General features: G+C 52.1%; 53 protein-coding genes, 4 tRNA genes and 1 pseudogene (1 of these 58 running past the window's edge). 16 read left to right on the top strand and 42 right to left on the bottom strand.

The features are described 5' to 3' along the window. Positions 1-138: 138 nt before the first annotated feature. Genes hemG through pepQ form a run of 4 tightly spaced genes read right to left on the bottom strand, consistent with a single transcriptional unit; the run spans position 139 to position 4,131 of the window. The gene (gene hemG, locus A7Z06_RS18955; protein WP_000853955.1) at positions 139-684 is read right to left on the bottom strand and encodes a menaquinone-dependent protoporphyrinogen IX dehydrogenase; all 546 of its coding nucleotides are present in this window, start codon (positions 682-684) and stop codon (positions 139-141) included. Positions 685-695: 11 nt separating this feature from the next. Continuing rightward, positions 696-2,147: a Trk system potassium transporter TrkH gene (gene trkH, locus A7Z06_RS18960; protein ID WP_000545680.1), complete on the bottom strand. Its 1,452-nt coding sequence runs from the start codon at positions 2,145-2,147 to the stop codon at positions 696-698. A gap of 38 nt (positions 2,148-2,185) precedes the next feature. After that, positions 2,186-2,800, bottom strand: coding sequence for an IMPACT family protein (locus A7Z06_RS18965; protein ID WP_001353706.1), 615 nt, complete (start codon positions 2,798-2,800; stop codon positions 2,186-2,188). Beyond that, a complete protein-coding gene (gene pepQ, locus A7Z06_RS18970; protein ID WP_000444561.1) occupies positions 2,800-4,131 on the bottom strand; it encodes a Xaa-Pro dipeptidase in 1,332 nt (443 codons plus the stop codon). Before pepQ ends, A7Z06_RS18965 begins: the two co-directional genes overlap by 1 nt. A 189-nt stretch (positions 4,132-4,320) precedes the next feature. On the opposite strand from pepQ, the gene fadB reads away from it, so the two are divergent. Both fadB and fadA read left to right on the top strand, forming a co-directional pair. Further along, positions 4,321-6,510 (top strand): fatty acid oxidation complex subunit alpha FadB, encoded by a 2,190-nt coding sequence (fadB, locus tag A7Z06_RS18975; protein ID WP_000965921.1) that lies wholly within the window; start codon positions 4,321-4,323, stop codon positions 6,508-6,510. A 9-nt stretch (positions 6,511-6,519) separates the two neighbouring features. Beyond that, positions 6,520-7,683: an acetyl-CoA C-acyltransferase FadA gene (gene fadA / locus A7Z06_RS18980; RefSeq protein ID WP_000438750.1), complete on the top strand. Its 1,164-nt coding sequence runs from the start codon at positions 6,520-6,522 to the stop codon at positions 7,681-7,683. Positions 7,684-7,866: 183 nt separating this feature from the next. Here fadA and fre read toward each other — a convergent pair whose 3' ends face one another. Further along, positions 7,867-8,568, bottom strand: coding sequence for an NAD(P)H-flavin reductase (gene fre / locus A7Z06_RS18985; RefSeq protein WP_001306785.1), 702 nt, complete (start codon positions 8,566-8,568; stop codon positions 7,867-7,869). Positions 8,569-8,613: 45 nt separating this feature from the next. Further along, entirely contained in the window at positions 8,614-10,107 is a 1,494-nt protein-coding gene (gene ubiD / locus A7Z06_RS18990) for a 4-hydroxy-3-polyprenylbenzoate decarboxylase (protein ID WP_000339815.1), read from the bottom strand. Positions 10,108-10,273: 166 nt separating this feature from the next. Between ubiD and rfaH the strand changes: the two genes are divergently transcribed. Continuing rightward, a complete protein-coding gene (gene rfaH, locus A7Z06_RS18995; RefSeq protein ID WP_001192393.1) occupies positions 10,274-10,762 on the top strand; it encodes a transcription/translation regulatory transformer protein RfaH in 489 nt (162 codons plus the stop codon). Here the strand turns inward: rfaH and tatD are convergent. The 9 genes from tatD to udp form a co-directional block, all read right to left on the bottom strand. Beyond that, positions 10,759-11,541, bottom strand: a complete 783-nt coding sequence (gene tatD, locus A7Z06_RS19000; protein ID WP_010345108.1) for a 3'-5' ssDNA/RNA exonuclease TatD — start codon at positions 11,539-11,541, stop codon at positions 10,759-10,761. The genes rfaH and tatD overlap by 4 nt on opposite strands. A 41-nt stretch (positions 11,542-11,582) precedes the next feature. After that, positions 11,583-12,353, bottom strand: a complete 771-nt coding sequence (gene tatC, locus A7Z06_RS19005) for a Sec-independent protein translocase subunit TatC (RefSeq protein WP_000109945.1) — start codon at positions 12,351-12,353, stop codon at positions 11,583-11,585. Positions 12,354-12,355: 2 nt separating this feature from the next. After that, on the bottom strand, positions 12,356-12,871 hold the full coding sequence (gene tatB, locus A7Z06_RS19010; protein WP_000459598.1) for a Sec-independent protein translocase protein TatB: 516 nt from the start codon (positions 12,869-12,871) through the stop codon (positions 12,356-12,358). A 3-nt stretch (positions 12,872-12,874) separates the two neighbouring features. Further along, positions 12,875-13,144, bottom strand: a complete 270-nt coding sequence (tatA, locus tag A7Z06_RS19015; protein WP_001295260.1) for a Sec-independent protein translocase subunit TatA — start codon at positions 13,142-13,144, stop codon at positions 12,875-12,877. A 78-nt stretch (positions 13,145-13,222) separates the two neighbouring features. Continuing rightward, positions 13,223-14,863 (bottom strand): ubiquinone biosynthesis regulatory protein kinase UbiB, encoded by a 1,641-nt coding sequence (gene ubiB / locus A7Z06_RS19020; protein ID WP_000187537.1) that lies wholly within the window; start codon positions 14,861-14,863, stop codon positions 13,223-13,225. Next, entirely contained in the window at positions 14,863-15,468 is a 606-nt protein-coding gene (gene ubiJ / locus A7Z06_RS19025) for a ubiquinone biosynthesis protein UbiJ (RefSeq protein WP_001116106.1), read from the bottom strand. Before ubiJ ends, ubiB begins: the two co-directional genes overlap by 1 nt. Positions 15,469-15,481: 13 nt before the next feature. Further along, complete coding sequence (gene ubiE / locus A7Z06_RS19030; protein WP_000227958.1) at positions 15,482-16,237, bottom strand: bifunctional demethylmenaquinone methyltransferase/2-methoxy-6-polyprenyl-1,4-benzoquinol methylase UbiE; 756 nt, start codon at positions 16,235-16,237, stop codon at positions 15,482-15,484. 94 nt (positions 16,238-16,331) lie between these two features. Next, the gene (gene rmuC, locus A7Z06_RS19035; RefSeq protein WP_000347689.1) at positions 16,332-17,759 is read right to left on the bottom strand and encodes a DNA recombination protein RmuC; all 1,428 of its coding nucleotides are present in this window, start codon (positions 17,757-17,759) and stop codon (positions 16,332-16,334) included. Positions 17,760-17,899: 140 nt separating this feature from the next. Then, a complete protein-coding gene (gene udp, locus A7Z06_RS19040; protein ID WP_000045177.1) occupies positions 17,900-18,661 on the bottom strand; it encodes a uridine phosphorylase in 762 nt (253 codons plus the stop codon). A 261-nt stretch (positions 18,662-18,922) separates the two neighbouring features. Here udp and A7Z06_RS19045 point away from each other — a divergent pair, with 261 nt between their 5' ends. After that, positions 18,923-19,738: a dienelactone hydrolase family protein gene (locus tag A7Z06_RS19045; RefSeq protein WP_105279541.1), complete on the top strand. Its 816-nt coding sequence runs from the start codon at positions 18,923-18,925 to the stop codon at positions 19,736-19,738. 39 nt (positions 19,739-19,777) lie between these two features. Here A7Z06_RS19045 and metE read toward each other — a convergent pair whose 3' ends face one another. Further along, positions 19,778-22,039 carry a 5-methyltetrahydropteroyltriglutamate--homocysteine S-methyltransferase gene (gene metE, locus A7Z06_RS19050; RefSeq protein ID WP_000153923.1) on the bottom strand — a complete coding sequence of 754 codons (2,262 nt, stop codon included), beginning with the start codon at positions 22,037-22,039 and terminating at the stop codon, positions 19,778-19,780. A gap of 117 nt (positions 22,040-22,156) precedes the next feature. Between metE and metR the strand changes: the two genes are divergently transcribed. Then, positions 22,157-23,110 (top strand): HTH-type transcriptional regulator MetR, encoded by a 954-nt coding sequence (gene metR, locus A7Z06_RS19055; RefSeq protein WP_000573620.1) that lies wholly within the window; start codon positions 22,157-22,159, stop codon positions 23,108-23,110. On the opposite strand, the gene bioP is transcribed toward metR, so the two are convergent. The 3 genes from bioP to pldB form a co-directional block, all read right to left on the bottom strand. Next, positions 22,998-23,897, bottom strand: coding sequence for a biotin transporter (gene bioP, locus A7Z06_RS19060; protein ID WP_001196252.1), 900 nt, complete (start codon positions 23,895-23,897; stop codon positions 22,998-23,000). The two genes, metR and bioP, sit on opposite strands and share 113 nt — an antisense overlap. 75 nt (positions 23,898-23,972) lie before the next feature. Next, on the bottom strand, positions 23,973-24,773 hold the full coding sequence (gene yigL, locus A7Z06_RS19065) for a sugar/pyridoxal phosphate phosphatase YigL (protein ID WP_000285344.1): 801 nt from the start codon (positions 24,771-24,773) through the stop codon (positions 23,973-23,975). Positions 24,774-24,780: 7 nt separating this feature from the next. After that, positions 24,781-25,803, bottom strand: coding sequence for a lysophospholipase L2 (gene pldB / locus A7Z06_RS19070; protein WP_000487636.1), 1,023 nt, complete (start codon positions 25,801-25,803; stop codon positions 24,781-24,783). Between the two features lie 110 nt (positions 25,804-25,913). On the opposite strand from pldB, the gene rhtB reads away from it, so the two are divergent. Next, positions 25,914-26,534 (top strand): homoserine/homoserine lactone efflux protein, encoded by a 621-nt coding sequence (gene rhtB, locus A7Z06_RS19075; RefSeq protein ID WP_000142514.1) that lies wholly within the window; start codon positions 25,914-25,916, stop codon positions 26,532-26,534. A gap of 60 nt (positions 26,535-26,594) precedes the next feature. Here the strand turns inward: rhtB and rhtC are convergent, their stop codons facing one another. From rhtC to pldA, 3 genes are all read right to left on the bottom strand, one after another. Next, entirely contained in the window at positions 26,595-27,215 is a 621-nt protein-coding gene (rhtC, locus tag A7Z06_RS19080) for a threonine export protein RhtC (RefSeq protein WP_000928824.1), read from the bottom strand. 63 nt (positions 27,216-27,278) lie between these two features. After that, complete coding sequence (gene recQ, locus A7Z06_RS19085; protein ID WP_024165090.1) at positions 27,279-29,108, bottom strand: ATP-dependent DNA helicase RecQ; 1,830 nt, start codon at positions 29,106-29,108, stop codon at positions 27,279-27,281. Between the two features lie 132 nt (positions 29,109-29,240). Further along, positions 29,241-30,110, bottom strand: a complete 870-nt coding sequence (pldA, locus tag A7Z06_RS19090) for a phospholipase A (protein ID WP_001259600.1) — start codon at positions 30,108-30,110, stop codon at positions 29,241-29,243. Positions 30,111-30,272: 162 nt separating this feature from the next. Here pldA and yigI point away from each other — a divergent pair, with 162 nt between their 5' ends. Both yigI and rarD read left to right on the top strand, forming a co-directional pair. After that, positions 30,273-30,740: an acyl-CoA thioesterase YigI gene (gene yigI, locus A7Z06_RS19095; protein ID WP_010345089.1), complete on the top strand. Its 468-nt coding sequence runs from the start codon at positions 30,273-30,275 to the stop codon at positions 30,738-30,740. Positions 30,741-30,938: 198 nt separating this feature from the next. Next, the gene (rarD, locus tag A7Z06_RS19100; protein ID WP_000379999.1) at positions 30,939-31,826 is read left to right on the top strand and encodes an EamA family transporter RarD; all 888 of its coding nucleotides are present in this window, start codon (positions 30,939-30,941) and stop codon (positions 31,824-31,826) included. A 46-nt stretch (positions 31,827-31,872) separates the two neighbouring features. Here rarD and A7Z06_RS19105 read toward each other — a convergent pair whose 3' ends face one another. From A7Z06_RS19105 to ysgD, 3 genes are all read right to left on the bottom strand, one after another. Further along, positions 31,873-32,172: a hypothetical protein gene (locus A7Z06_RS19105; protein WP_000427365.1), complete on the bottom strand. Its 300-nt coding sequence runs from the start codon at positions 32,170-32,172 to the stop codon at positions 31,873-31,875. A 624-nt stretch (positions 32,173-32,796) separates the two neighbouring features. Further along, complete coding sequence (corA, locus tag A7Z06_RS19115) at positions 32,797-33,747, bottom strand: magnesium/cobalt transporter CorA (RefSeq protein ID WP_000947145.1); 951 nt, start codon at positions 33,745-33,747, stop codon at positions 32,797-32,799. Between the two features lie 151 nt (positions 33,748-33,898). After that, positions 33,899-33,955, bottom strand: coding sequence for a YsgD/CorL family protein (gene ysgD, locus A7Z06_RS22150; RefSeq protein WP_212723238.1), 57 nt, complete (start codon positions 33,953-33,955; stop codon positions 33,899-33,901). Between the two features lie 161 nt (positions 33,956-34,116). Here ysgD and A7Z06_RS19120 point away from each other — a divergent pair, with 161 nt between their 5' ends. After that, positions 34,117-34,881, top strand: a complete 765-nt coding sequence (locus A7Z06_RS19120) for a phosphodiester glycosidase family protein (RefSeq protein WP_000951199.1) — start codon at positions 34,117-34,119, stop codon at positions 34,879-34,881. Positions 34,882-35,017: 136 nt separating this feature from the next. Here A7Z06_RS19120 and uvrD read toward each other — a convergent pair whose 3' ends face one another. From uvrD to lptM, 6 genes are all read right to left on the bottom strand, one after another. Further along, a complete protein-coding gene (gene uvrD, locus A7Z06_RS19125) occupies positions 35,018-37,180 on the bottom strand; it encodes a DNA helicase II (protein WP_000383446.1) in 2,163 nt (720 codons plus the stop codon). Between the two features lie 83 nt (positions 37,181-37,263). Continuing rightward, on the bottom strand, positions 37,264-37,980 hold the full coding sequence (yigB, locus tag A7Z06_RS19130) for a 5-amino-6-(5-phospho-D-ribitylamino)uracil phosphatase YigB (protein WP_001213580.1): 717 nt from the start codon (positions 37,978-37,980) through the stop codon (positions 37,264-37,266). Continuing rightward, positions 37,980-38,876, bottom strand: coding sequence for a tyrosine recombinase XerC (gene xerC / locus A7Z06_RS19135; protein ID WP_000130673.1), 897 nt, complete (start codon positions 38,874-38,876; stop codon positions 37,980-37,982). The genes yigB and xerC overlap by 1 nt, the downstream gene beginning before the upstream one ends. After that, positions 38,873-39,580, bottom strand: coding sequence for a DUF484 domain-containing protein (locus A7Z06_RS19140; RefSeq protein WP_000812782.1), 708 nt, complete (start codon positions 39,578-39,580; stop codon positions 38,873-38,875). Before A7Z06_RS19140 ends, xerC begins: the two co-directional genes overlap by 4 nt. Continuing rightward, entirely contained in the window at positions 39,577-40,401 is an 825-nt protein-coding gene (dapF, locus tag A7Z06_RS19145) for a diaminopimelate epimerase (RefSeq protein ID WP_001160645.1), read from the bottom strand. Before dapF ends, A7Z06_RS19140 begins: the two co-directional genes overlap by 4 nt. Positions 40,402-40,437: 36 nt before the next feature. After that, on the bottom strand, positions 40,438-40,641 hold the full coding sequence (gene lptM, locus A7Z06_RS19150; protein WP_000799886.1) for an LPS translocon maturation chaperone LptM: 204 nt from the start codon (positions 40,639-40,641) through the stop codon (positions 40,438-40,440). A 197-nt stretch (positions 40,642-40,838) separates the two neighbouring features. On the opposite strand from lptM, the pseudogene A7Z06_RS21895 reads away from it, so the two are divergent. Both A7Z06_RS21895 and cyaY read left to right on the top strand, forming a co-directional pair. After that, positions 40,839-41,015, top strand: a pseudogene (locus tag A7Z06_RS21895) (DKNYY family protein); the annotation flags it as partial. Between the two features lie 47 nt (positions 41,016-41,062). Next, positions 41,063-41,383, top strand: coding sequence for an iron donor protein CyaY (gene cyaY / locus A7Z06_RS19155; RefSeq protein WP_000999935.1), 321 nt, complete (start codon positions 41,063-41,065; stop codon positions 41,381-41,383). Between the two features lie 39 nt (positions 41,384-41,422). Here cyaY and cyaA read toward each other — a convergent pair whose 3' ends face one another. Further along, complete coding sequence (cyaA, locus tag A7Z06_RS19160) at positions 41,423-43,969, bottom strand: class I adenylate cyclase (RefSeq protein WP_000281706.1); 2,547 nt, start codon at positions 43,967-43,969, stop codon at positions 41,423-41,425. A 385-nt stretch (positions 43,970-44,354) separates the two neighbouring features. Between cyaA and hemC the strand changes: the two genes are divergently transcribed. The 5 genes from hemC (at position 44,355) to aslA (ending at position 50,762) form a co-directional block, all read left to right on the top strand. Then, entirely contained in the window at positions 44,355-45,296 is a 942-nt protein-coding gene (gene hemC / locus A7Z06_RS19170; RefSeq protein ID WP_094185021.1) for a hydroxymethylbilane synthase, read from the top strand. Continuing rightward, positions 45,293-46,033, top strand: a complete 741-nt coding sequence (gene hemD / locus A7Z06_RS19175; RefSeq protein WP_000026036.1) for a uroporphyrinogen-III synthase — start codon at positions 45,293-45,295, stop codon at positions 46,031-46,033. Before hemC ends, hemD begins: the two co-directional genes overlap by 4 nt. 21 nt (positions 46,034-46,054) lie before the next feature. After that, positions 46,055-47,230, top strand: coding sequence for a uroporphyrinogen-III C-methyltransferase (hemX, locus tag A7Z06_RS19180; RefSeq protein WP_000139133.1), 1,176 nt, complete (start codon positions 46,055-46,057; stop codon positions 47,228-47,230). Positions 47,231-47,232: 2 nt separating this feature from the next. Continuing rightward, entirely contained in the window at positions 47,233-48,429 is a 1,197-nt protein-coding gene (gene hemY / locus A7Z06_RS19185) for a protoheme IX biogenesis protein HemY (protein WP_000921807.1), read from the top strand. 677 nt (positions 48,430-49,106) lie between these two features. After that, the gene (gene aslA, locus A7Z06_RS19190) at positions 49,107-50,762 is read left to right on the top strand and encodes an arylsulfatase AslA (protein WP_000406040.1); all 1,656 of its coding nucleotides are present in this window, start codon (positions 49,107-49,109) and stop codon (positions 50,760-50,762) included. Between the two features lie 101 nt (positions 50,763-50,863). Here aslA and A7Z06_RS19195 read toward each other — a convergent pair whose 3' ends face one another. From A7Z06_RS19195 to wzxE, 10 genes are all read right to left on the bottom strand, one after another. Beyond that, positions 50,864-52,099: an anaerobic sulfatase maturase gene (locus A7Z06_RS19195; protein WP_000941566.1), complete on the bottom strand. Its 1,236-nt coding sequence runs from the start codon at positions 52,097-52,099 to the stop codon at positions 50,864-50,866. Positions 52,100-52,246: 147 nt separating this feature from the next. After that, positions 52,247-52,323: transfer RNA gene (locus A7Z06_RS19200), tRNA-Pro, on the bottom strand. A gap of 42 nt (positions 52,324-52,365) precedes the next feature. Beyond that, positions 52,366-52,452: transfer RNA gene (locus tag A7Z06_RS19205), tRNA-Leu, on the bottom strand. Positions 52,453-52,472: 20 nt separating this feature from the next. Further along, positions 52,473-52,548 (bottom strand) — tRNA-His (locus A7Z06_RS19210). Between the two features lie 58 nt (positions 52,549-52,606). Beyond that, positions 52,607-52,683: transfer RNA gene (locus tag A7Z06_RS19215), tRNA-Arg, on the bottom strand. Between the two features lie 102 nt (positions 52,684-52,785). Continuing rightward, positions 52,786-54,171: a bifunctional threonine/serine APC transporter ThrP gene (gene thrP, locus A7Z06_RS19220; protein WP_000774731.1), complete on the bottom strand. Its 1,386-nt coding sequence runs from the start codon at positions 54,169-54,171 to the stop codon at positions 52,786-52,788. A 191-nt stretch (positions 54,172-54,362) separates the two neighbouring features. Next, on the bottom strand, positions 54,363-55,103 hold the full coding sequence (wecG, locus tag A7Z06_RS19230) for a lipopolysaccharide N-acetylmannosaminouronosyltransferase (protein WP_001064054.1): 741 nt from the start codon (positions 55,101-55,103) through the stop codon (positions 54,363-54,365). Positions 55,104-55,105: 2 nt separating this feature from the next. Continuing rightward, positions 55,106-56,458, bottom strand: coding sequence for an ECA oligosaccharide polymerase (wzyE, locus tag A7Z06_RS19235; protein ID WP_085461500.1), 1,353 nt, complete (start codon positions 56,456-56,458; stop codon positions 55,106-55,108). Then, a complete protein-coding gene (gene rffT / locus A7Z06_RS19240; RefSeq protein ID WP_105279542.1) occupies positions 56,455-57,534 on the bottom strand; it encodes a TDP-N-acetylfucosamine:lipid II N-acetylfucosaminyltransferase in 1,080 nt (359 codons plus the stop codon). Before rffT ends, wzyE begins: the two co-directional genes overlap by 4 nt. Further along, positions 57,531-57,671 carry the 3' end of a lipid III flippase WzxE gene (gene wzxE / locus A7Z06_RS19245; RefSeq protein WP_000050238.1) on the bottom strand. 1,110 nt of this gene lie beyond the right edge of the window, so the window shows 141 of its 1,251 coding nt (coding positions 1,111-1,251); its start codon lies beyond the right edge, outside the window — the gene reads right to left on this strand; the stop codon is at positions 57,531-57,533. The genes rffT and wzxE overlap by 4 nt, the downstream gene beginning before the upstream one ends.

Below are 57,671 nucleotides of genomic sequence, written 5' to 3' on the forward strand. Positions count from 1 at the left end.
CTCAGGAGAACCCCGCTGACCCGGCGGCGTGTTTGCCGTTGTTCCGTGTCAGTGGTGGCGCATTATAGGGAGTTATTCTGAGCTGACAAGAGGAAATTTAAAATAATTTTCCGAATGCGCGTTTTTTATTCTTTATGCTTATTTCAGCGTCGGTTTGTCGGTTAAATGGGCGATTTCTCGGGCGAAATTCGCCACTTGCTCCCAATCGGTGTAGACAACTTCTTTGCGCGTATCCGTTTCTCCGCCTGACATCTTCATAATCAGCTTGATCATAAAGCGGTCGTACCAACGATAACGAGGATAACGCAGCGCCCCGGCAATGACTGCACAGCGATCGGGACGCCATTGTGAGTTCATCAGAAACTTCCGCGCGTAGCTATTGGTCTGCACAGTACGCTTCTCCGGTTTGCGCGCCACCAGATTCACGGAGTAAAAGGCGCTCGGCATCGAGTTCAGCTGCGTCGCATGTTTTTTGACAAATTCCTGGAACGCAGAATGGTAGTGACCGTAGCGAATAGAAGCGCCAATAACCACGCGATCGTAGTTTTCCCACTGTGGCTCTTCAATGCGGTGCACATTAGCGACATCCGCCTGTATCCCCAGTTCTTTCAATTCCGAAGCCAGGTAGGAGGCAATCTCGCGCGTTTGTCCGTCCCTTGTTGAAAAAAGAATTAATGTTTTCACGTATTACTCCATCATTCACGCCAGAAAGTCGGGGTAAAGAGCACCAGCAATGTAAAGACCTCCAGACGACCAAACAGCATGTTGGCAATCAGGATCCATTTAGCCACCGGGTTCATACTGGTAAAGTTATCAGCAACCACGCCAAGCCCTGGCCCCAGGTTATTCAATGTCGCAACAACCGAGGCAAAGGCAGAAAAGTCATCCACGCCCGTGGCGATAATCGCCAGCATACTGACAATAAACACCAATGCATAGGCGGAGAAAAATCCCCAAACGGCTTCGAGGATACGTTCCGGCAGTGCGCGATTCCCCAGCTTAATGCTGTAGACGGCGTTCGGATGCACCAGTCGTTTCAGCTCACGGTTCCCCTGCTTGAACAGCAGCAGGATGCGGATCACTTTCAGGCCACCGCCCGTTGACCCGGCGCAACCACCGATAAAAGCAGAGCATAACAGCAGTACTGGCAAGAAGAGCGGCCAACGGGCAATGCTGTCTGTCGTAAATCCGGCAGTCGTCGCCATAGACACCACCTGGAAAAATGCCTGGTTAATCGTCATCAGCGCCGAACTGTAGACATTATGAAACCACAGAACGAGTGTACAAATAACCACCAGCGTAAACTGTACGCCGATAAACATGCGAAATTCCGGATCGCGCCAATAAACCTTCAGACTGCGCCCACTTAACAGCGAAAAGTGCAGACCGTAGTTACAGCCGGAGATTAGCAGGAAGATAGCAATGATGGTGTTAATCGTCGGGCTGTCGAAATAACCGACGCTGGCATCATGTGTCGAGAAGCCGCCGATGGCGATAGTCGCAAAGCTATGGCCGATGGCATCAAAAGCATCCATTCCGGCAAACCATAACGCCAGCGCACAGGCGACGGTCAGCAAGACATAAATCAGCCACAAGGTTTTCGCCGTTTCCGCAATACGCGGGCGCATTTTGTTATCTTTCAGCGGGCCGGGCATTTCCGCGCGATAGAGCTGCATCCCACCAACGCCGAGGATAGGCAGTATCGCTACCGCCAGCACGATGATCCCCATCCCGCCAAACCATTGCAGCATCTGGCGATAAAAAAGAATCGCATGAGGAAGTGAATCCAGCCCCACCAGCGTAGTGGCCCCGGTGGTGGTCAGGCCGGAGAAAGATTCAAAAAACGCATCGGTAATCGTGAGGTTCGGGCTTTCCGAGAAGATAAAAGGGAGCGCACCGACGCTACCCAGCACCGTCCAGAACAGCACCACAATCAGAAACCCTTCGCGGGATTTCAGTTCGCCCTTCTCTTTACGGTTCGGCCACCACAGCATAGAGCCAATGGCGAGGGCGACAAAAAAGGTCTGGGTAAAAGCGCGGCCTGCCCCATCCCGGTAGATGAGTGCTACCAGCCCAGGGATAATCATGGTCCCTGAAAATAAGATGACCAGTAGTCCAACGATTCGGGTAATGGCGCGAAAATGCATCTCTGCCGCTTCCTTAGTTCTGCAAAACGAAGTGGGGATTATTCTTCAATCGCTAACAATTGCAATGAACCACGGCTAAAATCCGCCAGCTTTGCGGAAAATTCAGCCACTTTCGCCGCCGGAAGCGCCACCCGCAGCAGAACGAATGCCTGATAATCACTGTTGATAATTTTGCCGCCACACTGCCCCAGCAACGCTTCAATGCCGGTTAACTGACTATATTCACATTGCAAAGTATATTCGGTTAATGGCGTCTTGCGTTGGGTCGTTAGCTGGCGCAGCGCCTGATTCACGCCACCGCCATACGCTTTCACTAACCCACCAGTGCCCAGCAAGATGCCGCCGTAGTAGCGCACCACCACAGCGGTAATTTCCCCGACGCCGCTGCCCATTAGTTGGGCGAGCATCGGTTTACCTGCCGTTCCTGCCGGTTCTCCATCATCAGAGAAACCCAGTTGTTGAGAATCATCCGGTGCGCCAGCTACCCACGCCACGCAATGGTGGCGGGCATCGGGGTGCTCTGCCCTTACCGATTCAACAAACGCTTTCGCCGCCTCGACGCCATCGGTATGTGCCAACAGCGTAATGAAGCGGCTCTTTTTGATCTCTTCAACAACCGTGACCGGTGCCGCAGGGATTAACCAGCTTTCCATCACGCCAGTTTCAGATCCCGGGTCATGTTTTCCACGTTGTTTTCGTGGATCACCACGTTGTCTTCGATACGAATGCCGCCGAACGGTTTCAGTGCTTCAATTTTCTGCCAGTTGAAATGTTTGCTGAACTGCCCTTCACGCCACGGCGCCAGCAACGATTCGATGAAGTAGATACCCGGTTCGATGGTTAAAACCATGCCTGGCTGGAGAATACGGGTGCAGCGCAGGTACGGATATTTTGCCGGTGCCGCGAGGTGCGTACCGCTATCATCCTGCATAAAACCGGCTACGTCATGCACCTGCAGACCAAGCGGATGGCCAATACCGTGCGGCATAAACGGTCCGGTGAGATCGTTTTCGACCATCGCTTCTTCACTCATATCGGTGATGATTTGATGTTTACGCAGCAGTTTGGCGATGCGTTGATGGAACTGGATGTGGTAATCCACATAGCTGACGCCCGCTTTCATGGTGGCGATCAGTGCCAGTTGTTCATCATTTACGTCTTTCACCAGCTGTGCATAGTCGTTGTCGCTTTTTGCCGACCAGGTACGGGTCAGGTCAGCCGCATAGCCGTTATATTCTGCCCCGGCATCCAGCAGGAAGCTGCGCATCTCTTCCGGCGCCTGATGATCCAGTTTGGTGTAATGCAGCACCGCAGCATGTTCGTTAAGCGCCACAATGTTGCTGTAAGGCACGTCGGTATCACGATGACCGGTCGCGGTCAGATAGGCAATATTGATATCGAACTCGCTCATGCCAGAACGGAAGGCTTCTTCCGCCGCGCGATGACCGTTGACCGCCATTTTCTGCGCTTCACGCATACAGGCCAGTTCGTACTCGGTTTTGAAGGAGCGGTAGTAATGCAGGTAGTCGATAACCCCTTTCGGGTTGATATTACTGGCCTCAATACCCAGTTGCAGCGCACGTTCCGGCACCGGACCGATATAACCGATATTGCCGCGCGCAGCAGGCAGCAGGCTACCAATGCCATCGGCTTTCGGCAGCGCGATCACTTCCACATCTTCAGTCCAGAAGGAGGTCGGCAGCGGTTCGACGTTGTGCCAGTAATCAACCGGCAGATAAAACCACAGTTTCGGCTTGTTCACGCCATCCACCAGCAGCCAGCAGTTTGGCACCTGAGTTACCGGCACCCACGCTTTGAATTGCGGGTTCACTTTAAACGGATAGGGATGATCGTCGAGAAAAACGTTGAATAGCTCGCCGGAGTGAATAAGTAATGCATCCAGCTTGAAACGCGCCAGCGCATCGCGAGTCCGTTCCTGTAAGGTAGCTATATGATTTTTATAGAGCGAGGCCAGTGATTCCATTTTTTACCCTTCTGTTTTTTTGACCTTAAGTCTCCGCATCTTAGCACAACGTTAATACAGAGCGTGATTTCTGCCGAGCGTGATCGAATCGGCATTTCTTTAATCTTTTGTTTGCATATTTTTAACACAAAATACACACTTCGCTTCATCTGGTACGACCAGATCACCTTGCGGATTCAGGAGACTGACATGCTTTACAAAGGCGACACCCTGTACCTTGACTGGCTGGAAGATGGCATTGCCGAACTGGTATTTGATGCCCCAGGCTCAGTTAATAAACTCGACACTGCGACCGTCGCCAGCCTTGGCGAGGCCATCGGTGTGCTGGAACAGCAATCAGATTTAAAAGGGCTGCTGCTGCGTTCGAACAAAGCAGCCTTTATCGTCGGTGCTGATATCACCGAATTTTTGTCCCTGTTCCTCGTTCCCGAAGAACAGTTAAGCCAGTGGCTGCACTTTGCCAATAGCGTGTTTAATCGCCTGGAAGATCTGCCGGTGCCGACCATTGCTGCCGTCAACGGCTATGCGCTGGGCGGTGGCTGCGAATGCGTGCTGGCGACCGATTATCGTCTGGCGACGCCGGATCTGCGTATCGGTCTGCCGGAAACCAAACTGGGCATCATGCCGGGCTTTGGCGGCTCCGTGCGTATGCCACGTATGCTGGGCGCTGACAGTGCGCTGGAAATCATTGCCGCCGGTAAAGATGTCGGCGCGGATCAGGCGCTGAAAATCGGTCTGGTGGATGGCGTAGTCAAAGCAGAAAAACTACTTGAAGGCGCAATGGCGATTTTACGCCAGGCCATTAACGGCGACCTCGACTGGAAAGCGAAACGTCAACCGAAGCTGGAACCGCTAAAACTGAGCAAGATTGAAGCCACCATGAGCTTCACCATCGCTAAAGGGATGGTCGCGCAAACGGCGGGGAAACATTATCCAGCCCCCATCACCGCAGTAAAAACTATTGAAGCGGCTGCCCGTTTTGGCCGTGAAGAAGCCTTAAACCTGGAAAACAAAAGTTTTGTCCCGCTGGCGCACACCAACGAAGCTCGCGCACTGGTCGGCATTTTCCTTAACGATCAATATGTAAAAGGCAAAGCGAAGAAACTCACCAAAGACGTTGAAACCCCGAAACAGGCCGCCGTGCTGGGCGCAGGCATTATGGGCGGCGGTATCGCTTACCAGTCCGCGTGGAAGGGCGTGCCGGTTGTCATGAAAGATATCAACGACAAGTCGTTAACCCTCGGCATGACCGAAGCCGCGAAACTGCTGAACAAGCAGCTTGAGCGCGGCAAGATCGATGGTCTGAAACTGGCTGGCGTGATCTCCACAATTCACCCAACGCTCGACTACGCCGGGTTTGACCGTGTGGATGTTGTGGTAGAAGCGGTTGTTGAAAACCCAAAAGTGAAAAAAGCCGTGCTGGCAGAAACCGAGCAGAAAGTTCGCCCGGATACCGTGCTGGCTTCTAATACTTCAACCATTCCTATCAGCGAACTGGCCAATGCGCTGGAACGCCCGGAAAACTTCTGCGGGATGCACTTCTTTAACCCGGTGCACCGGATGCCGTTGGTGGAAATTATTCGTGGTGAGAAAAGCTCCGACGAAACCATCGCGAAAGTCGTCGCCTGGGCGAGCAAGATGGGCAAGACGCCGATTGTGGTGAACGACTGCCCCGGCTTCTTCGTTAACCGCGTACTGTTCCCCTACTTCGCCGGATTCAGCCAGTTGCTACGCGACGGCGCGGACTTCCGCAAAATCGACAAAGTGATGGAAAAACAGTTCGGCTGGCCAATGGGTCCGGCATACCTGCTGGATGTCGTGGGGGTTGATACCGCGCACCACGCTCAGGCCGTGATGGCAGCAGGCTTCCCGCAGCGGATGCAGAAAGATTATCGCGATGCCATCGACGCGCTGTTTGATGCCAACCGCTTTGGTCAGAAGAACGGCCTCGGTTTCTGGCGTTATAAAGAAGACAGCAAAGGTAAGCCGAAGAAAGAAGAAGACGCCGCCGTTGACGACCTGCTGGCAGAAGTCAGCCAGCCGAAGCGCGATTTCAGTGAGGAAGAGATTATCGCCCGCATGATGATCCCGATGGTCAACGAAGTGGTGCGCTGTCTGGAAGAGGGCATTATCGCCACTCCGGCAGAAGCGGATATGGCGCTGGTCTACGGCCTGGGCTTCCCTCCGTTCCACGGCGGCGCGTTCCGCTGGCTGGACACCCTCGGCAGCGCGAAATACCTCGATATGGCACAGCAATATCAGCACCTCGGCCCGCTGTATGAAGTGCCGGAAGGTCTGCGTAATAAAGCACGTCATAACGAACCGTACTATCCCCCGGTTGAGCCAGCCCGTCCGGTTGGCGACCTGAAAACGGCTTAAGGAGTCACAATGGAACAGGTTGTCATTGTCGATGCAATTCGCACCCCGATGGGCCGTTCGAAGGGCGGTGCTTTTCGTAACGTGCGTGCGGAAGATCTCTCCGCTCATTTAATGCGTAGCCTGCTGGCGCGTAATCCGGCGCTGGAAGCGGCTGCTCTCGATGATATTTACTGGGGCTGTGTGCAGCAAACGCTGGAGCAGGGTTTTAATATCGCCCGTAACGCGGCGCTGTTGGCAGAAGTGCCGCACTCTGTCCCGGCAGTTACCGTCAATCGCTTGTGTGGTTCATCCATGCAGGCACTGCATGACGCAGCACGAATGATCATGACCGGCGATGCGCAGGCATGTCTGGTTGGCGGCGTGGAGCATATGGGCCATGTGCCGATGAGTCACGGCGTTGATTTTCACCCCGGCCTGAGCCGCAATGTCGCCAAAGCGGCGGGCATGATGGGCTTAACGGCAGAAATGCTGGCGCGTATGCACGGTATCAGCCGTGAAATGCAGGATGCCTTTGCCGCGCGATCACACGCTCGCGCCTGGGCCGCCACGCAGTCGGGGGCATTTAAAAATGAAATCATCCCGACCGGTGGTCACGATGCCGACGGCGTCCTGAAGCAGTTTAATTATGACGAAGTGATTCGACCGGAAACTACCGTGGAAGCCCTCGCCACGCTGCGTCCGGCGTTTGATCCAGTCAGCGGTACGGTAACGGCGGGTACATCTTCTGCGCTCTCCGATGGCGCAGCTGCCATGCTGGTAATGAGTGAAAGCCGCGCCCGTGAATTAGGTCTTAAGCCGCGCGCCCGTGTGCGTTCGATGGCGGTTGTTGGTTGTGATCCGTCGATTATGGGTTACGGCCCGGTTCCGGCCTCTAAGCTGGCGTTGAAAAAAGCGGGGCTTTCTGCCAGCGACATCGGCGTGTTTGAAATGAACGAAGCCTTTGCCGCGCAGATCCTGCCGTGTATTAAAGATCTGGGACTGGTGGAGCAAATTGACGAGAAGATCAACCTCAACGGTGGCGCGATCGCGCTGGGTCATCCGCTGGGTTGTTCCGGTGCGCGTATCAGTACCACGCTGCTGAATCTGATGGAACACAAAGACGTTCAGTTTGGTCTGGCGACGATGTGTATCGGTTTGGGTCAGGGTATTGCGACGGTGTTTGAGCGGGTTTAACCACTTGCCGGATGCGGCGTGAACGCCTTATCCGGTCTACCGATCCGGCACCAATTGTAGGCCTGATAAGACGCGACAGCGTCGCATCAGGCACTGTTTGCCGGATGCGACATAGATCTAAATGCCACTGATAAAGTTTTAGTTGCCGTTCTTCCCGCCTGTCAGGGGCGGGTTTTTTATGGCTTAGATAAACGCAAACGCATCTCCAAACAGGCGATCTTCCCGCGCATTACGCTCACTGCAAAACAGGTCACGGGCTATTTTCGCCATCTCAAAACGTCCGGCAATGTAGATATCATGCTCTGCCAGCGTACCGTGATCCTGCAATACCGCCGTTAACACTGTGCCAGTACGCCCACGCCAGCCCGCTTCCGGTTGTTCAACCACCGGCACCACTTGCAAACCTGGATGCTTAAGCGAAAGCGCCTCAAGCTCGGAGAGATCATAAAGATGCTGCTCTTCACGCCCGCCCCAGTAAATGGTGATATCACGATTGGGATTACGCGCCAGCGCCGTCAGCAAAATCGAGCGCGCATAAGAGAAACCGGTGCCGCCCGCAATCAGAATCATTGGACGTTCTTCATCATCGCGCAGCCATGCCTCACCGTGCGGAATATCGACCACGATTTGATGATCTTTAAGAATGCGGTCCATGACTGCTTTCGCGTAAAGGTTGATTTCAGAAGCGCCAATATGCAGCTCAATGAAACCTTTTTCATCCGGCGTCGAGGCCATTGAGAACGGGCGTTTATCGCGTTCGTCCATCACTACCATCAAATACTGACCAGCACGAAAAGAAAAGGCCGCGTCTGGCACGATTCGGACACGATATACAGTATCCGTGATAGCTTCTACCGAGGTCACTTTACAGCTTAAGGTTGTCATGCGCTTTCTCTGTCGGATCGATAAATAGGGCAATACAAACGCGCCTCAGGCGCTTTTACCGTTGTTAAAAATAGCCAGCTCATCCCAGATTGCGTCAATACGCGCGACAACGTCCGGATCTTTTTTGATAGGACGCCCCCACTCGCGCTGGGTTTCCCCTGGCCATTTATTCGTGGCATCCAGCCCCATTTTTGAACCCAGCCCGGAAACAGGCGAGGCAAAATCCAGATAATCAATGGGCGTGTTTTCAACCAGCACCGTATCCCGCGCTGGGTCCATACGGGTAGTAATCGCCCAAATCACATCGTTCCAGTCGCGTGCGTTGACATCATCATCGCAAACGATCACAAATTTTGTGTACATAAACTGGCGTAAAAACGACCAGACGCCCATCATGACGCGCTTCGCGTGCCCGGCGTATTGCTTTTTGATCGTCACGACCGCCAGACGATAAGAGCAACCTTCCGGCGGAAGGTAGAAATCGACAATTTCCGGGAATTGTTTTTGCAGAATCGGCACGAACACTTCGTTCAACGCCACGCCCAGTACCGCAGGTTCATCCGGCGGGCGACCAGTATAGGTGGAGTGGTAAATCGCATCTTCACGCTGAGTAATATGCGTCACGGTAAATACCGGGAAACTATCGACTTCGTTATAGTAACCGGTGTGGTCGCCATACGGCCCTTCTGGCGCCGTTTCGCCTTGTTCGATATACCCTTCCAGCACAATTTCCGCACTGGCGGGCACTTCAAGGTCATTGGAGATACACTTCACCACTTCGGTCTTGGTGCCGCGCAGCAATCCGGCAAACGCATACTCTGAAAGTGTATCCGGAACGGGGGTGACTGCACCGAGAATAGTAGCGGGATCAGCACCCAGCGCCACAGAAACCGGGAAACGTTCACCCGGATGCGCCGCACACCACTCCTGGAAATCCAGCGCACCGCCGCGATGCGACAACCAGCGCATAATCAGTTTATTTTTACCAATCAACTGTTGACGATAAATACCCAGATTCTGCCGCTCTTTGTGCGGGCCACGCGTTACGGTCAACCCCCAGGTAATCAGCGGCGCGGCATCTTCCGGCCAGCAGGTCATAATGGGAATGCGGTTAAGATCGACGTCCTCGCCGGAGACGATTTTTTGCTGACAAGGCGCACCACGTAACCGTTTCGTTGGCATGTTCAACACCTGTTTAAACTGCGGCAGTTTATCAAACAGGTCGCGGAAACCTTTTGGCGGCTCCGGCTCTTTCAGAAACGCCAATAATTTACCGACTTCACGCAGCGCCGAAACATCTTCCTGCCCCATGCCCATCGCTACACGCTTAGGCGTACCGAACAGGTTACACAGCACCGGCATTGAGTACCCTTTAGGGTTTTCGAACAACAGCGCAGGCCCACCGGCGCGCAAAGTGCGGTCAGCAATTTCAGTGATTTCCAGATGCGGATCCACCGGGAGCGTGATACGTTTTAGCTCACCCTGCTGTTCAAGCAGCGTCAAGAAGTCGCGTAAATCGTTATATTTCATGGCGTCCATTGTAGCCTCTTAATCTGCGCCCATTATACGGCGTTCATCTTCGCGATGCTGTAAATTTGTTAAATTAGCGTGAACTCAGGCGCTATAACGCAAACCGGGGAATATAATTAACTTAACGCATCGCTTTTGCTATTCTTGCGCCCCGATTAAACGGATAAGAGTCATTATGCAATCCTGGTATTTACTGTACTGCAAGCGCGGGCAACTTCAACGTGCCCAGGAACACCTCGAAAGACAGGCCGTTAATTGCCTGGCGCCGATGATCACCCTGGAAAAAATCGTGCGTGGCAAACGTACCGCAGTCAGTGAGCCGTTGTTCCCCAACTACCTGTTTGTGGAATTTGATCCAGAAGTGATTCATACCACTACCATCAACGCTACACGTGGCGTCAGCCACTTCGTGCGCTTTGGTGCATCGCCAGCGATAGTCCCATCGGCAGTGATTCATCAGCTGTCTGTGTATAAACCGGAAAACATTGTCGATCCGGCAACACCATACCCAGGTGATAAGGTGATTATTACCGAAGGCGCATTCGAAGGTTTTCAGGCCATTTTCACCGAGCCTGACGGCGAGGCACGCTCCATGCTATTGCTTAATCTTATCAATAAAGAAATTAAGCACAGCGTGAAGAACACCGAGTTCCGCAAACTCTAGAACGCAATCCCAAACAGTGTTTTGACATTCGCATCTGTGGTAGCCGCCAGCCACGCAGCATCCTCCCCTCGCCAGTATGCAATACGTTGCAGAATATGGGGCAGATACGCAGGCTCGTTACGCCGTGATGATGGCTTTGGCGTGAGATCGCGCGGGAGCAAATACGGCGCATCGGTTTCGATCAGCAATTTCTCCGCAGGAATAAGTGGCAACAGATCACGCAATTCCTGCCCTCGTCGTTCATCGCAAACCCAACCTGTAATGCCGATATAAATTCCACGCGCCACGCACGCCTGCATCTCTTCGCGTGTGCCGGTAAAGCAATGAAGAACCGCACCAGGAAGTTTATCCAGCCACGGCTCCAGCAATGTCATAAACCGCTCGTGGGCATCGCGACAGTGCATAAATACCGGCATGTTTAATTCTGCGGCAATACGTAGCTGGGCAACAAAAGCACGTTCCTGCTCTTCCGGCGTAGAAAAGTTGCGGTTAAAGTCGAGCCCACACTCACCAATCGCCACCACTTCTGGCAGCGCGGCCAGCTCAATAATCGCTTCTTCGGTTGCAGCTTGCCACTGGCTGCTGTCATGAGGATGCACGCCCGCCGTTGACCAACAGTGCGGATACTGACGCGCCAGTTTTTGCGCCTGCTGGCTTTCTCGCAGGTTAGTGCCGGTGATAAGTAGCCCATCAACTCCCGCGCCAAAAGCGCGCTCTACAACATCATCACGGTCTTTCGCAAATTGCGAACCGGTCAAATTAACGCCGATATCAAACATCCTGCACTCCATATGACAACCGCCCTGACGGGCGGTTGAATTTATTCTTCAGTTTTTTCGCTTTCAGCGTCGTTTTCTTCTTCCCGGTTTCGGCCTTTACCAACGTAAAAGCGTGAGAAGAAGACACCGATTTCAAACAGGCAGTACATCGGAATCGCCAACAGCGTTTGCGAGAAGACATCCGGCGGCGTCAGCAGCATCCCGACGACGAATGCGCCAACCAGCACATACGGGCGTTTTTTGCGTAAGTCTTCTGGCGAGGTGATCCCCATCCAGCACAGCAGCACAATGGCAACCGGCACTTCAAACGAAACACCAAATGCCATAAACAACGCCATAACGAAGCTTAAGTAGCTGGCGATGTCGGTGGATACCTGTACCCCTTCCGGCGCAGTATTGGCGAGGAAGCCAAATGCCAGCGGAAAGACCACAAAGTAGGCGAACGCCATACCGATATAAAACAGCAGAGAGCTGGAAACCAGCAGCGGCACCACCAGGCGACGCTCATGCTTATACAACGCCGGGGCGATAAACGCCCACACCTGATAGAGAATCACCGGCGCTGACAGAATCAGCGACACCATAAAAGTCAGCTTGATCGGCGTAAAGAACGGTGAGGCCACATCGGTGGCGATCATCGTTGAACCTTGCGGCAATTGCTTGATCAACGGCGCGGATACCAGGTGATAGATATCATTGGCGAAATAGACCAGGCACAGAAATATCACGATCACCGCGATAATGCAGTTCAGCAGACGCTTACGCAGCTCAATCAGATGCGTGATAAGCGGTTGAGTATCTTCTACAGACATGTTTACGGTTTATCACTCGACGAAGGGGAAGGTGCAGCGGTTTTTGGTTCAGCGTCCGCAGCAGGTTTTACCACCGGCTCTGGCGTGGTTTCTGGCTTCTGTTCCGGCGAACTGGCCTGCGTTTGTGCAGAGGCAGGGGTTACTCCCTCATGCGCAGCTTCATTATCTTTCACCACCGGGTTATGGATGGTGTGCGCTTCATCGCTCGCCTTTTCAGGATCGTTTGCAACATAGGAACGCTTCATCGATTCCGCAGCCTGGCGCAGTTCATCCATTGACGCTTTCAGTTCAGGCGTCAGGTTGGTCAGGCTTGCCTTTTCAACCTTTTTCAGGCTGTCCTGAAACTCCTGGAGTTTTAACTCCTGAGTCAGTTCGTTCTGCACCGTTGTCGCCAGTGAACGCAACGCGCGAATCCAGCCCGCTACCGTTTTTACCGCCACAGGCAGTCGTTGCGGCCCCAGAACGACGAGGCCGATGATGAACACCAATAGCAGTTCGCTAAAACCGATATCAAACACGGATTACACCTGCTCTTTATCGTGGCGCTTTGCGTCTTCTGTTTTAGCCTGTTCCTGATTCGTATCCGCCTGCTTATCGGCGATAGTTTTCGCAGTAAAATCAGCATCCTGACTGGTTTTATCCTGCTTTGGTTCATCATCGCTCATTGCTTTTTTAAAGCCTTTGATCGACGCACCAAGATCGGAACCGATGGAGCCGAGCTTTTTGGTGCCAAAAAGCAGTACAACGATGACGGCAATAATCAATAACTGCCAAATACTGATACCACCCATACATGTTCCTCTGTGGTAGATGATGATTAAACAAGGCCGCATTATACGTTACACGGCCCGCCTTGAGCGATGAAAAAATCAGCGTGTTTTGCGCCAACCGACAAACCAGGCGATCAGACCACCTGCCATTAACCAGCCGGGCATCAGCCCCCATTCAGGTCGGTTGACCAACAAGAATGTGCCGCTTAATACTAACGTCGCGCCAATTCCGAGAAAATAACGCGATTGTCCCTGACGTACATGATTTGACTGAAGCTCGCGGGCAATCTTATCAACACTGTGCTGTAAATACTTGCCCTGGCGCAAACTGTCGTAAACCAGTTCAGGCAGTTCTGGCATTTTTTCGACCCAGAACGGCGCTTTTTCTTTAAATGCTCTCACCAGCGCAGGAATACCGACCTGATCTTTAATCCACGACTCCAGGAAAGGCTTCGCCGTTTTCCATAAATCGAGCTGCGGATAAAGCTGGCGTCCTACCCCTTCGATGTAGAGCAAGGTTTTCTGGAGTAACACCAGTTGCGGCTGTACTTCCATATTGAAGCGACGCGCCGTATTAAACAGATTTAACAGCACATGTCCAAACGAAATTTCGGCCAGTGGTTTCTCAAAGATTGGTTCACAGACAGTACGAATAGCAAATTCGAACTCTTCAACGTTGGTATCTGGCGGCACCCAGCCAGAATCAACGTGCAGCTCTGCCACTTTGCGATAATCGCGGTTAAAGAAGGCGATAAAGTTTTCTGCCAGATAGCGTTTATCTTCTTTGTTTAGCGAGCCAACAATCCCGCAATCAATGCCGATATATTTCGGGTTTTCCGGGTGTTCATAGCTTACGAAGATATTGCCAGGGTGCATATCGGCATGGAAAAAGCTGTCGCGAAAGACCTGAGTGAAGAACACCTGCACGCCGCGTTCAGCCAGCAATTTCATGTTGGTGCCGTTTTTCTCCAGCGCCGCAACATCAGACACCGGAATGCCGTAAATGCGCTCCATCACCATCATCCCTTCACTGCAATAGTCAGGGTAAACCTCCGGGATGTAGAGCATCGGGCTATTTTCGAAATTACGCCGAAGCTGAATGGCGTTGGCAGATTCCCGCAGCAAATTCAGTTCATCAATCAACGTCTTTTCGTACTCGCGCACCACTTCGGTTGGACGCAGACGGCGACCATCCGGCAGTAAACGCGGCACCCAACGCGCCAGACGATAGATGAGTTTCAGATCCGCTTTTATGACCGGCAAAATATCCGGGCGAATGACTTTAATCACCACCTCTTTGCCATTCGATTTCAGCCGCGCAGTATGTACCTGTGCAACGGAAGCCGATGCCAGCGGCTTAATGTCAAAATCATCAAACCACGCTTCCACCGGCAGACCGCCCATCGCCGCTTCAATTTGTGCTTTCGCCAGTTCGCCGTCAAAAGGCGCGACTTTATCCTGCAAGAGCGCCAGTTGGTCAGCAATATGCGGCGGAAAAAGGTCACGGCGGGTCGATAGCATCTGTCCAAACTTGATCCATACCGGACCCAGTTCTTGCAGCGCCAGTCGCAGTCGTTCACCTAATGGTTTGTCTTTATGCCGATTCGGCATCCAGAATAACGAGTATCGCCATAACCGCAACGGCAAAGTGATACGCATTTTAGGGATCAGTTCATCAAGTCCGTAACTTAAAAAAGTGCGAATGATGAAATACAGGCGCCGTACTTCACCTGGCGTCATTAAACTGCCTCCAGTTTTTCCAGCCGTTTGGTTAGCGCATCGACAGCACGTTCAACGGCGGATGTCTCTTCCGCAAACCAGGCCACTTCAAGCGGACCAGGTGCCATACGCCACTCTTCAGTAATGGCTTCAGCCACGTAGCGTTGCTGGCGTTTAATACCGTGATGCAGGAACTTCGCGCCACCACGCAGGGCTTTGCTGATGCCTTCGGCGGCGATATCACCCGTATAAGGTGCCAGCAGTTCAGCAGGGTCGAACTCCGCCAGATCTGCCAGCGCAACAAAGTTTTGCACCACCTGAATATCGCCCTGCACTTCCAGCTCACCACTGCGAATCAGTGCAGCAAGCTGCTGGCGATCGCGAAGTTTCGGCAACACGCTGGCATAAGCGATAACAGTGCAGTCAGCATCGCCTGCCCATTCTCCCAGTACATCGACCTGACGTTCGCTGAACACCAGAATCAACGATGTCGAAAAGCCTTTTACCTCCACGCGCAATACTTTACCCAGCAGACGCGAGCGGGCGGTTTTCAGCGCGGGTGAGCGATACAGGAAGGTGTTGAGCAGACTTTCGATTCCTGCCGTCACTAAAGGTTTAAAAGGCATTTCCGGTCTCCTGTCAGAACTTATAACCACGATGCAGCGCCACAACGCCAGCCGTCAGGTTGTAATAATCGACACTTTCGAATCCGGCATCTTGCATCATGGCTTTCAGAGTATCCTGATCGGGATGCATACGGATGGATTCAGCCAGATAACGGTAGCTGTCGGCGTCATTCGCGACTAGCGAGCCAATACGCGGCAGAACATGGAAGGAGTAAGCGTCATAAGCTTTGCTTAATGGTTCGATAATCGGTTTCGAGAACTCAAGCACCAGCAGGCGGCCGCCGGGTTTCAGCACGCGATACATTGAACGCAGTGCTTTATCTTTATCGGTGACGTTACGCAGACCAAACGAAATGGTGATGCAATCAAAGGTGTTATCCGGGAACGGCAGCGCCTCGGCGTTCGCCTGAACATACTCAACGTTGCCAATCACGCCGATATTACGCAGTTTCTCGCGCCCCATTTTGAGCATGGATTCATTGATATCGGCGAGGACTACCTTGCCAGTTTCACCGACCAGGCGGGAGAATTTCGCTGTCAGGTCGCCGGTGCCGCCAGCCAGATCCAGCACAGTTTGCCCACGGCGTACGCCGCTGCAATCGATCGTGAATCGCTTCCACAAACGATGAATACCAAATGACATCAAATCATTCATGACATCGTATTTCGATGCCACGGAATGGAAAACGTGGGCGACCATATCCGCTTTTTGCTCTTTCGCGACGGTCTGAAAACCAAAGTGCGTCGTTTCTTGTGACTTATCCACCATCTCAATGCCTGCTCATCAAAAAATTGTTCCAGAAGTGTAACAGATTGGGCGTCGATGCCCTAGATTTCTACCCGGCGTAACTACCCCCAATGGGCTAGCGCGACTGCTGATTATATTCATCATCGCGTTGATAAGCTTCATCATTCGGCTGCCCCGGAACCGACCGCAGTCGATACTCTTCATCCTGACTCACCGCCTGTTCAGCCAAATCCGGATTAATCTCGCGTTTAATTTCTACCCCTAAACCGCGAAACGCTTCTGCCTGCGCCAGCACATTTCCGCGACCTGAAGAGAGTTTTTTCATTGCCTGACGATAGTTATCCTGCGCTTTGTCCAGACTTTGACCGATCGCTGACATATCATCGACAAACAAACGCATCTTGTCGTACAGCTTGCTGGCGCGATCGGCGATTTGCTGGGCGTTGCGACTTTGATGCTCATAACGCCACAGGTTGGCGATAGTACGCAACGCCACCAGCAGCGTGGTCGGGCTAACCAGCATGATATTGTTTTTCAACGCTTCTGTTATCAGCTCCGGCTGGCGATCAAGCGCCAGTAAAAACGCAGGTTCGACGGGGATAAACATCAGCACGTAATCCAGCGTTCTTAGCCCTGGTAGCTGTTGATAATCTTTACGCCCCAGCAAGCGGATATGGTTACGCACCGACGCGATATGCTCCTGCAATGCGCTTTCGCGAGTGTAGTCGTCTTCTGCATTGAAGTAGCGTTCATAGGCGACCAGCGTCATTTTGGCGTCGATCACCACGTCTTTCCCCTGCGGTAGCCGCACGATGACATCCGGCTGCATCCGCGAGCGGGCGTCATTTTCGATGCTGACCTGGGTTTCATATTCATACCCTTCGCGCAGACCGGAAGCCTCCAGCACGCGCGTCAATACCACTTCGCCCCAGTTGCCCTGGGTTTTATTGTCACCTTTCAGCGCACGCGTCAGGTTGATTGCCTCCTGGGCCATTTGCGCGTTGAGCTGCTGGAGATTGCGAATTTCGTGGGTCAGGGTATGGCGTTCTTGTGCTTCTTTACCGAAGCTGTCCTGAACCTGACGGCGAAAACCGTCCAGTTGTTCACGCAGCGGCGACAACAGGCTGTTCAGGCTCTGACGGTTTTGCTCATCAACCCGGCGATTGCTGTGCTCAAAAATACGGTTGGCGAGGTTTTCAAATTGCTCGCTCAAACGCTGCTCGCTGTTAATCATCTGGCGAATTTTATCGTCAGCGTGTTGCTGTGCGGCCTCCATCCGCGTGGTCACTTCACGCAGATCAGCCTCCAGAGAGGTGTTAATACTTTGCAGGCTGCGCACTTCGTTATTGAGCAATTCACACTCTGCGCGCCAGTGCTCGCTTTGGGTAATTTGTTGTTTTGCCGCGCTTAACTCCGCGACCATCTCTTCACGTTCAGCTAATTGCTCGGCTTTTTGCTGCGCGTGCTGATAACTGGCAAACAGCCAGCCGATGGCCACACTGACCAGCGCAATAATGGCATAAACAATGATTGAGAAATCCACAAAGCCTCCTGACGCAACAACTTACCCGCACAAAATAGAATTGTGCTGTACAAACGTCCAGTTGGAAAGGCATTTCCTGCGAGGCGCTACGCAAAAATACAAAAGGCCGAACGCGTCGGCCTTCAGACAGGAGAAGAGAATTACAACAGACGGCGCGCCGCTTCCACCACGATTTTCACCGCATGGCTTTCAGTTTGTTTCATCGTCTCAGCATTCGGGATCTCTTGCTGGGTACGGTTAACGATAACGCCCGCCACCATACCAGCACGCAGGCCCTGGCTTGCACACATGGTCAGCAGAGTCGCAGATTCCATTTCATAGTTCATCACGCCCATCGCCTGCCACTCTTCCATAGAACCTTTAAAGTGACGGACTACGCGACCAGAGTAAGTATCGTAACGTTCCTGACCTGGATAGAAGGTATCAGAAGAAGCAGTCACGCCAACGTGAGTCGTCGCGCCAATGGATTTCGCTGCTTCAACCAGCGCAGTCGTACATTCGAAATCAGCGACAGCCGGGAACTCCAGCGGTGCGAAGTGCAGGCTCGCGCCATCCAGACGAACAGACGCCGTGGTAACCAGTACATCACCAACATTAATATGCGGCTGAATAGCGCCAGTTGTACCGATACGCAGGAAGGTGCGAATGCCCAGCTGTGCCAGTTCTTCAACGGCAATAGAAGTAGACGGGCCGCCGATACCGGTAGAGCAGACAATAACAGGTTTACCATCCAGCTCTGCACGCCAGGTGGTGAATTCGCGGTGAGATGCCAGCTTAACCGGCTTATCCATCAGCGCGGCGATCTTTTCCACACGATCCGGGTCGCCAGGGACGATGGCAAGCGTAGCCCCTTGTAAATCGTTTTTAGTGAGGCCGAGATGAAAAACATCAGACTTGGACATATACAACTCCTCTGTGAATCGGTTTAGTCAGAAGAAGCAAAAAGGTACTTTACCGAAGGGATTAAGATTTTTTCGTGATAATCATCACTATGATGCAAATGTGTTGCATACATTTACTCATCAAAAGTGACTTAAATCACATAATTTACTCTTAAGTCAGTAAGGCCGCTTAAAAGATGAGCCATTTGAGGCAATGTGAATTGTTGCACGCTGACTATAGTTAACATTGCGCAAAATTTTTATAAGGGTACGGAGAATACCATGACAACAACACAACACTCTGGATTTGCACCTGCTGCATCCCCCCTCGCCTCGACCATCGTTCAGACTCCGGACGATGCGATTGTGGCAGGGTTCACCTCTATCCCTTCACAAGGGGATAACATGCCTGCTTATCATGCCCGTCCAAAACAGAACGATGGCCCACTACCAGTGGTCATTGTAGTGCAGGAAATTTTTGGCGTGCATGAACATATCCGTGACATTTGTCGCCGTCTGGCGCTGGAGGGGTATCTGGCTATCGCACCAGAACTCTACTTCCGCGAAGGTGATCCGAATGATTTCGCCGATATTCCCACGTTGCTAAGCGGTCTGGTAGCAAAAGTGCCTGACTCACAGGTGCTGGCCGATCTCGATCATGTCGCCAGTTGGGCGTCCCGCAACGGCGGCGATGTCCATCGTTTAATGATTACCGGATTTTGCTGGGGCGGACGTATCACCTGGCTATATGCCGCGCATAACCCGCAACTAAAAGCGGCAGTGGCGTGGTACGGCAAACTGACAGGCGGTAAGTCGCTGAACTCACCGAAACAACCCGTTGATATCGCGACCGATCTCAACGCGCCGGTTCTCGGCTTATATGGCGGTCAGGATAACAGCATTCCGCAGGAGAGCGTCGAAACCATGCGTCAGGCGCTGCGGGCAGCAAACGCGAAAGCGGAGATTATCGTGTACCCGGATGCCGGTCATGCGTTTAACGCCGATTATCGCCCGAGCTATCATGCCGAGTCTGCGAAAGACGGTTGGCAGCGTATGCTGGAATGGTTTAAGCAGTATGGTGGGAAGAAGTCGCTGTAATGAGAAAAGACCGGGTGGTATTACCACCCGGTTTGGAGTTTATCCCCGACGCAAATTCTGCGCCGCCTGCACCATGTTCGCCAGTGCCGCGCGGGTTTCTGGCCAGCCGCGCGTTTTCAGGCCGCAGTCCGGGTTGACCCACAGGCGCTCTGCCGGAATGCGTTTTGCCGCTTTCTTCAGCAGGGCTTCAATCCATTCCACGCTCGGTACGTTTGGCGAGTGAATGTCATAGACGCCTGGACCGATTTCATTCGGATAATCAAACTCTTCGAATGACTCCAGCAACTCCATGTCGGAACGCGAGGTTTCGATAGTGATGACGTCAGCATCCAGCGCCGCAATCGAATCCATGATGTCGTTGAACTCGCAATAACACATGTGAGTGTGGATCTGCGTTTCATCCTTCGCCACGGCGGCGTTGATACGGAAAGCTTCCACGCCCCACTGGAGATAGGCGTCCCAGTCGCTGCGACGCAGCGGTAAACCTTCGCGCAGCGCCGGTTCATCAATCTGGATGATGCCAATTCCAGCGGCTTCCAGATCGGCCACTTCATCACGCAGCGCCAGCGCAATTTGTTTGGCAATGGTTTCACGGCTGACGTCTTCGCGCGGGAATGACCAGCAAAGAATGGTCACCGGGCCGGTCAGCATCCCTTTTACCGGTTTGTCGGTCAGCGATTGCGCATACTTCGCCCACTCCACGGTGATCGGTGCCGGGCGGCTAACGTCACCAATAACAATCGGTGGCTTCACGCAGCGGGAACCGTAGCTCTGTACCCAACCGTTTTGCGTAAAGACAAAACCGTCGAGGTGCTCACCAAAGTATTCCACCATGTCATTACGCTCAGCCTCGCCATGTACCAGCACATCCAGTCCTAAACGTTCCTGCTCAACAATGGCCTGCTTGATATGTTCCGCAATGCCCGTGCGGTAGTTGTTGGCGTCGAGATTACCCTTTTTGAAATCCAGACGCAGGGTACGAATTTCCGTGGTTTGCGGGAAGGAACCAATCGTGGTGGTCGGCCAGGCTGGCAGTTTAAAACGCGCACGCTGGGCTTCAGCACGCACTTCATAAACGTTCGCACGCTGGCTGTCCTGGGCGGTAATCGCCGCCAGACGCTTTTCTACCGCCGGATTATGTACGCGGGTAGAGTGACGACGCGCCTGAATCGGGGCGCTCCACTCTGCCAGAGCTGCCGTATCACCACTGTTCAGCGCATCGCGCAGTAGAGCCAGTTCATGACATTTTTGCAGGGCGAAGGCAAACCAGCTTTTCACTTCTGCATCAAGACGCGTTTCCACGCTCAGGTCGATAGGGCTATGCAGCAGCGAGCAGGAAGATGCCACCCACAAATCACGTTTGCCGACAATGTCTTTAATTTGTGCATATTTCTCGGTGAGATCGGCGCGCCAGACGTTACGACCATTGACCAGTCCGGCAGACAGCAGCCAGTCAGAAGGCAGGCGCTTGTGCAGTTCTGCTACATCATCTTTGCCATGAATGAGGTCGACATGCAGACCCTGAACAGGCAGCGCCGTAATCGTGTCGAGGTTTGGCGTTACACCTTCAAAATAGGTGGTCAGCAGCAGTTTCACCTGGCCCTGGAGCGCGTCGTAGGCGGGTTTGTATGCGTCCAGCCACGCCTGCGGCAGTTCCAGCACCAGCGCCGGTTCATCAATCTGTACCCACTCGATGCCGCGTTTTGCCAGCTCTGCCAGCACTTGCTGATAAACCGGCAGAATGTCGTTCAGCAGGCTAAGGCGGTCAAACTGTTCACCTTTCACTTTCCCCAGCCACAGCCAGGTAACCGGCCCCAGCAGCACAGGCTTAACGTTGTGGCCCAGCGCCAGCGCCTCGTCCACTTCCTCCAGCAGCTGCGTCCAGGTCAGTTTGAACTGTTGGCCTTTAACGAATTCCGGCACCATGTAGTGATAGTTGGTGTTAAACCATTTGGTCATTTCTGCCGCCGCCGCAGGTTCACCAGTTGGCGCACGACCGCGACCAATACGGAACAGGGTGTCGATATCCACCGAACCGTCTTTATTCTGATGACGCGCCGGAACGTTACCCAGCAGCAGGCTGGTGGTCAGAACATGATCGTACCAGGCAAAATCGCCCACCGGCAGCAGGTCGATACCCGCCTGCTTTTGTTGATCCCAGTGACGAGCACGCAATTCACGCCCTACTGCCAGTAATTCTTCACGCGTGGAGTTCCCCGCCCAATAACTTTCTTGCGCTTTTTTCAGCTCGCGACGCAGGCCAACGCGAGGGAAACCGAGGGTGTGATTAAGAATTGTCATTATATGCCCCTTATGGAATTTTTAGCATTTAGCCGTCCAGATGTTTACACATCCATAATTGGCGGTTACTGTATATTCCTCAAGCGCAAATTATTCATGCCGAAGTGAAGGACTTTCATGATCGAAGTAAAACACCTGAAAACGCTACAAGCGTTGCGGAATTGCGGCTCGCTCGCAGCCGCTGCGGCGACGTTGCATCAGACGCAATCCGCCCTGTCTCACCAGTTTAGCGATCTGGAACAACGCCTTGGCTTCCGGCTATTTGTGCGTAAAAGCCAGCCGCTACGTTTTACGCCGCAGGGAGAAATCCTATTGCAACTGGCAAACCAGGTACTGCCGCAAATCAGTCAGGCACTGCAAGCCTGCAATGAACCGCAGCAAACGCGCCTGCGTATTGCCATTGAGTGCCATAGCTGTATTCAGTGGCTGACACCCGCGTTAGAAAATTTCCATAAGAACTGGCCGCAGGTCGAGATGGATTTTAAATCAGGCGTAACGTTTGACCCGCAGCCTGCGTTGCAGCAGGGCGAGCTGGATCTGGTGATGACCTCCGATATTCTGCCGCGCAGTGGCCTGCATTATTCGCCGATGTTCGATTATGAGGTGCGTCTGGTGTTAGCACCTGACCACCCACTGGCGGCGAAAACGCGAATCACACCGGAAGATCTCGCCAGCGAAACGCTGCTGATTTATCCGGTGCAGCGCAGCCGACTGGATGTCTGGCGCCATTTTCTTCAGCCGGCAGGCGTCAGCCCGTCACTGAAAAGCGTCGATAACACCTTATTGTTGATTCAGATGGTTGCCGCGCGGATGGGTATTGCCGCTCTGCCGCATTGGGTGGTGGAGAGTTTTGAGCGCCAGGGTCTGGTGGTGACCAAAACCCTGGGCGAAGGCCTGTGGAGCCGACTATACGCCGCCGTGCGCGATGGCGAGCAGCGTCAGCCAGTGACAGAAGCGTTTATTCGCTCGGCACGCAATCACGCCTGCGATCATCTGCCGTTTGTAAAGAGCGCGGAGCGACCCACTTCCGATGCACCCACAGTGAGGCCAGGATCACCAGCGCGCCTGTAATAAACGTTGGCCAGTTCGGCTGTTGATGCCAGATAGCCAGGTTAACCAGCAGCCCTGCCGGAACGTGCATATTATTCATAATACCCAGCGTTCCGGCGTCCACCTGCGTCGCGCCGTAGTTCCACATAAAGTAGCCAATCCCTGAAGCCACCACGCCAAGAAATACCAGAATGCTCCATTGCAGCGTTGTTTCCGGCATTTTCTGCGTATTGCCCAGCAAGAACCATGCAATCACCGCCACCAGGAACGCGCCGAGATAGAACCACGCAAAGGCGTTGTGCTGCGGCATCGGGCGGGTTTCCATCAGGCGTTTATAACCCACCATGCCAATCGCAAAGGTGATATTGGAGAGCTGCACCAGCAGCAGGCCAGTCCAGAAATGGTCGGTGACCTGATCATAGCGAATAATCCCGGCACCAATCACCGCCAGTAACGCGCTGAACGCATAACCCCAGCGCAGACGACGTCTGCTCATAATGTCATAAATCAGCGTGATGTAGAGCGGCGTCAGCACGGTAAACAGCAGCAGTTCAGAGACCGTCAGGTAGAGATAGGCGCGGAAACTCAGCATATACATAATGCCAAGTTGCATCGCGCCCACCAGCATATACAGGCCAATGGTTTTCAGGCTATTGCCACGGGTACGCAGAAACGGCAGAAAAACGAGTGCCGCCAGACCAACGCGTACCAGCACCGAAAAATAGCTGTCGACGTGCCCCGCAAGGTACTCGCCATAAAAGCTAAAGGAGAAGGCCCACAGAATCGTGGTGATGATAAGTAGCGCCACAATGGAAAACTCTTTGATTAACGAGTATCCATTGTAGCGAAGTATTAGGTTGACAACTGACCAAATAAAGAACGATTACGATAAATAGAGCTTACGCAGATAATGCGGCACCGCGTCTTCGGCGTTAGTGCCAATCACTTCCAGCTCCGGATGCAGATCTTTCAGGCGCTGGTGCGCACTGCCCATAATGCAGCCTTTCCCCGCCATCGACAGCATTTCGGCGTCGTTCATCCCGTCACCAAACGCAATGCAATCCTTCAGACTGTAGCCCAATTTCTTCGCCACCGCTTCCAGCGCATGACCTTTAGAAACGCCGCCAGCCATCACTTCCAGACAAGTCAAAGTAGAGAAACTGACGTTGACGCGATCGCCCCAGCGAGCATTGATTGCTTGCTCCAGCGGTAACAATTTTTCATGGGAGTCGCAGGTGAAGAACACTTTGCTGACGCCTTCCGGCTCCAGCAAACCCGGCTCATACAGCGCATATTTAAATACTGCTTCTTTAAAAAAGCGCATCTCCTCCGGACGGTGGCGATTCATAAACCATTCATCATCACGATAAACATTAGTAATGATGTCCGGGTTGTCGTTGACCACGCCAAACAGGTCGCTGGCAATGTCATGATCCAGGTTATGCGCGAAAATCAGATTACCATCCAGATCGTGCACGCGCGCGCCATTGGAGGTAATCATGTAAGACTTAATCTCCAGATTATCGCGAATCTGACCCACGTCGACGTGGTGGCGACCCGTCGCAAACACAAAGTTGATGCCACGCGCGGTGAGCAGTTTCAGGGTTTCTTTGGCGTAAGGGGATAACGTATGGTCGGGAGAAAGTAACGTACCATCTAAATCAGACGCAACAACCTGATACATAAGAAATTTAAACCTCTATAGAGCGATTTCCGCTGGGTGAGTTATGCCGGTTGAAAAATTCAACGATGGCGTGGAGCACGACTGAGCGCATTGCGTCCTTTTCAAAAAGGATCTCATGGTACGCACCTTTAATTACCAGCGGTCGCTCCCCTTCTACAGGATGACCCGCTGCGGCGCGGAGTTCACAAAAACGGTCGTGCATACGGTTATCCACCACGCGTTCCTCTTCAGCCTGCAAGAGAAGCGTTGGCGTGGCGTCATCACCCGCACCGGCTAACACCTGTTCGCCGGCCAGAATACTTTCGCGTACCCAATGGTAGGTCGGCCCACCGACGCGAATCGTTGGGTCATCAGCATAGAAACGTAAATTACGTCGATATCGTTGCCTGCTGTGGGTCAGTACATTGATGGTAAACGGCAGCGCGCGCCAGCGCCCGGTGCCAATCGCATAGCCATCACGAAAACGTGGATGCGCTTCTGCCCAGTTAAGGATCTGCCGCGCCATAAATGATGGCATACGAATCACAATCCCAAACATTGGCGCAGTTAGCGCAATGGCATCGCACACACCAGGGTGACGTTGCAGAAACAGCGTGGAGATTGCACCGCCCATCGAGTGCGCCAGTATATAGCGTTTACGCCACGGACCAGGCTGAACTTCTTGTTGCCAGAACGCCGCCAGATCATCAACATAATCATTAAAGCGATTAACATGACCAAGATGCGGATCGGCTAACAGCCGACCGGAACGCCCCTGACCGCGATGGTCGATGATTAACACATCAAACCCCAGATGGAACAGGTCGTAGGCCAGCTCCGCATACTTTACATAGCTCTCAATACGCCCCGGACAAATGACGACCACCCGATCATGTTGTTGAGCGCGAAAGCGGACAAAACGCACCGGAATGTCATCCACGCCGATAAACTCTGCTTCGTCCCGCTGACGCCAGAAGTCAGTCAGTGGCCCCATCGTAAAAGCAGCAAACGCTTTTTCTCTTGTTTCCCAGTCTTTTTGCTGCTGAAACATCGGGTAATCTGCCTCTTAAACCACGTAAAATCGTTTTTTTAAGCGTGCCTGACACAACGCTGCGACAGTAGCGTATTGTGGCACAAAAATAGACTATCCGGGAGATTCCCATGACCTTTGAATGGTGGTTCGCCTACTTACTGACATCGATCATTTTAAGCCTCTCGCCAGGCTCTGGCGCAATCAACACCATGACCACTTCGCTCAACCACGGTTATCGCGGCGCGGTGGCGTCTATTGCAGGGCTTCAGACCGGACTGGCGATTCATATTGTGCTGGTTGGCGTGGGTTTGGGGACACTATTTTCCCGCTCGGTTATTGCTTTTGAAGTGTTGAAGTGGGCAGGCGCGGCTTACCTGATTTGGCTGGGAATACAGCAGTGGCGCGCCGCTGGTGCAATTGATCTTAAATCGCTGACGCCTACCCAATCGCGCCGCCACCTGTTCCAGCGGTCAGTGTTTGTGAATCTTACTAATCCCAAAAGTATTGTGTTTCTGGCGGCGCTATTTCCGCAATTCATCATGCCGCAGCAACCGCAACTGATGCAGTATATTGTGCTCGGCGTCACCACTATTGTGGTCGATATTATTGTGATGATCGGTTACGCCACCCTCGCCCAACGAATCGCTCTCTGGATTAAAGGGCCGAAGCAGATGAAGGCGCTGAATAAGATATTCGGCTCGCTATTTATGCTGGTGGGGGCGCTGTTGGCATCGGCAAGACATGCCTGAAAATAATGTCGGATGCGGCGTAAACGCCTTATCCGACCAACTCTGATGATGCGTCTGGCATCAACGCGAAATAATCAAATGAATGCCAAATCCGGCAAATAACGCCCCGGCAAAACCGTCGATCCACTTCGCCAGACGTTGATAACCCCGGCGCATTTGCGGTAGCGCAAACAGGCTGGCAACAACGGTAAACCACGCCAGCGTTTCGACAATAATCAGCGCGAAAATGCCCCAGCGCGCGGTAGTACCGACGTTATCACCGACAAACAATGAGAACACCGAGCCAAAGTAGATAATCGCTTTCGGATTGGCGAGATTGGTCAGTAAGCCTTTCAGGAAACTGCGCCCGCTTTTCGCCAGCTCGACTTGTGGTGCCGGCGCAGAAACAGCCTCTTTTTTCAGCGCACCGCGCAGCATCTGGTAACCCATCCAGCAAAGATACAGGCCACCGCCAACCATAATTAGCGTATGCAGCCAGGCCATTTTTTCGATAATCAGATGCAGGCCAAGCAGCGCGATTCCTGCCCAGACCATTACGCCGCAGGTAATGCCCAGCACGCCCATCATCGCTTCTTTACGGGAACGACTAACGGCGGTCTGAGAGACAAAAAAGAAATCGGGGCCGGGGCTCATAAGCGCCACAATGTGCACCATGGCAACGGTGAGAAATAACATCAACATACATTTGACTCGCGGGGAAAACGTTTACGGAATGTTCATCTTGGCACTTTTTTATGCCGTTGACTACTCTTCGTCATCGCCGTCGACATGAGCGCGAATCAGCGTCATAAACGGTTTACCAAAGCGTTCCAGCTTGCGCATCCCGACACCGTTTACACTCAACATTTCGCTGGCGGTAATCGGCATTTGCTCTGCCATCTCAATCAGTGTCGCATCGTTAAACACCACATACGGCGGAACATTGCTTTCATCGGCAATCGATTTACGTAGTTTGCGTAATTTGGCGAACAGTTTGCGATCATAATTGCCGCCGAAGGATTTCTGCATCGCTTTCGGTTTGAGTGCCACAATACGCGGCACGGCGAGTTGCAAAGAGGATTCGCCACGCAGCACCGGACGCGCGGCCTCTGTCAGTTGTAGCGCAGAATGCTGGGCGATATTTTGCGTCACCAGACCGAGGTGAATCAGTTGGCGGATCACGCTCACCCAGTGTTCATGACTTTTATCACGCCCCATGCCGTAAACTTTCAGTTTGTCATGGCCATAGTCGCGGATACGCTGATTATTAGCGCCGCGAATCACTTCCACCACATAGCCCATACCAAACCGCTGATTCACACGACCAATGGTAGAAAGCGCAATCTGCGCATCGGTTGAACCATCGTATTGTTTCGGCGGATCGAGGCAGATATCGCAGTTCCCACACGGTTCCTGACGCCCTTCGCCAAAGTAGTTCAGCAGTACCAGACGACGACAGGTTTGCGCTTCGGCAAACGCGCCCATCGCATTCAGTTTATGGCGCTCGATATCCTGTAGTTGCCCCTGCGGCTTTTCTTCCAGACAGCGGCGCAACCACGCCATATCTGCTGGATCGTAAAACAGCATCGCTTCTGCGGGCAGGCCGTCACGCCCGGCGCGACCTGTTTCCTGATAATAGGATTCAATATTGCGCGGAATATCAAAGTGCACCACGAAGCGGACGTTAGGTTTGTTGATGCCCATACCGAAGGCCACGGTAGCCACCACGATTTGCAGGTCATCACGCTGGAATTTTTCCTGCACGTCGGCACGGACATCATTTTCCAGCCCTGCGTGATACGCCGCTGCGCTAATACCCCGACTTTGCAGGCGCGCAGCGGTGTCTTCTACTTTCGCACGGCTATTGCAGTAAATAATCCCCGACTTACCGCGTTGTTCCTGAACGTAACGCATCAGTTGATCGAGTGGTTTAAATTTCTCCATCAACATGTAGCGAATATTCGGGCGGTCAAAACTACTGATTTGGATCAGCGGATCATTAAGCCCCAGCAGGCGCACGATATCTTGCCGCGTGGTGTCATCGGCAGTAGCGGTTAGCGCCATAAACGGCAGCGTCGGGAAACGCTGGCGCAACTGGCCGAGCGCGGCATATTCCGGGCGGAAATCGTGACCCCATTGGGAAATACAATGCGCTTCATCAACGGCTAATAAGACAGGATTCCAGTGCGCCAGATGCTCAAGGAAGTTATCCAGCATCAGGCGTTCCGGCGCGATATATAGCAGGCGAATTTGCCCGGTACGGCAGCCTGTCATCACTTCAAGCTGCTGCTCGCGGTTCTGCGTCGAGTTAAGGCACGCCGCCGCCACACCGTTGGCTTGCAGTTGATCCACCTGATCTTTCATCAACGAAATTAGCGGTGAAACAACGACAGTAAGACCGTTCAATAACAACGCAGGGATTTGATAGCACAGGGATTTTCCGCCGCCAGTTGGCATGACGACGAGGCAATCGCGACCGGAAAGTACGGTGTCGATAATTTCTTCCTGACCGGGGCGAAACTGTTGGTAGCCAAAGGTTTCTTGTAAAACCTGTTTAGCTCCGAACTCCAGATTCAACACTTCCGCCTGCGCCACATTCACCCCAATTGCCTGAAATAAAAACAGGCGCTATTTTCAGCGCCTGCGCAAGAAACTGCAATGCTTTTAGTTTCTGAGAGGGTAATACTGGATGCTGGATTCCAGATTTGCCAACCACTCAACCGTTCATCAAAACAAGTCGTTTAGCATAACCCCCACACCGACGCGGGTCTGGTTAAAGTTATAGTCGATGAGCGATTCGCCGTAACCGCTGTAGACTTGGGTATAAAGTCGCACATGTTTGGTGATCGGGTAACTTAAGCCTAACTCCGCACCACCGTAACCGGTGTTCCAGTTGTACTGTCCTTTCGCGCTCAATACGGCATCACCCAGGTGGTAGCCGATTTTAAGCTGGTAGTACCCCATATATTTGGTGATATCCGGGTTATCGTCTGTATTACCCACTACATACCACGGTTTGACTTCCACCAGCCAGTTGCCGTTTTCTGCCATCAGGCGGGTATAGATACGGTTCCAGCTACGGGACGTCGGGTCAGATCGCCCGTTTGAATCGTGGTTGTAGCCCATTTCCACATCGCGCAGTGTCCAGCCAGCAAAGCGGTAATCGGTAGCAAAACCGAGGAATAATTGCGGTTCGTAATTAGTTTCACGAAACGGCGATGACTCTTCGCTATTAGAAAGCTGCCACCAGGATTTCTGGGTGTAAGACGCACCCAGTACAGAGTTTGCTCCCAAAATCCCACGCCAAAGCGGAAACGCCAGACTTAACTGGAACTTTACTTCATCCTTACGCGCGTTTTCTGCCCAGTCGTAACTGGCAATCGCTTCTTTATTCAGATCGCTGGTCTGGGTATAGATGATGTAGTTGGTGTCATAAGGATAAAGGGTGAAAGGATTATCATGTTCCTGCAACATATTGGCGATAATACTACCGCGCACAACAGGCGCATCATGCACCTCTTTCACCGTTGCCTCTTGTGCATGTACCGCCAGCGGCAGCATATATACAGGCAACAACCAGCCCAGAAGAGTCCGCATCGGTCATGTTCTCCGTGACGAATTATTGATTAGATGAATATTTCTGCAGGCTATTCTACATACTTAACTCAATTGCCGTTAGTTATCCCTTCCTAAAGTAGAAACCAACAACAAAGAAGCATAAAATCAACATTTCATTAACTATTGAAGTGTAAGGATGATATGTCTGCCGTACTGACCGCTGAACAAGCCCTGAAATTAGTGGGTGAAATGTTTGTCTATCACATGCCGTTTAACCGGGCATTGGGGATGGAACTGGAGCGTTACGAAAAAGAATTTGCGCAGCTGGCCTTTAATAATCAGCCAATGATGGTCGGTAACTGGGCGCAAAGTATTTTGCACGGCGGGGTGATTGCGTCGGCGCTGGATGTCGCCGCTGGCCTGGTATGTGTAGGCAGCACTTTAACGCGTCACGAAACCATTAATGAAGATGAACTGCGCCAGCGGCTATCGCGGATGGGAACCATAGATCTTCGCGTCGATTATCTGCGTCCAGGCAGGGGTGAGCGTTTTACAGCCACCAGTAGCCTGTTACGTGCGGGTAATAAAGTCGCCGTCGCCCGTGTCGAACTGCACAATGAAGAACAGATTTATATTGCCAGTGCTACCGCCACCTATATGGTAGGTTGAAAATCTAAAAGCAGGTAAACTGCTTAAACTGATGACAAACGCAAATTGCCTGATGCGCTACGCTTATCTGGTCTACCAGAGAAATGCAATGTATTGAATTTGCATTCTTTTGTAGGTTGGGTAAGGCATGAACAAAGCGCACTTTGTCAGCCATCTGAGCAGGTAAACTGCAATTAACAACAAAAAATGAGTTTTCCAATGGATACAAAACAAACGCGGCAGGGCGTATTACTCGCTCTTGCCGCTTATTTTATTTGGGGTATTGCACCTGCGTACTTCAAACTGATTTATTACGTACCTGCTGATGAGATCCTGACGCATCGTGTAATCTGGTCGTTTTTCTTTATGGTGGTGTTGATGAGCATCAGCCGCCAGTGGTCCTATTTAAAAACCCTGATTCAGACGCCGAAGAAAATATTTATGCTGGCAGTCTCTGCTGTGCTAATTGGTGGCAACTGGTTACTGTTTATCTGGGCAGTGAACAATCACCATATGCTGGAGGCCAGCCTTGGATACTTTATTAATCCACTGGTGAATATATTGCTGGGGATGATTTTCCTCGGCGAGCGATTCCGCCGGATGCAATGGCTGGCAGTGATTCTGGCGATTTGTGGTGTGCTGGTCCAGCTCTGGACTTTTGGTTCGCTGCCAATCATCGCGCTGGGACTGGCATTTAGTTTTGCCTTCTACGGCCTGGTACGCAAGAAGATTGCGGTAGAAGCACAAACCGGCATGTTAATTGAAACCATGTGGTTGCTGCCCGTGGCGGCGATTTACCTGTTTGCTATTGCTGATAGTTCTACCAGCCATATGGGGCAAAACCCGATGTCGCTAAATTTACTGCTGATCGCCGCTGGTGTTGTCACCACTGTACCGCTGTTGTGTTTCACCGCCGCTGCCACGCGCTTGCGTCTCTCAACGTTAGGCTTTTTCCAGTATATTGGCCCGACGCTGATGTTCCTGCTGGCAGTGACGTTTTATGGTGAAAAACCGGGTGCCGATAAGATGGTGACTTTCACCTTTATTTGGGTGGCGCTGGCAATTTTTGTGATGGATGCGATTTATACGCAGCGTCGAAAAAGTTAAGCATTAAAGTGGGTAGGCCATTTAAAAAGCCTACCCGCTGACTTATCTATCTTTTTTTGAAAAAAATTAAGATAAGAAAAAGAACAATGTTTGTTACAGGAAATATACCCAAAACTCCCCAGTACTTACTCCATCCTAGAGACATTGTATATCTACCAAGGATTTGACAAAACCCAAAACTTAACCCTACGCCTATACTTCTTAAATTTAATGTCGTAGTTAGGCTTAAAATAAATAGAACGAAGATGGCAATAACCCACCACAATAACCACGCCTTAACAAAATCAGATTTTTTGCTGTAAGGTTCTTTACCCAAGAACAACTGCCAAAAGTTACCATTTTCCATATGGAATCCATTCACCAAAAATATTATTAACAGAAAAAAATAGCATTTAATGATATTTAATTAAATCTATATCATGCTCTGAATGAAACTCACGCATCCTAAACCAGTACTGTAGCGTTATCAACATAAGAACTGATGAACATTATATAAAGTTACTTTTCAAAAAAATGAATATATACTAAAACAATTACCTATATAAACGAAAATATAACAATGATTAAATCATTTATTGAAACTATATTATACCCATCACGGGATGAACGTTTATCACGCCTGAAATTTATTATTTATACCTTAATATCCTGGATAACATTAATAACGCTGAATGATATCAACCTGATGTTGAGTTTTGTGTTGGTCATCGCCAACACATATATAAACATTAATATTGGGGCTAAAAGAATAAGAGATACTGGGTGTAAGGCAATCTATTTCGTATTGATTTCATTGAGTTTGACACTGTTTTCTATTGTTCATGCTGTAATAGAAGGGGTGAGTTGTGATTCATTAAGCGTCCAACTCAACGTGGCATGGATATTATTCACAACAATTATGTTATCTGCGATTCCCTCGGCTAAAATGTCGCTGTCAGCACACTAACTTACTCACAGCGACATCGTATAGTTACAACCAGTTCTTCCGCTTAAAGTACAGATATGGTGCCAGGCCCGCGAGGATCATAAAGATAATCGCGCCTGGGTAGCCGAAGCTCCACTTCAGTTCCGGCATAAACTCAAAGTTCATCCCGTAGCTGGAAGCAACCAGCGTTGGCGGCAGGAACACGACGGATACCACCGAGAAGATTTTGATGATGCGGTTCTGCTCGATGTTGATAAAGCCCATCGCCGCCTGCATCAGGAAGTTTACCTTCTGGAACAGGGATTCGTTATGCGGCAGCAGGGATTCGATATCTCGCAGAATTTCACGCGCCTGCTCCAGTTGCCCGCCAGGTAAACGCGCCTTGCGCACCAGGAAGTTGAGCGCGCGCTGGGTATCCATCAGACACAGACGAACTTTCCAGCCGATATCTTCCAGTTCCGCCAGCGTGGAGAGCGCCTCGTCGTACTCATCGCCCTGATGCCCCTCCATAATTACCCGGCTCAACTGCTCCAGATCGCTGTAGATGTTTTCAATTTCATCCGCCAGCTGTTCGATTTTGGTTTCGAACAGATCCAGCAGCAGCTCGTAGGCGTTACCGTCAACCATTGACTGGCTACGGGCGCGCATACGATACAGACGGAATGCAGGCAGCTCACGCTCACGCAGGGTAAACAGGCGACCATCGCGGATAGTAAATGCCACAGTGGAGTTACCGGCGTGATCTTCCGCATCTTCAAAGAAGAAGAAGGAGTGAATATGCAGGCCGTCGTCGTCTTCAAAGAAACGCGCCGATGCTTCGATGTCTTCCAGTTCCGGGCGAGTTGCCAGGCTCTGACCAAGTTCAGATTGTACGCGCAGTCGCTCGTCGTCATCCGGTTCGACAAGATCAATCCATACTGCATCTACAAGGGGTTGTGACTCTTCGACTTCCAGCCGGGTCAGTCGGTTATTTTCCAGTTGAAATGCGCTCAGCATGACCGGGACTCCCAATGCTTAAAATATCGGACAGTTCGGTGGGCACACAGAAACAAATTGGGTTTCAGACCATTAAACAGCCTGACTCAGCGCGACGGGAAAAATTGAGGTCGCTGACAACCGCTAAGGCTATCAGCAAAAAGGGATAGCCTTAGGAGTTGATCCTGGATGACAGGATAATGAGCCAGTATCTACTGGGTGTGTCCAAGGCGAATGTCCTCTTAGAGTGATCGTGCGCGCATGTTACGCCAGCAAAATTTTGCCGTCAACACGCAACGGAACACCACAGAACAATAGTTGAACTTCGCGCTTTTTGGTACTCGTCAAGGTCGTTAACAGGATAAAAAAATCACACATCCAGGACCTATAATGGCGCATCGGCTACTCATTGGTAAAGGAATGATCACCTTGAATCTCAAACGGATTTTACCCGCCCTCGTCTTACTCCCCTTATTTGCTGTTGCCGCTGATGACTGCGTACTCTCTGATCCGACGCTGACCGTGCAGGCGTATACCGTTAATCCTCAAACCGAACGGGTGAAAATGTACTGGCAAAAAGCCAATGGCGAAGCGTGGGGAACGTTACATTCGCTGCTGGCTGATGTTAATAGTCAGGATCAGGTTCAGATGGTGATGAACGGCGGCATCTATGATGAAAGCTATGCGCCGCTTGGTTTGTACATCGAAAACGGTCAGCAGAAGGTGGCGCTAAATCTCGCCTCAGGGGAAGGGAACTTCTTTATCCGTCCTGGCGGCGTGTTTTATGTCGCGGGAGATAAATTCGGCATCGTTCTTCTGGATGAATTTAAAGCAAGTAAAGAAATTCAGTTTGCGGTGCAGTCAGGACCAATGTTGTTAGAAAACGGGGTCATAAATACACGTATTCACCCGAATGTTGCCTCGCGCAAAATTCGTAATGGAGTAGGGATTAATAAACAAGGGAACGCCGTGTTTTTACTTAGCCAGCAGGCGACAAATTTTTATGATTTTGCCTGCTATGCCAAAGCGAAACTGGACGTAGAGCAGCTGCTTTATCTTGATGGCACGATTTCACATATGTATATGAAAGGCGGGGCAATCCCGTGGCAACGCTATCCTTTTGTCACCATGATTTCCGTCGAGCGGAAAGGTTAGAATGATAGTTTTGTGTCAGATACTTAATATGGTGCTGATGCCGGATGCGGCGTAAACGCCTTATCCGGCCTACCGGGTGCAATTCTCGTAGGCCGGATAAGGTGCGCAGCACCGCATCCGGCAACGTAATCGTAAATTACACCGTCTCCAGCCGGGCGTAAGCCGCTACCAGCCATTTAATACCCTGGCCCTGGAATGCCACCTGCAAACGACTATGTTCGCCGCTACCTTCCATATTAACGATAGTTCCTTCACCGAACTTGGCGTGACGCACGCGCTGACCGAGCTTGTAGCCGCTGTCGTTCTCAACCATCGGCGTACCCATACGCTGATGGCTAACCGGACGACTTACCGTGGCGCGCAGGCGTACCTCTTCCACACACTCTTCCGGCAGCTCGCCGATAAAGCGCGACGGGCGATGGTAAACTTCTTTGCCGTACAGGCGGCGGGTTTCCGCGTAGGTCAGCGTCAGTTTCTGCATCGCACGGGTTACGCCAACGTAGGCCAGACGGCGTTCTTCTTCCAGACGCCCGCCTTCATCCAGCGACATCTGGCTTGGGAACATGCCCTCTTCCATACCGACAATAAACACCTGCGGGAACTCCAGGCCTTTTGCCGAGTGTAGCGTCATCAGCTGTACCGCATCCTGCCAGGTATCCGCCTGCCCTTCACCTGCTTCGAGCGCCGCATGGGAGAGGAACGCCTGTAGCGGCATTAAATCTTCGTCTTCTTCGTTGTAGCTGAACTGGCGCGTTGCCGTCACCAGTTCCTCTAAGTTTTCGATACGCGTCTGGCCTTTTTCGCCTTTCTCCTGCTCGTACATGGTGCGCAGGCCGGAGTCTTTAATTACCCGGTCAGTCTGTACATGCAGCGGCATATCGGCAGTTTCTTGCGCTAAGGCGTCAATCAGTTCCATAAACCGCTGCAAGGCGCTGGCAGCACGTCCGGCGAGGGCTTTTTCCTGCAACAGTTCACGACACGCCTGCCAGAGAGTTAACTGGCGATCGCGCGATGTCTGACGTACCACGTCCAGCGTCCGGTCACCAATACCCCGTGTTGGCGTATTGACCACGCGTTCAAACGCCGCGTCATCGTTGCGGTTGGCGATCAGGCGCAGATACGAGAGCGCATCTTTGATTTCCTGACGTTCGAAGAAGCGCATACCGCCATAAATACGATACGGCATACTGGCCTGCAATAAGGCTTCTTCAAGTACACGCGACTGGGCGTTGCTACGGTAGAGAATGGCGCACTCAGCGAGCGCACCGCCGTTGTCCTGCCAGGTTTTGATGCGGTTAACGACAAAACGCGCTTCGTCGAGTTCGTTAAAGGCGCAATAGAGGGAAATCGGCTCACCGTCCGCGCCATCAGTCCACAGTTTTTTACCCAGACGCCCGTTGTTGTTTTCAATCAGGGCGTTGGCGGCGCTCAGAATGTTGCTGGTTGAGCGGTAGTTCTGCTCCAGACGAATAGTTTCGGCACCGGGGAAATCATTGAGGAAACGCTGAATATTCTCTACCTGCGCCCCACGCCAGCCGTAGATTGACTGGTCGTCATCACCAACAATCATCACTTTGCCGGTATCGCCCGCCAGCAGACGGATCCACGCGTACTGAATGTTGTTGGTATCCTGGAATTCGTCCACCAGAATGTTGGTGAAACGTTCGCGATAGTGCTGAAGGATATGTGGCTTGTTAAGCCACAACTCATGCGCGCGTAGCAGCAGTTCGGCGAAGTCCACCAGGCCTGCGCGGTCACACGCTTCCTGATACGCCTGATAAACCTTCTGCCAGGTCTGCTCCACCGGATTACCGTAGCTTTGAATATGGTGCGGACGCAGCCCTTCGTCCTTCTGGCTGTTGATGTACCACATTGCCTGGCGCGGCGGCCACTGCTTCTCGTCGAGGTTCATCGCCTTGATCAGACGCTTAAGCAAGCGTAGCTGGTCTTCACTGTCGAGGATCTGGAAATCCTGCGGCAGATTGGCGTCCATATGGTGCGCACGCAGCAAACGGTGCGCCAGTCCGTGGAAGGTGCCGACCCACATGCCGCCCTGGCTGGTGCCCATCAGCTGCCCAATACGATGACGCATCTCTGCCGCCGCTTTGTTGGTAAACGTTACCGCCATAATCGAGTATGGCGAGCAGTTTTCCACGCTCATCAGCCAGGCGATACGATGCACCAGTACGCGCGTCTTACCACTGCCCGCGCCCGCCAGCACCAGAAGATTGCTGCGTGGCGCGGCCACCGCTTCGCGCTGTTTGTCATTAAGGCTTTCGAGCAGGTAAGAAACGTCCATTGGCACCGCCGCGTAAAAATAGGTTGGGCGGAGAAGCGCAACGCCCTCCGCCAAAAAGCTGGGTATATATACAGATTTGCTGATTATATCAGCGAGGTCAGAGATGCCAACCGGGAAATTTCCAGATGTGGGAGTAAACGGCTGTCCCAGGTTTGCATCAGGCAGCCATTTTCCGGTCTGATCCAACAGGCCTGCATTCCGCTGCGGATCGCCCCACCCACGTCGGTGGTAAGATCGTCACCTACATGTAAGATCTCGCCGATCGGCACATTGAGTTTTTCTGCCGCCAGAAAGTACATATCGCTGAACGGTTTCGAGCGCCCGTGCGGGCCAGCGCGCAGCACAAACTCAAAGTAGTCGCCCAGACCAAACAGTTCCGGCTGCGCGTTACCGTTGGTGATCGCTACCAGCGGCCATTTCTTTGCCAGCTGTTTTAAGGTGTCGTGGGTTTGCTGCGGAACATCGATTCGGCTGCGCCATTTGGCAAAGTTGATCATCGCCGCGTGTGCGCCTGCGCTGGCTTCTTCCGCGCTCAGCCCGGCGTCAAGCATCGCTTGTTCAATCGAGCGAAAACGCCAGCGCGTCACGTCGTGATAAATCTCGGGTTCTGCTTCCCGTACCGCCTGGCGCAGACGTTGCAGATCTTCATTCTGGAAGCTGCGCAGCGCCGGATGATAATTTTGCACAAAAGTCAGCGCCTCCCGCTCGGTGCGCAAAATCACCGGACGGTTGTCGTAAAGGGTATCATCCAGGTCAAAGGTGAGCGCCGAGATGCGCCCCAAAGGCCGGTAAAAACGCATTATTTCCCCCGTTTGGCGCGTGGATGCGCCGCATCATACACCGAGGCAAGGTGTTGAAAATCAAGATGAGTATAGATTTGTGTGGTTGAGAGATTGGCATGACCCAACAGCTCTTGCACACCACGCAGATCACCACTCGACTCCAGCATATGCGTGGCGAATGAGTGACGTAATTTATGCGGGTGAACGTGATTATTCAGCCCCTGTTTTATGCCCCATTCGGCAAAGCGTTTCTGCACATTACGCGCGGAGATACGCTTGCCCAGTTTCGACAGGAAAAGCGCGTCGTCTTCGCTACCAAACAGGTCACGCAAATCAAGCCAGTGCTCAATCCACGCCACGGCGTTGCGACCAATCGGCAGGCGGCGCTCTTTGCTGCCTTTTCCCATCACCCACACTTCGCCGGACTCCAGGTCGAGATGTTTGATATCCAGCCCCACCAGTTCGGAAAGACGCAGCCCCGCGCCGTACATCACTTCCAGCATCGCCCGGTCGCGCACGGCGAGGGGATCGTTGATATCGATATCCAGCAGCCGATTCATATCATCGACGTCGATATTTTTCGGCAGATGACGCGGCGCTTTCGGTACCGAAACACCTTTTGCCGGGTTAGCTTTGAGTTCGTTCTGGCTGACCAGCCAGTCAAAAAAGCTACGTAGCGCAGAAAGCCGTAACGCGAGGCTTGCCGCTCCCAACCCTTTACGACGACTGCGTACAGCAAAATTACGCACCATCGTCACATCACATTGTTGCCAGCTTTGCAGGCCGTTTTCGCTGGCAAAATTGATGATCGCCTCAAGTTGGCGCTGGTAGTTAACCAGGGTAATCGGGCTAAGCTGACGCTCTACGCCGAGATAACGTAGGTAGCGTTCCACATCGGTATGTAAATCGGTCATACGCGTTCAATCCAACGCTCCAGAAGCTCCGGCATCATCAGCGCAATTTCATGGAGTAACTGCGTTCCCTGCCCTTGTTGATAATGGTTGGCATCGCGACTGGTGAACAGCACCACACCAAGATCAGCATCACTTCCCAGCATCGACATCGCCACCGACCCCACCGCTTTCGCTTCCGGCAGCACCACCAGCAGTTCCGGCCCGTTAAGCGGCCCCAGATAATGCTGTTCCTGCCCCAGACGCTGAATACGCAGCGGTTCGAAAGCCTGACGGCTTAATGCCAGATGGGTATGGTTCGACGGCGCACCTAAACGCCAGCGATCCGGAAACAGGCGCACACTCGCGCCAGCCAGGCCGAGATCGCGAGCCCAGCGGTGAAAGCGCATTAGCATATCGTCGAGGCTGCTGGCGGCAGTAAGAGTGCGCTGCAAATAGAGTAAGCGATAAAACAGGCCTTCGTTAGCGATAGCCTGTTCCATCAACAGCGCCATGTTCTCTTCCAGAACATGAATATGGTTACGCGCGCGAGCCATATGCCATTCGACGAGTGAAACGGTGCCACGTACCGGATGCGGCACACGAATTGACTCTACTGCGTGCGCATTGCGGATAAAAAACTCAGGATTTTTAATCAGATAATCGACAACCGCCCGGTCATCAAGCTCCGTGAGTGTTTCCTGTAGTTCTTCCCCTGGTTGCTTCATAGATGAATAAATCCGTCGTAAACATGTACTGCCGGACCCGTCATATATAACGGATGACCCGGACCTTTCCAGGCAATATCAAGGCGACCGCCAGGGAGTTCCACACGAACTTCTTCGGCCAGCAAACCTTGCTGAATCCCTACCGCTACCGCCGCACACGCGCCGCTGCCGCAGGCCTGGGTTTCTCCTGCACCACGTTCATAGACACGTAAACGAATATGCTCGCGCTTAACCACTTGCATAAAACCGATGTTGGCACGTTCCGGGAAACGTTCGTGGCTTTCCAGAACAGGCCCCAGTGTTTCTACCGCCGCAGTATCGACATCATCGACCTGAATCACGCAGTGCGGATTTCCCATCGACACCACGCCGCACAAGATTGTCTGCTCGGCGGCGCGCATGATATAGGTCTTTTCCGCTTTGTTGGCGCGAAATGGCACGGCGGAAGGTTCGAAATTTGGTTCCCCCATATTTACCCGTACCAGATCGTCATCAGTGACGGTCAGTACCATCCGACCATTGGCAGTGCTGACGCGAATATCGCGCTTATTGGTCAGCCCTTTCAGGCGTACAAAGCGGGCAAAGCAGCGTGCACCGTTGCCACACTGCGCCACTTCACTACCGTCAGCATTGAAAATGCGATAGTGGAAATCCAGTTCTGGATCGTACGGCGGCTCGACCACCAGTAGCTGATCAAAACCCACACCCAGGTGCCGATCCGCCAGGCGACGAATCAGATCCGGTGAAAAAAAGACATTCTGCGTTACCGCGTCGACGACCATAAAATCGTTGCCAAGGCCATGCATTTTCGAGAACTGCATCATTTACTCCAATCACGCGGGTACAGAAACTGACTTTTAGTAATTCACCTGAGATGGGCCATCGCCAGTGGCGCGGTCGTTTTTATCCGGCAACGTGGATTGTGTTTGCGTATCTACCGGTTTAGTCGGCGGTGGCGCATTTTTATCTGCGGGCGGGAAATAGAGCGGACCTTTCAAACCGCAGCCCGTCAGGCTGAAAAGAGTAAGTAATACAGTGAGTGCTTTAAACACGTTTTTCATTATGGATTGCCTGTAAAGTTCATCGCTTTCTGCTTTCTATCATCGCAGGAGAAGACGTAAAAGCAAGCGTTTAGCGACTCTTTATGAAGTCTGAAAAGTGAGGAATTGCTGCGAGTATAACGCTTACAAGAGAGGATTTATGTTTTGCTGGTAGTTTCGTGATCGGCACCTCGCGCCAGGATGGCTTTATGCACTATCGCAATGTTTATACCTGGACCGATACAGAGGTAAGGGTTACACCCTCCCCCTGCCCGGCGAAAACACACGTCAGAGAGGAAGATGCGCGTGAAATTCAAAACAGAGACATTATTATTCCGATGACGGAGGAATCATGCCGGAACGCAGCAGCAGACGGGCAAACTTTGATGCCCTGACGCCAGGCCGCTATACTGCCGCCATCACGTAAAAACAGGATACAACAATGAACGACAGTGAATTTCATCGCCTAGCTGACCAACTGTGGCTAACCATTGAAGAACACCTGGACGACTGGGATGGCGACAGCGATATCGACTGCGAAATCAACGGCGGCGTACTGACCATTACCTTTGAAAACGGCAGCAAAATCATTATCAACCGCCAGGAACCGCTGCACCAGGTATGGCTGGCAACCAAACAGGGCGGCTACCACTTTGATCTGAAAGGCGACGAATGGATTTGCGATCGCAGTGGCGAAACCTTCTGGGATTTGCTGGAACAGGCGGCGACGCAGCAGGCGGGAGAGAGGGTGAGCTTCCGTTAAGGTTTCATGCCGGATAAGCCTCGCTTTCCGGCATACTCATCACGAAAAATACTGCTGTAACAGCGGCGTGTCATTATCCTGATTGGCTGGCGGCATGTTGCCGATAGATTTGGTACGGAACGGAATGACCTGTTCGCGACCATCGACCTTCACAATCTGATAGAACTGCGGCAGGTTGAAGTTGATGAAACTGGAGCCGTAAGTGAAACGGTCGTGCGATGACGAGTAGAAACGGCTGACGTCACGCACCAGCTCCTCTTTGCTACCTTCGCAGTGGTGATACACCTCAACTCGATTGCTTTCATCGAGAATGTAGATATTAAAACCGTTCTCATCGTGCGTTTCTTCGAAGAAGAACTGGATGATCCCTTCGCTGGCAAAGCCATCCACTACTGCCGGTAATTTGACGTGATTGGTCTCAACCTGCACTGACAAACCATGCAGTTTGTTATGCGAGATCGCGCCATAAAACTCGATAGCATTTTCCAGTTTCTGCACAGACACATTCAGGCGTTCGAAGAACAAGCCCCAGGTTTGACCAGAAACGCGCAGCGCCTTGAAGCGCCCGGTTTCCTGGCGAGTGCTGGAAAGACGCAGTTCGATACACTCAGAAACCAGTTGTTGCACGCGAGTACGGATTAATCCGCGCAGATGCTGACTGTAGCAGAAGACTTCTACGCTATCAGGCGGCGCGGCGTCCTGATGCATTTTGCCAAGAATCGTTTTCAGGGCTTCAATCATCGACTGCTCGCCGTTGAAATGTAGCGTACGCACTTCATTCCACGAGTTGCGATACAACAGATCAACACTACCCACCAGGCATTTTTGTTCTTCGCCAAAGCTGAAGACATCCAGCTTACGGAAATCGAAATGTACTACCTGATTACGAAACGCTGTCGTCGGGTCATATTCCAGGTTGACGATAATCGCCAGATGGCGGATCTCACAAGGACTGTAGAGCGCCTTCGGCGTCGGCGCAGGTAAGCGCAACGGGAAATGGTGCGACACATCAGCCACCATCTCTTGCAACTTAGGCAGATCGACAATGCCGTTGCCTTTAATAAACAAATGCGTTCGTGATGTCAGCAAGCCATTAAACCACGCCCAGGCCACCAGCTTATTCAGATAGCGGTTATATTCCAGCGGCTGATGGCTGATGATCGACTCGATTGTCGGCGCACGATTATACAGATACCAGCCAGAACGATTAGCGCGGCCCGGCGGTACATAAATAAAGGTCAGGTTTGGCTCGGAAAGATCCGGTGAAATCTGCGGGTTTACCAGCGTCACTTTCCCCGGTAATGCTTCAAACGCAGCGTACAGTTTACGCGTCAGCACGCCGATATCCTGCGGGCTGGCGGAAACGCTAAGATTATTGCGACGGGCAAAGCGGATCAGATTACGGTAGCTCTGCATCATTGCATCAAGCAACTCGTTGTGCGCTTCACGCACCTGATCAATCTTCCAGTTGGCGCGATTATCGAGCATCGCCAGACGGGCTTCGTCCCATCCCCACTCTTTTACCAGTTGGCTTAAGACTTCCCGACGCCAGCCTACGCAAGCGCGCTCGCGGCTGAGTTTTTCGCACACTTTTAAATAGAAGCAGCGGCGCACTAAATCCAGACGGGTGAAATCTTCAATTGCCGTCAAATATTCAGTAACGCGTTCCAGCATCATGCAGTACGGATCGAGACCAAATGACACTATCTCGCCGTCGTGCAAACGCTGTTTGATATCTTTCGCCAGCAGGCGTGGGTCTGGATATTCCCAGGAATAAGCTTCCAGCAACAGTGTTTTCAGCACCGCTTTGTACGGAGAATCGATACTTTTGTAGAGTTGCCAAAGGCTGGCACCAAAGTACTCTTCAGCGGAAAGCGAGCTTAAGCCACCGAGATCCAGCCATTCATTTGGCGTTAATACACCCTGCGCGTAGAGCGTCATTACGTAGTCATCGTAATGCTCCTCTTCGTCGCACGGCACCATATTCCACAGAATACGCTTACCGGCGAGACGCACGGCGGTACGATAAAATTCGTCAAGCAGCAGTATATGCTGGGTAGAGCCACAATCTTCCCCCCCCAGACTGCCACTTTCATTATGGCGGAAACGGTTTTCATCAATCAGGAAGAAGCTGACTTCCACGCCCAGCGAGGCGGCCCAGCTTTCCAGCAGACTGCATTTACGTTGTAGTAACTGGCGCTCTTCGCTATCGAGCCAGGATTGATGGCAGACCCAGATATCCAGATCGGAGGAACAGCTTTGCCCTATAGACGAGGTGCTGCCCATGGTGTATACGCCAGTAATCGGAAGCTCGCCTTTTGGCGGGTCCTGTACTGACATTCCACGATACAGTTCCAGTTCGTTCAGGTAGTGGCGTTGGGTTTCATCAGGCGTGTAAAGGCAAATGCCCCTGGGAACATTACCATCAAGGTAACCCGGCATTAGCGGATGGTGATAGTGCAACAATGTCGGCAGCAGACTGTAGACCTGTTGGAATGCAGGCCCCATAGCAGCAAGCGCGCGATCCACGCGCAATTGATTTATGGCATCCAGTCTCTGTTTCAGAGTCTCAATATAGAGGTACAAGACGTATCGCCTGATTTGCTACCCGTCATGTCTGTGATTCCGCCAACATCAACGGAAACACGCGGCATTCGGGATATTTCGTATGTCAAAGGTAACCGTACCACTTTCCGCGCCTGGTTTTTTTAGTTTCACGACGAAAAAATGGTCTAAAACGTGATCAATTTAACACCTTGCCGGTTGACCGTAAAGAAAGATGCGCTACATACAAGTGTAGCACCGTTTATTCTCTGTAAATTCCTTATTACGACGGCTTGAAGCGCCTGTCAGGAACCACCGCCTGGCTACATTTTACGTTTTACACAGGCATCGACGTTTCACCACAACACTGACATCGCTCCGGCAAGGATGTTAGGATGAACCATGGATGATAATGACGGTAACAAGCATGTTAGACAATGTTTTAAGAATTGCCACACGCCAAAGCCCACTTGCACTCTGGCAGGCACATTATGTCAAAGACAAGTTGATGGCGAGCCATCCAGGGCTGGTGGTTGAACTGGTGCCGATGGTGACGCGCGGCGATGTGATTCTTGATACGCCGCTGGCGAAGGTTGGCGGAAAAGGCTTATTTGTGAAAGAGCTGGAGGTCGCGCTCCTGGAAAACCGTGCCGATATCGCCGTGCATTCAATGAAAGATGTGCCGGTTGAATTTCCGCAAGGTCTGGGGCTGGTCACCATTTGCGAGCGCGAAGATCCTCGCGATGCCTTTGTTTCCAATAACTATGAAAGTCTGGATGCGTTACCCGCAGGCAGCATCGTCGGTACTTCCAGCTTACGCCGCCAGTGCCAACTGGCTGAACGCCGTCCGGATCTCATTATCCGTTCTCTGCGCGGCAATGTCGGTACTCGTCTGAGTAAACTGGATAATGGCGAATACGATGCCATTATTCTTGCTGTGGCTGGCTTAAAACGTTTAGGGCTGGAGTCTCGCATTCGTGCTGCGCTGCCGCCTGAAGTTTCTCTTCCAGCAGTAGGACAAGGTGCAGTAGGCATTGAATGCCGCCTGGATGATTCGCGCACCCGCGAGGTACTCACCGCGCTGAATCACCACGAAACGGCGCTGCGCGTCACCGCCGAACGTGCCATGAATACCCGCCTCGAAGGCGGTTGTCAGGTGCCGATTGGTAGCTATGCCGAACTTATCAATGGCGAAATCTGGCTGCGTGCGCTGGTTGGCGCACCGGACGGTTCGCAGATTATTCGCGGTGAGCGCCGTGGCTCGCCGCAGGCTGCCGAGCAAATGGGCATTTCGCTGGCGGAAGAGCTACTGAATAACGGCGCGCGCGAGATCCTCGCCGAAGTTTACAGCGGAGATGCGCCAGCATGAGTATCCTGGTCACCCGCCCATCTCCCGCAGGAGAAGAGTTAGTGAGCCGTCTGCGCGCACTGGGACAGGTGGCCTGGCATTTTCCGCTGATTGAGTTTTCTCCGGGTCGGCAACTGCCACAACTTGCCGACCAGCTGGCGGCACTGAGCGAAGGAGATCTACTATTTGCCCTTTCGCAACATGCCGTTGCTTTTGCACAGTCGCAACTGCATCAGCAAGGTCTCCAGTGGCCCGCCCTACCCGCTTATTTCGCCATTGGTCGCACTACCGCACTGGCGCTGCATACCGTGAGCGGACACGAAGTTCGTTATCCGCAGGATCGGGAAATCAGCGAAGTCTTGCTACAATTACCTGAATTACAAAATATTGCAGGCAAACGTGCGCTAATTTTACGTGGCAACGGCGGTCGTGAGCTGATCGGGGACACCCTGACGGCACGCGGTGCTGAAGTCATTTTTTGCGAATGTTATCAACGATGCGCCATTCATTACGATGGTGCAGAAGAAGCGATGCGCTGGCAAACTCGCGAAGTGACAACGATCGTTGTTACCAGCGGTGAAATGCTGCAACAGCTCTGGTCGCTGATTCCACGATGGTATCGTGAGCACTGGTTACTACGCTGTCGACTACTGGTCGTCAGCGAGCGTCTGGCGAAACTCGCCCGGGAACTGGGCTGGCAAGATATTAAGGTCGCCGATAACGCAGACAACGATGCGCTTTTACGGGCATTACAATAACTCTCATAACAGGAAGCCATAATGACGGAACAAGAAAAAACCTCCGCCGTGGTTGAAGAGACCAGGGAGGTCGTGGACACCACGCCACAATCTGTCACAGTAGAAAAAAAGAGTAATAACAGTACTGCTCTGATTTTAAGTGCGGTGGCTATCGCTATTGCTCTGGCTGCAGGTGTCGGTTTGTATGGCTGGGGTAAACAACAGGCCGTCAATCAGACGACCACCAGTGATGTTCTGGCTAACCAACTCGCGGCTCTGCAAAAAGCCCAGGAGAGCCAAAAAGCCGAGCTGGAAAGCATCATCAAGCAACAGGCTACACAGCTAGAGCAGGCAAATCGTCAGCAGGAAACGCTGGCCAAACAGCTGGATGAAGTTCAACAAAAGGTCGCCACTATCTCAGGTAGTGATGCCAAGACCTGGCTGCTGGCGCAGGCTGATTTCCTTGTGAAGCTCGCCGGACGTAAGTTGTGGAGCGATCAGGACGTCACTACCGCTGCGGCATTGCTGAAAAGCGCAGACGCCAGCCTGGCGGATATGAATGACCCAAGTCTTATTACCGTTCGCCGGGCAATTACCGATGATATCGCCAGCCTTTCTGCGGTCTCGCAGGTAGATTATGACGGCATCATCCTTAAGCTGAATCAGCTTTCTAATCAGGTTGATAACCTGCGTCTGGCCGATAATGATAGCGACGGTTCGCCGATGGATTCCGATGGTGAAGAGCTTTCCAGCTCCATCAGCGAATGGCGCATCAATCTGCAAAAAAGCTGGCAGAACTTTATGGACAACTTCATTACGATTCGCCGTCGTGATGACACCGCCGTACCGCTGTTAGCACCGAATCAGGATATCTATCTGCGCGAAAATATTCGCTCTCGCCTGCTGGTCGCGGCACAAGCTGTACCACGTCATCAGCAAGAGACTTACCGCCAGGCGCTGGAGAACGTCTCCACCTGGGTACGTGCTTACTACGATACTGACGATGCCACCACCAAAGCGTTCCTCGACGAGGTGGATCAGTTAAGTCAGCAAAATATCTCGATGGTTCTCCCGGAAACCCTGCAAAGCCAGGCAATGCTGGAAAAACTGATGCAGACTCGCGTGCGCAATCTGCTGGCGCAACCAGTAACACCAGTAGCGGAGGCTGCACCTGCACCGCAAGCTGATACACCGGCAGCCGCGCCGCAAGGAGAATAACCATGCTAAAAGTGTTATTGCTCTTTGTGTTGCTGATTGCAGGCATCGTCGTTGGCCCAATGATTGCCGGACATCAGGGTTACGTACTGATCCAGACGGATAACTACAATATCGAAACCAGCGTCACGGGACTGGCAATCATTTTGATTCTGGCTATGGTGGTGCTGTTTGCTATCGAATGGTTACTGCGACGGATTTTCCGCACAGGCGCGCACACTCGCGGTTGGTTTGTCGGGCGTAAACGTCGCCGCGCGCGTAAACAGACCGAACAGGCGCTGCTGAAACTGGCGGAAGGTGATTATCAGCAAGTCGAAAAGCTGATGGCGAAAAATGCCGATCATGCTGAGCAACCCGTAGTGAACTATTTGCTGGCTGCCGAAGCCGCGCAACAGCGTGGTGATGAATCGCGCGCCAATCAGCATCTGGAACGCGCGGCGGAACTGGCGGGCAATGATACCATTCCGGTAGAAATCGCCCGCGTTCGCCTGCAACTGGCGCGTAATGAAAACCATGCAGCACGCCACGGCGTGGATAAGTTGTTGGAAGTAACGCCACGCCATCCAGAAGTATTACGTCTGGCTGAACAGGCTTATATCCGCACGGGCGCATGGAGTTCGCTACTGGACATCATCCCATCAATGGCGAAAGCCCACGTTAGCGATGAAGAACACCGCGCCGCACTGGAACAACAGGCATGGATTGGTCTGATGGATCAGGCGCGGGCTGATGACGGTAGTGAAGGCTTGCGTAACTGGTGGAAAAATCAAAGCCGGAAAACGCGTCATCAGGTGGCGTTGCAGGTGGCAATGGCGGAACATCTTATTGAGTGTGATGACCATGACACCGCCCAGCAAATTATCATCGACGGCCTGAAACACCAGTATGACGATCGTTTGCTGCTGCCGATCCCACGCCTGAAAACCAACAATCCAGAACAATTGGAAAAAGTGCTGCGCCAACAGATCAAAAACGTGGGCGATCGCCCGCTGTTATGGAGCACATTGGGTCAGTCGCTGATGAAACATGGCGAATGGCAGGAAGCATCCCTCGCCTTCCGTGCGGCGCTGAAACAACGCCCGGACGCCTATGATTATGCATGGCTTGCCGACGTGCTGGACAGACTGCACAAGCCGGAAGAAGCCGCAGCGATGCGCCGCGACGGTTTAATGCTGACCTTACAGAACAACCCGCCGCAATAGTTCTCTCTCACCCGGAGGCAAGCACCTCCGGGGGCTTTCTGATACATAAAAAAACGCCTGCTCTTATTACGGAGCAGGCGTTAAAACAGGTCTGTATGACAACAAGTGGGTGCTTCACTCAACGTTGTGTCCATGGTGTCTGATGAGGCAAAAGCGACATCTGTCAGTGGACGATAAGCACCGTAAACGGCTCTGCGTCATTCCTAAGTTTATGAGGCACTAAGGCGAACATAAGAGATGGAATGAGCATCTACCCAATTATTATGCCACACTGACCCTGGAAATAACATCCTTTAATACTTGTTATGAGACAATTCTGTACCCTGTTTTCATGCACTTGCAATAATTACATTGGTGAATGTTATCTCAAATCTGGCAGCCGCGATTATATATTTCATGAATAATTAAAGTCGTTAAATAGGCAATATAAATATTAATTGAATTCAAAATAAAAACAGCATAAATAATCAATAATATATAATAAACCAGCCTTACATATCCGCCACGCTGGAGGTAGGATTGAAAATGCTCTCCTGATATTCATATACATTCCCACAGTATATAAATAATATATTTCCATAAATTATTTATATAACTATTTTATCAGGGAGAAGGATCTCAATTATCAATGCTTAATTACGTCGTCGTTTTGATGACAGGAAACCGGAGCATTTCACATGGAAATTTCGTTTTCACCCAAACGTCTTGTTATTGCTGTTGCCACTGCTATTCCCTTTATGGTCAGTGCAGCAGATACCCCGTCAACTGCCACCGCGCGCGAGGGTTTTTCTGGTTACGATCACCCAAATCAATATCTGGTTAAACCAGCAACCCAAATTGCCGATAATATGATGCCGGTAATGCAGCACCCGGCGCAGGATAAAGAAACCCAGCAGAAACTGGCGGAACTTGAGAAAAAAACCGGCAAGAAACCGAACGTGGTTGTTTTCTTGCTGGACGATGTAGGCTGGATGGACGTTGGCTTTAACGGCGGCGGCGTGGCAGTAGGTAACCCAACGCCAGATATTGACGCCGTTGCCAGCCAGGGGCTGATTTTAACGTCTGCTTATTCACAACCCAGTTCTTCACCAACCCGCGCAACGATTCTCACTGGACAGTATTCCATCCACCACGGCATTTTGATGCCGCCGATGTACGGACAACCTGGCGGTCTGCAAGGGTTAACGACACTACCGCAACTGCTGCATGATCAAGGCTATGTCACCCAGGCCATCGGGAAATGGCACATGGGGGAAAACAAAGAGTCGCAGCCACAGAACGTCGGCTTTGATGATTTCCGTGGCTTCAACTCAGTGTCCGATATGTATACCGAATGGCGTGATGTTCACGTAAACCCGGAAGTCGCCCTGAGCCCGGATCGTTCTGAATACATCAAAAAACTGCCGTTCAGTAAAGATGACGTTCATGCGGTGCGCGGCGGTGAACAGGAAGCCATTGCCGACATTACGCCGAAATATATGGAAGATCTGGATCAGCGTTGGATGGAATATGGCGTTAAGTTCCTCGACAAAATGGCAAAAAGCGACAAACCTTTCTTCCTCTATTACGGTACTCGCGGCTGTCACTTTGATAACTACCCGAACGCAAAATATGCGGGAAGTTCTCCGGCGCGCACCTCTTACGGCGACTGTATGGTTGAGATGAACGATGTGTTCGCCAACCTGTATAAAGCACTGGAGAAAAACGGTCAGCTCGATAACACGCTGATTGTCTTTACCTCCGATAACGGCCCGGAAGCCGAAGTGCCGCCGCACGGTCGCACACCGTTTCGTGGCTCTAAAGGTTCGACCTGGGAAGGCGGCGTTCGCGTACCGACTTTCGTTTACTGGAAAGGGATGATCCAACCGCGTAAATCTGACGGTATTGTCGATCTGGCAGATCTCTTCCCTACCGCGCTGGATCTGGCTGGTCATCCTGGGGCGAAAGTGGCAAATTTAGTGCCGAAAACCACCTTTATCGATGGCGTGGATCAGACATCCTTCTTCCTGGGAACAAATGGTCAGTCTAACCGTAAGGCCGAGCACTACTTCCTCAACGGTAAACTCGCTGCTGTGCGTATGGATGAGTTCAAATATCATGTTCTTATTCAGCAGCCATATGCCTATACCCAGAGCGGATATCAGGGAGGATTCACCGGTACAGTAATGCAAACGGCGGGCTCTGCGGTATTTAATCTCTATACCGATCCGCAGGAAAGCGACTCCATCGGCGTGCGCCATATTCCGATGGGAGTACCGCTACAGACCGAAATGCATGCGTATATGGAGATCCTGAAAAAATATCCGCCACGCGCGCAGATTAAATCTGATTAAGCCGGCGCTATCGCTACATCGGGCCACACTGACCTTGCCGGATGCGGCGTGAACGCCTTATCCGGCAATCAACCGCAGGCGGCCTCCAAATGGCCGCTTTTTTACTTATTCACCACCATCAAATGTGCCTGCATAATGTCGCTGGCCGGGCGACCGTGCGCCAGCAAATCAGCCATTGCTTTAAGATATGGCGGTAGATGGCGGAAATAACGCTGATACCCGGCACACAAATAATTCAGCCCCGGTTTGCCGCTGATATCGAGCATAAAGCGGTGTTTCGGGCAGCCTCCCCAACATGCTTTTAACACGTTACAACTGCGACACTGCGCCGGTAACTGCTTAAATTTATCTTCACCAAACGCCTGCTGCTGCGGGGAATCTACCATTTCTGCGAGGGTCTGCTGAAGCATATTCCCCAGCCGATATTGCGGATAAACAAAGTGATCGCAGGCGTAAACGTCACCGTTGTGCTCAATAATCACCGAACGTCCACAGGTTGGCTGATGATGGCAAACCGCACCCGGCGCACCGACAAAATTGGCAAACGCCCATTCGATATTCATCACGAAAATCTTGCCGACGTCGCGTTTGATCCAGTGGTCGAATATCGCCACCAGAAATTCACCAAATTCATCGGGGCGCACTGACCATTCTGTCAGTTCCCCCTGAATATCACCAGGCGCCTGTAATTTTAGCCCGTCGCTGGCAGATTTTTCATCCGCCAGCCGCTCCACTACAGGAATAAACTGGATGAACTCCACGCCCGCATCACGCAAAAAGTCATAAACCTGCAACGGTTGCAGCGCGCTGGTGCGGTTAACGCACGCCAGCACGTTATAATCAACGTGATATTTTTGCAGTAGTTTAAGTGCGCGCATCACCAGCTTATGCGTTGGTCTGCCACCTTTAGTCACGCGATATTGATTGTGGATCTCAGCCGGGCCATCCAGCGATAACCCAACAAGAAAATGATTTTCTGCCAGAAATGCACACCATTCTTCATCAAGCAGCACACCGTTAGTCTGGAAGCTGTTACTTACCTTCCTGCCAGCACCATATTTCGCCTGTAGCGCCACTGCACGACGGTAAAAATCCAGCCCGAGTAACGTTGGTTCGCCGCCCTGCCAGGTAAATGCCACTTCGTTTTGGGGTTCGCTGGCAGCGATATAGTGACGGACATACGCTTCCAGCATTTCATCGTCCATATGCGTGACAGGTTGTTCGCGGTAAAGGGATTGTTTTTCGAGATAAAAACAGTAGTCACAGTTCAGATTACAATCTGAACCGCTCGGTTTCGCCATTACGTGAAAAGCACGCGTTGGAACCTGTTGCAGCATAGTCGCTCCTTGCCTGAAGTCGTCCTTCGATGAATTTAAGGGCGAAATAATACCGTTTGGCAATGATTAACCACGGGCGTTTATTGCGAAGGGAGAGTGATGGAATGCACAGAAAACAAAAAACCCCGCCGAAGCGGGGTTCAAAATTGGTCGGCGAGAGAGGATTCGAACCTCCGACCCACTGGTCCCAAACCAGTTGCGCTACCAAGCTGCGCTACTCGCCGAAATACTGCTTTTTGAATTTTTAGTTCAATTCTTTAAAGTCGTGGTGCGAGGGGGGGGACTTGAACCCCCACGTCCGTAAGGACACTAACACCTGAAGCTAGCGCGTCTACCAATTCCGCCACCTTCGCATTGTCACAACTTCTAATAATGGGGTGGCTAATGGGATTCGAACCCACGACAACTGGAATCACAATCCAGGGCTCTACCAACTGAGCTATAGCCACCACTACAAATCTTGTTACGCGGTATTACTACCACCGCAGCTCAAGCGCCGGGACTAAATGGCGCGCCCGACAGGATTCGAACCTGAGACCTCTGCCTCCGGAGGGCAGCGCTCTATCCAGCTGAGCTACGGGCGCTTAGCGCCGTTGCGGGGGTGGATAATACGGACTTCGCACCCCTCTGTCTAGTCCCTTTTTAAATAAAATGCGCGTTTGGTTACGGTTTGTGCATTTTGCTGCTTATTCCTCCAGTTTATGCGCTTTACCGTGGCGATTAAGCCCAAAAACTTTATAAATCGCCGTCACCGCCAGCATAAAGATGATGCCAACAAACAGCGACATACGCGTATCTTCATTAAAGTACATGCCGATCAAAACGCAAATCAGGAATGCCATTGTTACGTAGTTGGCCCACGGGAACAGAATGGAGCGGAACGGATGGCTGGCAATCGCCGCTTTGTGCGCACGACGAAAACGCAGTTGGCTTATCAAAATCACAAACCATGGCACCATCCCCGGAAGCACGCTGGCACTGTAGACGTAAACAAACACACGCTGTGGATTGGGGATGATGTAATTCAGGCATGAACCAATCAACAGAATGGCTATTGATACCGCCACACCCGCAACTGGTACGCCGTGACGGGAAACTTTCGCCATCGCCGCCGGTAACTGGCGGTTTTTCGCCAGCGCGTAGAGCATACGTCCGCAACTGTACATGCCGCTGTTACAGCCAGAGAGAGCCGCCGTCAGCACCACAAAGTTGATAATGCCCGCCGCTGCGGTAATGCCGATTTTGGCGAAAGTCAGTACGAATGGGCTGCCGTTGCTGCCTATTTCATTCCACGGGAAGATAGTGACGATAACGAAAATCGCGCCTACGTAGAAAATCAGGATTCGCCATAGCACTTTGCCTACGGCACTGCGCAACGTCACCTGCGGATTCTTCGCTTCACCGGCGGTGATGCCAATCAGCTCCACGCCCTGGTAGGACGCCACCACGATACACAAGGCGGTGAGGAAGCCTTTCCAGCCACCCGCAAAGAAACCGCCATGCTCTGTGAGATTGCTAAAACCAATCGACTGCCCGCCATTGCCAAAACCAAAGAAAATCACGCCCAGGCCAATGACGATCATCACAATGATTGTGGTGACTTTGATCATCGCGAACCAGAACTCGATTTCGCCATACAACCGCACCGCCGCCAGATTTGCCAGCGCCACCAGCGCCACCGCGATCAATGCTGGTATCCATTGTGCCATCTCCGGGAACCAGAACTGGACGTAGACGCCGATGGCGGTGATTTCTGAAATCCCCACAGCCATCCACATAAACCAGTAAGACCAGGCGGTGAGATAGCCAAAGAACGGGCTCATATAACGATGTGCGTAAACGGCGAAAGAACCAGTAACCGGTTCGAGGAACAACATTTCGCCCATTGAACGCATAATGAAAAAGACGAACAGCCCGGCGATGATATAGGCCAACAATACGGATGGCCCAGCCCATTTCAGGGTACTGGCGGCCCCCATAAACAGGCCGACGCCAATGGTGCCCCCCAGGGCGATGAGTTCGATATGTCGAGCTTCCAGCCCACGCTGTAGCTCTGGTTTGTTATCTGCCATAAATCCTCGTGTTGTGTTTGCATGTTTTTCCGGTGTTACCGGTTATCGTTATGGGTACATCGAGTGTTGCGAATGTTTTCGTAATTTAGAAGAAATGGCAAATGAAGCATTAAAAATTTGGATGCTTTGTGTAATAAAACGGCAGACAGGTGACGGAGTGACCACTCCGTCGCTTTACAGAGAGAGGAAAATCAGAGGTTGCCGGTGTAGTGCCAGCGTAAATAGCGCAGTAAACGAAGCTGGCGTTTAATGCGGCTTGGCTGCGAAAGCAGGCGATAGAGCCACTCCAGCCCCAGTTTTTGCCAGATTTTCGGCGCGCGTTTCACATGGCCAGTAAAGACATCATACGTCCCGCCAACGCCCATATACAGCGCATCTGGATGCACCAGACGGCAGTCGCGCATGAAGATCTCCTGCTTTGGCGATCCCATCGCAACGGTGACGATTTGCGCTCCACTGGCATGAATTCGTTCAAACAGCGCCTGACGCTGCTCGGGTTTAAAATAACCATCCTGACTGCCAACGATATTCACATTCCACTGGTTGCGCAGTTTAGCTTCGGTCTGCGCCAGCACTTCAGGTTTACCGCCAACAAGAAATACTGGCGTCCCTTCTTTGCCTGCGCGCGCCATCAGCTCTTCCCAGAGATCGGCCCCGGCAACACGGGAAACCTGCGCCTGTGGGTACTTTTTACGCACTGAACGTACAACGCTGATGCCATCAGCATATTTAAATTCGGCAGCGTTAATTAACTCCCTGACCTCAGCATTATCTTCAATGGTCAGCATTTTTTCGGCATTAATGGCAACCAGCGTTCCCTGCTTAAGCTGCCCTTCAGCGAACAGATAATCGAGGGCGTGCTGCATATCACGCCAACCGATTAACTGTAAGCCACGCAGCGTATAGGTCGGTGCCGTGGTGTTGTTATTCATTGTTATCCTTCAACCTGCGTCCGGAGCGATGATTTTGTGCGTTTATGAATGAGTCCGGCGCTTTCAAAAAGCCAGTACAACAGTTTTGCGATCATCAGACATGCGCCGAAGACCACGATAAAAAAGACCACGCGTGAGACAAACGAATCCAGCCCTTCACGCGCCAGCACGATCATATTGAAGATCGCCCCGAAGCAGAAACTGTGCAATATCGCGGCCTTATAACGATTGGTTTCGCGGTTGCCCAGCTCATACAGCCAGTCGAACCACTTAATGATCAGACCAACCACAATCGCCCCCAGAGGAATAAACAGCGCGCCGCCCATAACAACCAGTGAACCAATAAGCGTAGGCGAGATTGCCAACCCGGAGTGATTGTTCAGCACTTCCCAGGTGAAATAGTTGGCAGAATTCAGCACCATGCTCGGCCGTCCCGGCCACAACCAGGAAGGAATAAAGACATAGAAATCGCGAACAATCGGCGCCAGCCCCTGGAAGTCGATGTTGTCGTAGTTCTGCAACAGCAACGCCAGATTCTCCCACGGCGAGAAGGTGTCGCGGGTGAGATAGAGAAACGTGTAGAACGCCTCATCGCCGCTCACGTTCATTCCATAGCGTTTTAGCGCCAGCCAGAACATACCAACAATCCCCAGCACGCCTGCCGCCGCCAGCATCCACAACGAAATCCAGCCGCGAATAATGCCGATAAACAGAAAGATAGCGAATGCAATGATGATATTGGCGCGAGTACCGCCGACAATCATATAAGTCAGCAAACCAAATGCGACCGTGCTGACGAGGAAAAACAGCCACGCTTTGCTGTCCTGGCGCAGAAAATAGACCACCAGCATCGCCGGGATGAAAAAGTAAAAGAAGCGTTTTAGCGCCACGCCAGAGACTTCACTGGAGAAGATCTGGCTGTAGGAGTTAAGCCGGAACAGCAAAAAACCGTTATGCATGAAGAAGATGCCGACGCTCACCAGCGCGATGCCCATCAGGATCACCCATGTGAGATTGGTCTCCACACGGTTCATGGTAAACAGCGGGCGGCGCGGTACATCGACAACGCGTTTGCGTAGGCGGGTTTTGTAGGTGACGTAGTAAACCGCATAGAAGCAAGCAGCAGAAAGTAGCGCCTGAAGGAGAATGTCTGGCGGCGCAACGCCGACATTAAAGCGAAATACCAGCACGCTGGTCAGCGGAAAGCCAAAGAAAAAAGTGAGCAAAAACAGCAATGAAAAGAAGACATTGAAGTTAAAGCGCACGCGGCGAAACTCAAACCAGGTCAGCGTAGCAATAAACAGTGAGCAAAGCAGCCAGACAACAAACAGGCCGCTAAATTGCAACAGGCTCATGCGTCCTCCCCGCTGGCAATAGCCAACGCCCGCCGCCAGCCTTGCAGATAGTTCGGGCTAAAGAAGGCAATGTTGTTTTTATCCACCGACGCCAGCTGGCGCTGCGCTTCACGCACAATATCCTCGTTGAGATCATCAGTGGTAAACAGCACCGGTAAATGTTGTTCCGTCATATCTTGCCAGAATGGGTTTTCCCGGTTAAGTACGCAGGGAATGCCTGCCTGAATCAACAAGCACAGAGTACCAATGCCCTGCTGGCGGGCAAAAATAAAGTAGCCGAGATCGCACTGGCGAAGTAGCGCCAGATAGGCGTCAAAATCCAGTTTTTCGCTCAAAATTTGCAGATTTTCTTCGCTGAACAATTTCAGCCCCGCCTGACGAACTTCGTTGATATACACATCGTTATTGGGCGGATACCCCATCGGCACCACCACTTTTACCGTATCGCCAAACTGCTGATGAACAGCATTTAAGGCGGCAATGTGTTCATTGCTGCGATCGCCGGAGTTCCCCACCAGAATGGTCATTTTCCCTTCACGTTGCCGATCGTTCGCCATCGTATTGAGTGATGGATTCATCCGTGTCGGGAAGTAAATCAGTTCGCCCCTCACCTTAGGATGCGTTTTAGCAAAAAAGCTCAAATCACCGCGAGTAGCAAATACGCAGCCAACTCGCTTTTGTGCCAGCCGGCGGATAGGGTAAAACAGTTTGAATTTCAGCCCGCTGGAGACCTCATAGAGATCTGCCCCCCAGATATGCCAGTAAAACTGGCTGGGTTTGATACCACCACTCAGCAACGCCAGCCACAGCGTGGTGTTGAACTGACCGTGGAAGAAAAATCGCTGCTGCCGGTTAGCTTTCGCCTTTGCGATGACCGCTTCTGCCAGGGATTTTTTACCTGGGTAAAATTGCACAGAAAGTGCCGGACAGCTGTCACTTAAGCCGTCGTCCTTGCCAGCAACCATAAACTCGCGCGCGTGCTCGCTCGTTGCGGCCAGCGCGTCGTTGAAAAACCGTAAAACGGTTTGGTTATGGTGAGGGATATCCGATCCCAGTACGTGAATCAGTACAGTCATGCCCGCCTACGCCAGAGTAAAAACACGCCACAACAAAGAGAGAAATAGACGATATACGTTGCCATATAAGCCTGCGCCGCGCCCAGCGCGCCATGCACGGGGATCAACCAGTGGGCAAATACCATCAACAAAGTGAA

Source organism: Escherichia sp. MOD1-EC6819 (genome assembly GCF_002965765.1).
Taxonomy (GTDB): Bacteria; Pseudomonadota; Gammaproteobacteria; order Enterobacterales; family Enterobacteriaceae; genus Escherichia; species Escherichia ruysiae.

Bases quoted from the DNA above. Each gene is read 5' to 3' on its own strand.
- rffT (WP_105279542.1), bottom strand. From the start codon at position 57,534: ATGACTGTACTGATTCACGTACTGGGATCGGATATCCCTCACCATAAC.
- pldA (WP_001259600.1), bottom strand. From the start codon at position 30,110: ATGCGGACTCTTCTGGGCTGGTTGTTGCCTGTATATATGCTGCCGCTG.
- tatA (WP_001295260.1), bottom strand. From the start codon at position 13,144: ATGGGTGGTATCAGTATTTGGCAGTTATTGATTATTGCCGTCATCGTT.
- rhtB (WP_000142514.1), top strand. From the start codon at position 25,914: ATGACCTTTGAATGGTGGTTCGCCTACTTACTGACATCGATCATTTTA.
- uvrD (WP_000383446.1), bottom strand. From the start codon at position 37,180: ATGGACGTTTCTTACCTGCTCGAAAGCCTTAATGACAAACAGCGCGAA.
- udp (WP_000045177.1), bottom strand. From the start codon at position 18,661: ATGTCCAAGTCTGATGTTTTTCATCTCGGCCTCACTAAAAACGATTTA.
- A7Z06_RS18965 (WP_001353706.1), bottom strand. From the start codon at position 2,800: ATGGAAAGCTGGTTAATCCCTGCGGCACCGGTCACGGTTGTTGAAGAG.
- metR (WP_000573620.1), top strand. From the start codon at position 22,157: ATGATCGAAGTAAAACACCTGAAAACGCTACAAGCGTTGCGGAATTGC.
- A7Z06_RS19105 (WP_000427365.1), bottom strand. From the start codon at position 32,172: ATGGAAAATGGTAACTTTTGGCAGTTGTTCTTGGGTAAAGAACCTTAC.
- wecG (WP_001064054.1), bottom strand. From the start codon at position 55,103: ATGAATAACAACACCACGGCACCGACCTATACGCTGCGTGGCTTACAG.
- fadA (WP_000438750.1), top strand. From the start codon at position 6,520: ATGGAACAGGTTGTCATTGTCGATGCAATTCGCACCCCGATGGGCCGT.
- lptM (WP_000799886.1), bottom strand. From the start codon at position 40,641: ATGAAAAACGTGTTTAAAGCACTCACTGTATTACTTACTCTTTTCAGC.
- A7Z06_RS19045 (WP_105279541.1), top strand. From the start codon at position 18,923: ATGACAACAACACAACACTCTGGATTTGCACCTGCTGCATCCCCCCTC.
- ubiJ (WP_001116106.1), bottom strand. From the start codon at position 15,468: ATGCCTTTTAAACCTTTAGTGACGGCAGGAATCGAAAGTCTGCTCAAC.
- wzyE (WP_085461500.1), bottom strand. From the start codon at position 56,458: ATGAGCCTGTTGCAATTTAGCGGCCTGTTTGTTGTCTGGCTGCTTTGC.
- fre (WP_001306785.1), bottom strand. From the start codon at position 8,568: ATGACAACCTTAAGCTGTAAAGTGACCTCGGTAGAAGCTATCACGGAT.
- ubiE (WP_000227958.1), bottom strand. From the start codon at position 16,237: ATGGTGGATAAGTCACAAGAAACGACGCACTTTGGTTTTCAGACCGTC.
- rfaH (WP_001192393.1), top strand. From the start codon at position 10,274: ATGCAATCCTGGTATTTACTGTACTGCAAGCGCGGGCAACTTCAACGT.
- trkH (WP_000545680.1), bottom strand. From the start codon at position 2,147: ATGCATTTTCGCGCCATTACCCGAATCGTTGGACTACTGGTCATCTTA.
- fadB (WP_000965921.1), top strand. From the start codon at position 4,321: ATGCTTTACAAAGGCGACACCCTGTACCTTGACTGGCTGGAAGATGGC.
- hemY (WP_000921807.1), top strand. From the start codon at position 47,233: ATGCTAAAAGTGTTATTGCTCTTTGTGTTGCTGATTGCAGGCATCGTC.
- pldB (WP_000487636.1), bottom strand. From the start codon at position 25,803: ATGTTTCAGCAGCAAAAAGACTGGGAAACAAGAGAAAAAGCGTTTGCT.
- pepQ (WP_000444561.1), bottom strand. From the start codon at position 4,131: ATGGAATCACTGGCCTCGCTCTATAAAAATCATATAGCTACCTTACAG.
- corA (WP_000947145.1), bottom strand. From the start codon at position 33,747: ATGCTGAGCGCATTTCAACTGGAAAATAACCGACTGACCCGGCTGGAA.
- tatD (WP_010345108.1), bottom strand. From the start codon at position 11,541: ATGTTTGATATCGGCGTTAATTTGACCGGTTCGCAATTTGCGAAAGAC.
- hemD (WP_000026036.1), top strand. From the start codon at position 45,293: ATGAGTATCCTGGTCACCCGCCCATCTCCCGCAGGAGAAGAGTTAGTG.
- A7Z06_RS19140 (WP_000812782.1), bottom strand. From the start codon at position 39,580: ATGAAGCAACCAGGGGAAGAACTACAGGAAACACTCACGGAGCTTGAT.
- thrP (WP_000774731.1), bottom strand. From the start codon at position 54,171: ATGGCAGATAACAAACCAGAGCTACAGCGTGGGCTGGAAGCTCGACAT.
- hemC (WP_094185021.1), top strand. From the start codon at position 44,355: ATGTTAGACAATGTTTTAAGAATTGCCACACGCCAAAGCCCACTTGCA.
- aslA (WP_000406040.1), top strand. From the start codon at position 49,107: ATGGAAATTTCGTTTTCACCCAAACGTCTTGTTATTGCTGTTGCCACT.
- cyaY (WP_000999935.1), top strand. From the start codon at position 41,063: ATGAACGACAGTGAATTTCATCGCCTAGCTGACCAACTGTGGCTAACC.
- tatC (WP_000109945.1), bottom strand. From the start codon at position 12,353: ATGTCTGTAGAAGATACTCAACCGCTTATCACGCATCTGATTGAGCTG.
- rhtC (WP_000928824.1), bottom strand. From the start codon at position 27,215: ATGTTGATGTTATTTCTCACCGTTGCCATGGTGCACATTGTGGCGCTT.
- yigL (WP_000285344.1), bottom strand. From the start codon at position 24,773: ATGTATCAGGTTGTTGCGTCTGATTTAGATGGTACGTTACTTTCTCCC.
- A7Z06_RS19120 (WP_000951199.1), top strand. From the start codon at position 34,117: ATGGCGCATCGGCTACTCATTGGTAAAGGAATGATCACCTTGAATCTC.
- A7Z06_RS19195 (WP_000941566.1), bottom strand. From the start codon at position 52,099: ATGCTGCAACAGGTTCCAACGCGTGCTTTTCACGTAATGGCGAAACCG.
- yigB (WP_001213580.1), bottom strand. From the start codon at position 37,980: ATGCGTTTTTACCGGCCTTTGGGGCGCATCTCGGCGCTCACCTTTGAC.
- yigI (WP_010345089.1), top strand. From the start codon at position 30,273: ATGTCTGCCGTACTGACCGCTGAACAAGCCCTGAAATTAGTGGGTGAA.
- metE (WP_000153923.1), bottom strand. From the start codon at position 22,039: ATGACAATTCTTAATCACACCCTCGGTTTCCCTCGCGTTGGCCTGCGT.
- ubiB (WP_000187537.1), bottom strand. From the start codon at position 14,863: ATGACGCCAGGTGAAGTACGGCGCCTGTATTTCATCATTCGCACTTTT.
- xerC (WP_000130673.1), bottom strand. From the start codon at position 38,876: ATGACCGATTTACATACCGATGTGGAACGCTACCTACGTTATCTCGGC.
- dapF (WP_001160645.1), bottom strand. From the start codon at position 40,401: ATGCAGTTCTCGAAAATGCATGGCCTTGGCAACGATTTTATGGTCGTC.
- rarD (WP_000379999.1), top strand. From the start codon at position 30,939: ATGGATACAAAACAAACGCGGCAGGGCGTATTACTCGCTCTTGCCGCT.
- hemX (WP_000139133.1), top strand. From the start codon at position 46,055: ATGACGGAACAAGAAAAAACCTCCGCCGTGGTTGAAGAGACCAGGGAG.
- ubiD (WP_000339815.1), bottom strand. From the start codon at position 10,107: ATGGACGCCATGAAATATAACGATTTACGCGACTTCTTGACGCTGCTT.